The 55,712-nt window shown below is 70.6% G+C and carries 47 protein-coding genes and 4 pseudogenes (1 of these 51 running past the window's edge); 26 read left to right on the top strand and 25 right to left on the bottom strand.

Going from position 1 to position 55,712, the window contains the following annotated elements:
• Positions 1-753 carry the 3' portion of a glycosyltransferase 87 family protein gene (locus ACZ7L1_RS21475; RefSeq protein ID WP_471439276.1) on the top strand. Its footprint begins 618 nt before the window's first position, so the window shows 753 of its 1,371 coding nt (coding positions 619-1,371); its start codon lies off the left edge, out of view; the stop codon is at positions 751-753.
• 83 nt (positions 754-836) lie between these two features.
• On the opposite strand, the pseudogene ACZ7L1_RS21480 reads toward ACZ7L1_RS21475, so the two are convergent.
• The 3 genes and pseudogenes from ACZ7L1_RS21480 to ACZ7L1_RS21490 form a co-directional block, all read right to left on the bottom strand.
• A pseudogene (locus tag ACZ7L1_RS21480) lies at positions 837-1,661 on the bottom strand (D-alanyl-D-alanine carboxypeptidase family protein); the annotation flags it as partial.
• Positions 1,662-1,769: 108 nt separating this feature from the next.
• Complete coding sequence (rho, locus tag ACZ7L1_RS21485; RefSeq protein ID WP_471439278.1) at positions 1,770-2,906, bottom strand: transcription termination factor Rho; 1,137 nt, start codon at positions 2,904-2,906, stop codon at positions 1,770-1,772.
• A 297-nt stretch (positions 2,907-3,203) separates the two neighbouring features.
• Complete coding sequence (locus ACZ7L1_RS21490) at positions 3,204-3,866, bottom strand: protein-L-isoaspartate(D-aspartate) O-methyltransferase (protein ID WP_471439280.1); 663 nt, start codon at positions 3,864-3,866, stop codon at positions 3,204-3,206.
• A 405-nt stretch (positions 3,867-4,271) separates the two neighbouring features.
• Here ACZ7L1_RS21490 and ACZ7L1_RS21495 point away from each other — a divergent pair, with 405 nt between their 5' ends.
• A complete protein-coding gene (locus ACZ7L1_RS21495; RefSeq protein WP_471439282.1) occupies positions 4,272-4,997 on the top strand; it encodes a class I SAM-dependent methyltransferase in 726 nt (241 codons plus the stop codon).
• 37 nt (positions 4,998-5,034) lie between these two features.
• Here ACZ7L1_RS21495 and ACZ7L1_RS21500 read toward each other — a convergent pair whose 3' ends face one another.
• Both ACZ7L1_RS21500 and ACZ7L1_RS21505 read right to left on the bottom strand, forming a co-directional pair.
• Positions 5,035-6,000, bottom strand: a complete 966-nt coding sequence (locus ACZ7L1_RS21500; protein ID WP_471439283.1) for an acetylxylan esterase — start codon at positions 5,998-6,000, stop codon at positions 5,035-5,037.
• 94 nt (positions 6,001-6,094) lie between these two features.
• Entirely contained in the window at positions 6,095-6,679 is a 585-nt protein-coding gene (locus tag ACZ7L1_RS21505) for an Rv1733c family protein (protein ID WP_471439284.1), read from the bottom strand.
• Positions 6,680-7,070: 391 nt separating this feature from the next.
• Here ACZ7L1_RS21505 and ACZ7L1_RS21510 point away from each other — a divergent pair, with 391 nt between their 5' ends.
• The gene (locus tag ACZ7L1_RS21510) at positions 7,071-7,997 is read left to right on the top strand and encodes an NADP-dependent oxidoreductase (RefSeq protein WP_471439286.1); all 927 of its coding nucleotides are present in this window, start codon (positions 7,071-7,073) and stop codon (positions 7,995-7,997) included.
• Entirely contained in the window at positions 7,994-8,704 is a 711-nt protein-coding gene (locus ACZ7L1_RS21515) for a GNAT family N-acetyltransferase (protein WP_471439288.1), read from the top strand. The genes ACZ7L1_RS21510 and ACZ7L1_RS21515 overlap by 4 nt, the downstream gene beginning before the upstream one ends.
• 52 nt (positions 8,705-8,756) lie before the next feature.
• Here ACZ7L1_RS21515 and ACZ7L1_RS21520 read toward each other — a convergent pair whose 3' ends face one another.
• Positions 8,757-9,176, bottom strand: coding sequence for a MarR family winged helix-turn-helix transcriptional regulator (locus ACZ7L1_RS21520; protein WP_471439467.1), 420 nt, complete (start codon positions 9,174-9,176; stop codon positions 8,757-8,759).
• A 329-nt stretch (positions 9,177-9,505) separates the two neighbouring features.
• Here ACZ7L1_RS21520 and ACZ7L1_RS21525 point away from each other — a divergent pair, with 329 nt between their 5' ends.
• On the top strand, positions 9,506-10,282 hold the full coding sequence (locus ACZ7L1_RS21525; RefSeq protein ID WP_471439289.1) for a putative protein N(5)-glutamine methyltransferase: 777 nt from the start codon (positions 9,506-9,508) through the stop codon (positions 10,280-10,282).
• Here the strand turns inward: ACZ7L1_RS21525 and ACZ7L1_RS21530 are convergent.
• The gene (locus tag ACZ7L1_RS21530; RefSeq protein WP_471439468.1) at positions 10,279-11,100 is read right to left on the bottom strand and encodes an alpha/beta fold hydrolase; all 822 of its coding nucleotides are present in this window, start codon (positions 11,098-11,100) and stop codon (positions 10,279-10,281) included. The genes ACZ7L1_RS21525 and ACZ7L1_RS21530 overlap by 4 nt on opposite strands.
• Positions 11,101-11,212: 112 nt before the next feature.
• On the opposite strand from ACZ7L1_RS21530, the gene ACZ7L1_RS21535 reads away from it, so the two are divergent.
• From ACZ7L1_RS21535 to ACZ7L1_RS21545, 3 genes are all read left to right on the top strand, one after another.
• A complete protein-coding gene (locus ACZ7L1_RS21535) occupies positions 11,213-11,635 on the top strand; it encodes a MarR family winged helix-turn-helix transcriptional regulator (protein ID WP_471439469.1) in 423 nt (140 codons plus the stop codon).
• 130 nt (positions 11,636-11,765) lie between these two features.
• Positions 11,766-13,781, top strand: coding sequence for an FAD-dependent oxidoreductase (locus tag ACZ7L1_RS21540; RefSeq protein ID WP_471439291.1), 2,016 nt, complete (start codon positions 11,766-11,768; stop codon positions 13,779-13,781).
• A gap of 28 nt (positions 13,782-13,809) precedes the next feature.
• Entirely contained in the window at positions 13,810-14,355 is a 546-nt protein-coding gene (locus ACZ7L1_RS21545; protein ID WP_471439292.1) for a PadR family transcriptional regulator, read from the top strand.
• A gap of 245 nt (positions 14,356-14,600) precedes the next feature.
• Here the strand turns inward: ACZ7L1_RS21545 and ACZ7L1_RS21550 are convergent, their stop codons facing one another.
• The 3 genes from ACZ7L1_RS21550 to dhaK all read right to left on the bottom strand — a co-directional run bounded on the left by ACZ7L1_RS21550 (position 14,601) and on the right by dhaK (position 16,673).
• On the bottom strand, positions 14,601-14,996 hold the full coding sequence (locus ACZ7L1_RS21550; protein ID WP_471439471.1) for a PTS-dependent dihydroxyacetone kinase phosphotransferase subunit DhaM: 396 nt from the start codon (positions 14,994-14,996) through the stop codon (positions 14,601-14,603).
• Between the two features lie 13 nt (positions 14,997-15,009).
• Positions 15,010-15,609 carry a dihydroxyacetone kinase subunit DhaL gene (gene dhaL, locus ACZ7L1_RS21555; protein WP_471439293.1) on the bottom strand — a complete coding sequence of 200 codons (600 nt, stop codon included), beginning with the start codon at positions 15,607-15,609 and terminating at the stop codon, positions 15,010-15,012.
• Between the two features lie 71 nt (positions 15,610-15,680).
• Entirely contained in the window at positions 15,681-16,673 is a 993-nt protein-coding gene (gene dhaK / locus ACZ7L1_RS21560) for a dihydroxyacetone kinase subunit DhaK (RefSeq protein WP_471439472.1), read from the bottom strand.
• Positions 16,674-17,028: 355 nt separating this feature from the next.
• On the opposite strand from dhaK, the gene ACZ7L1_RS21565 reads away from it, so the two are divergent.
• Positions 17,029-18,669: an APC family permease gene (locus ACZ7L1_RS21565; RefSeq protein ID WP_471439294.1), complete on the top strand. Its 1,641-nt coding sequence runs from the start codon at positions 17,029-17,031 to the stop codon at positions 18,667-18,669.
• Between the two features lie 255 nt (positions 18,670-18,924).
• On the opposite strand, the pseudogene ACZ7L1_RS21570 reads toward ACZ7L1_RS21565, so the two are convergent.
• A pseudogene (locus ACZ7L1_RS21570) lies at positions 18,925-19,026 on the bottom strand (hypothetical protein); the annotation flags it as partial.
• Between the two features lie 29 nt (positions 19,027-19,055).
• Here ACZ7L1_RS21570 and ACZ7L1_RS21575 point away from each other — a divergent pair.
• Together ACZ7L1_RS21575 and ACZ7L1_RS21580 are read left to right on the top strand one after the other, a co-directional pair.
• Positions 19,056-19,220: pseudogene (locus ACZ7L1_RS21575) on the top strand (alginate lyase family protein); the annotation flags it as partial.
• A gap of 139 nt (positions 19,221-19,359) precedes the next feature.
• A complete protein-coding gene (locus ACZ7L1_RS21580) occupies positions 19,360-20,715 on the top strand; it encodes an NAD(P)/FAD-dependent oxidoreductase (protein ID WP_471439296.1) in 1,356 nt (451 codons plus the stop codon).
• Between the two features lie 24 nt (positions 20,716-20,739).
• Here the strand turns inward: ACZ7L1_RS21580 and ACZ7L1_RS21585 are convergent, their stop codons facing one another.
• Positions 20,740-21,090, bottom strand: coding sequence for a DUF8129 domain-containing protein (locus ACZ7L1_RS21585; RefSeq protein WP_471439298.1), 351 nt, complete (start codon positions 21,088-21,090; stop codon positions 20,740-20,742).
• Positions 21,091-21,135: 45 nt separating this feature from the next.
• Positions 21,136-21,540, bottom strand: a complete 405-nt coding sequence (locus ACZ7L1_RS21590; RefSeq protein ID WP_471439299.1) for a ChaB family protein — start codon at positions 21,538-21,540, stop codon at positions 21,136-21,138.
• 122 nt (positions 21,541-21,662) lie between these two features.
• On the opposite strand from ACZ7L1_RS21590, the gene ACZ7L1_RS21595 reads away from it, so the two are divergent.
• Positions 21,663-22,049, top strand: a complete 387-nt coding sequence (locus ACZ7L1_RS21595) for a four-helix bundle copper-binding protein (RefSeq protein ID WP_471439300.1) — start codon at positions 21,663-21,665, stop codon at positions 22,047-22,049.
• Between the two features lie 130 nt (positions 22,050-22,179).
• On the top strand, positions 22,180-23,358 hold the full coding sequence (locus tag ACZ7L1_RS21600) for an acyl-CoA dehydrogenase family protein (RefSeq protein ID WP_471439302.1): 1,179 nt from the start codon (positions 22,180-22,182) through the stop codon (positions 23,356-23,358).
• 323 nt (positions 23,359-23,681) lie between these two features.
• Here ACZ7L1_RS21600 and ACZ7L1_RS21605 read toward each other — a convergent pair whose 3' ends face one another.
• Entirely contained in the window at positions 23,682-24,857 is a 1,176-nt protein-coding gene (locus tag ACZ7L1_RS21605; protein ID WP_471439304.1) for a glutathione-independent formaldehyde dehydrogenase, read from the bottom strand.
• Positions 24,858-25,154: 297 nt separating this feature from the next.
• Entirely contained in the window at positions 25,155-26,276 is a 1,122-nt protein-coding gene (locus ACZ7L1_RS21610) for a hypothetical protein (protein WP_471439306.1), read from the bottom strand.
• Positions 26,277-26,850: 574 nt separating this feature from the next.
• Between ACZ7L1_RS21610 and uvrA the strand changes: the two genes are divergently transcribed.
• Both uvrA and ACZ7L1_RS21620 read left to right on the top strand, forming a co-directional pair.
• Positions 26,851-29,319 carry an excinuclease ABC subunit UvrA gene (gene uvrA / locus ACZ7L1_RS21615; protein WP_471439307.1) on the top strand — a complete coding sequence of 823 codons (2,469 nt, stop codon included), beginning with the start codon at positions 26,851-26,853 and terminating at the stop codon, positions 29,317-29,319.
• Between the two features lie 549 nt (positions 29,320-29,868).
• On the top strand, positions 29,869-30,000 hold the full coding sequence (locus ACZ7L1_RS21620; RefSeq protein WP_471439308.1) for a hypothetical protein: 132 nt from the start codon (positions 29,869-29,871) through the stop codon (positions 29,998-30,000).
• A gap of 36 nt (positions 30,001-30,036) precedes the next feature.
• Here the strand turns inward: ACZ7L1_RS21620 and ACZ7L1_RS21625 are convergent, their stop codons facing one another.
• Together ACZ7L1_RS21625 and ACZ7L1_RS21630 are read right to left on the bottom strand one after the other, a co-directional pair.
• Complete coding sequence (locus ACZ7L1_RS21625) at positions 30,037-32,418, bottom strand: ATP-binding SpoIIE family protein phosphatase (protein ID WP_471439474.1); 2,382 nt, start codon at positions 32,416-32,418, stop codon at positions 30,037-30,039.
• 149 nt (positions 32,419-32,567) lie between these two features.
• On the bottom strand, positions 32,568-35,039 hold the full coding sequence (locus tag ACZ7L1_RS21630; RefSeq protein ID WP_471439310.1) for a SpoIIE family protein phosphatase: 2,472 nt from the start codon (positions 35,037-35,039) through the stop codon (positions 32,568-32,570).
• Between the two features lie 313 nt (positions 35,040-35,352).
• Here ACZ7L1_RS21630 and ACZ7L1_RS21635 point away from each other — a divergent pair, with 313 nt between their 5' ends.
• Positions 35,353-35,988 (top strand): TetR/AcrR family transcriptional regulator, encoded by a 636-nt coding sequence (locus ACZ7L1_RS21635; protein WP_471439311.1) that lies wholly within the window; start codon positions 35,353-35,355, stop codon positions 35,986-35,988.
• Positions 35,989-36,137: 149 nt separating this feature from the next.
• Here the strand turns inward: ACZ7L1_RS21635 and ACZ7L1_RS21640 are convergent, their stop codons facing one another.
• Genes ACZ7L1_RS21640 through ACZ7L1_RS21650 form a run of 3 tightly spaced genes read right to left on the bottom strand, consistent with a single transcriptional unit; the run spans position 36,138 to position 38,921 of the window.
• A complete protein-coding gene (locus tag ACZ7L1_RS21640; protein WP_471439313.1) occupies positions 36,138-37,325 on the bottom strand; it encodes a cytochrome P450 in 1,188 nt (395 codons plus the stop codon).
• 29 nt (positions 37,326-37,354) lie between these two features.
• Positions 37,355-38,722 (bottom strand): NAD(P)/FAD-dependent oxidoreductase, encoded by a 1,368-nt coding sequence (locus tag ACZ7L1_RS21645; RefSeq protein WP_471439476.1) that lies wholly within the window; start codon positions 38,720-38,722, stop codon positions 37,355-37,357.
• Positions 38,712-38,921 carry a ferredoxin gene (locus ACZ7L1_RS21650; protein WP_471439315.1) on the bottom strand — a complete coding sequence of 70 codons (210 nt, stop codon included), beginning with the start codon at positions 38,919-38,921 and terminating at the stop codon, positions 38,712-38,714. Before ACZ7L1_RS21650 ends, ACZ7L1_RS21645 begins: the two co-directional genes overlap by 11 nt.
• A gap of 194 nt (positions 38,922-39,115) precedes the next feature.
• Between ACZ7L1_RS21650 and ACZ7L1_RS21655 the strand changes: the two genes are divergently transcribed.
• From ACZ7L1_RS21655 to ACZ7L1_RS21665, 3 genes are all read left to right on the top strand, one after another.
• A complete protein-coding gene (locus ACZ7L1_RS21655) occupies positions 39,116-39,901 on the top strand; it encodes a GAF domain-containing protein (protein ID WP_471439317.1) in 786 nt (261 codons plus the stop codon).
• Positions 39,898-41,271, top strand: a complete 1,374-nt coding sequence (locus ACZ7L1_RS21660; RefSeq protein WP_471439319.1) for a PP2C family protein-serine/threonine phosphatase — start codon at positions 39,898-39,900, stop codon at positions 41,269-41,271. The genes ACZ7L1_RS21655 and ACZ7L1_RS21660 overlap by 4 nt, the downstream gene beginning before the upstream one ends.
• Before the next feature lie 206 nt (positions 41,272-41,477).
• Positions 41,478-41,840, top strand: a complete 363-nt coding sequence (locus ACZ7L1_RS21665; protein WP_471439321.1) for a hypothetical protein — start codon at positions 41,478-41,480, stop codon at positions 41,838-41,840.
• Between the two features lie 53 nt (positions 41,841-41,893).
• On the opposite strand, the gene ACZ7L1_RS21670 is transcribed toward ACZ7L1_RS21665, so the two are convergent.
• Both ACZ7L1_RS21670 and ACZ7L1_RS21675 read right to left on the bottom strand, forming a co-directional pair.
• Positions 41,894-43,717 carry a glycoside hydrolase family 15 protein gene (locus tag ACZ7L1_RS21670; RefSeq protein ID WP_471439322.1) on the bottom strand — a complete coding sequence of 608 codons (1,824 nt, stop codon included), beginning with the start codon at positions 43,715-43,717 and terminating at the stop codon, positions 41,894-41,896.
• A 121-nt stretch (positions 43,718-43,838) separates the two neighbouring features.
• Entirely contained in the window at positions 43,839-44,495 is a 657-nt protein-coding gene (locus tag ACZ7L1_RS21675) for a TetR/AcrR family transcriptional regulator (RefSeq protein WP_471439324.1), read from the bottom strand.
• A gap of 39 nt (positions 44,496-44,534) precedes the next feature.
• Here ACZ7L1_RS21675 and ACZ7L1_RS21680 point away from each other — a divergent pair.
• A pseudogene (locus ACZ7L1_RS21680) lies at positions 44,535-45,580 on the top strand (zinc-binding dehydrogenase).
• Between the two features lie 202 nt (positions 45,581-45,782).
• Here the strand turns inward: ACZ7L1_RS21680 and ACZ7L1_RS21685 are convergent.
• Positions 45,783-46,418, bottom strand: coding sequence for a TetR/AcrR family transcriptional regulator (locus ACZ7L1_RS21685; protein ID WP_471439326.1), 636 nt, complete (start codon positions 46,416-46,418; stop codon positions 45,783-45,785).
• A gap of 137 nt (positions 46,419-46,555) precedes the next feature.
• Between ACZ7L1_RS21685 and ACZ7L1_RS21690 the strand changes: the two genes are divergently transcribed.
• The 5 genes from ACZ7L1_RS21690 (at position 46,556) to ACZ7L1_RS21710 (ending at position 52,957) form a co-directional block, all read left to right on the top strand.
• The gene (locus ACZ7L1_RS21690) at positions 46,556-47,701 is read left to right on the top strand and encodes a VOC family protein (protein WP_471439327.1); all 1,146 of its coding nucleotides are present in this window, start codon (positions 46,556-46,558) and stop codon (positions 47,699-47,701) included.
• Entirely contained in the window at positions 47,698-48,636 is a 939-nt protein-coding gene (locus ACZ7L1_RS21695; RefSeq protein WP_471439328.1) for a fumarylacetoacetate hydrolase family protein, read from the top strand. Before ACZ7L1_RS21690 ends, ACZ7L1_RS21695 begins: the two co-directional genes overlap by 4 nt.
• Positions 48,633-50,255 (top strand): bifunctional 3-(3-hydroxy-phenyl)propionate/3-hydroxycinnamic acid hydroxylase MhpA, encoded by a 1,623-nt coding sequence (mhpA, locus tag ACZ7L1_RS21700; protein WP_471439329.1) that lies wholly within the window; start codon positions 48,633-48,635, stop codon positions 50,253-50,255. The genes ACZ7L1_RS21695 and mhpA overlap by 4 nt, the downstream gene beginning before the upstream one ends.
• A complete protein-coding gene (locus tag ACZ7L1_RS21705; protein ID WP_471439330.1) occupies positions 50,252-52,270 on the top strand; it encodes an acetoacetate--CoA ligase in 2,019 nt (672 codons plus the stop codon). The genes mhpA and ACZ7L1_RS21705 overlap by 4 nt, the downstream gene beginning before the upstream one ends.
• Before the next feature lie 63 nt (positions 52,271-52,333).
• Entirely contained in the window at positions 52,334-52,957 is a 624-nt protein-coding gene (locus ACZ7L1_RS21710; RefSeq protein WP_471439332.1) for a malonic semialdehyde reductase, read from the top strand.
• 93 nt (positions 52,958-53,050) lie between these two features.
• Here ACZ7L1_RS21710 and nicT read toward each other — a convergent pair whose 3' ends face one another.
• Together nicT and ACZ7L1_RS21720 are read right to left on the bottom strand one after the other, a co-directional pair.
• A complete protein-coding gene (gene nicT, locus ACZ7L1_RS21715; protein WP_471439333.1) occupies positions 53,051-54,124 on the bottom strand; it encodes a Nickel transporter NicT in 1,074 nt (357 codons plus the stop codon).
• 211 nt (positions 54,125-54,335) lie between these two features.
• The gene (locus ACZ7L1_RS21720; protein WP_471439335.1) at positions 54,336-54,806 is read right to left on the bottom strand and encodes a hypothetical protein; all 471 of its coding nucleotides are present in this window, start codon (positions 54,804-54,806) and stop codon (positions 54,336-54,338) included.
• 430 nt (positions 54,807-55,236) lie between these two features.
• Between ACZ7L1_RS21720 and ACZ7L1_RS21725 the strand changes: the two genes are divergently transcribed.
• Positions 55,237-55,629, top strand: coding sequence for a hypothetical protein (locus ACZ7L1_RS21725; protein WP_471439336.1), 393 nt, complete (start codon positions 55,237-55,239; stop codon positions 55,627-55,629).
• The last annotated feature ends 83 nt before the right edge of the window (positions 55,630-55,712 follow it).

Raw genomic sequence — 55,712 nt, forward strand, 5'->3', positions numbered from 1 at the left:
CTCGCGGCGTGGGCGGCGCCGGACGCCTCCCGCTTCTACTGGACCAGCGCCGTCTGGGACACCACCCGCGTCGGCCGCCTCGACTACGTCTCCAACCAGTCCCTGCAGGGCGTCCTCGCCCGCCTCGCGGCACCGGACGATCCGAGCCGGGCCGCCTGGGCGCTGGCCGTCGTCCTGGTCCTCGCGGTGTGGGCGTGGCGCACGCACCGAGCGCTGGACACCGGGGACTGGCAGGCCGCCTTCGCCCTCACCGGGCTCATCGCCTGCCTGGTCTCCCCGATCACCTGGGTGCATCATCTGGTGTGGCTGCTGCCGTCGTTCGCGGTGCTGATGCACGCACGCCGGCCGCGGACCGCGGCCGCCCTGTACGCGGTGCTGTGCACCAGCGTGGTGTGGCTGTGGTTCGACGACGCGTCCGGGATCGACGGCTTCCTCGGCAGCAACACCTACACATGGATCACCCTCGGCCTGCTGTTCGGGCTGCCGGTCGGTCAGTCCCGCTCCGGCCGTCTCCCCAGCAGCCGCAGCGTCAGCGCGACCGCCGCGCCCGTCCCCAGACCGACGGCGCCCGCCAGCGTGCCCGCCTCCGGCCAGTCGGACGGGGCGTCGTCCTCCTTGCGGGGGGTCGTCGTCGGCAGCGCGGTGGGACCGGAGCGCGCCACGCCCGAGCTCTCGGGCAGCAGCGAGCCGACCGGCGCCACCCGCCCGGCGGCGTCGAAGCCCCAGTCGAGCAGCGAGCGAGCCTCCTCGTAGACCGTGAGCCCGCCACCCTCCTGAGGGTTCATCACCGTCACCACGAGGGTGCGCCCGCCGTGGCGGGCCGCCGCCACGAGGGTGTTGCCCGCGTGGCTGGTGTAGCCGTTCTTGATGCCGATCAGCCCCGGGTAGCGCTCGACACCGTCGGCGCCGGTCAGCAGCCGGTTGGTGTTGCGGATCCCGTACGAGGTGCCGTCGCCGGGGAACGTCGACTCCGCCAGGGAGCAGTACCGGGCGAAGTCCGGATTGCGCAGCCCGGCCCTCCCGAACACCGCGAGGTCGAACGCCGACGACACCTGCCCGGGGGCGTCGTAGCCGTCCGGCGAGACCACCTGGGTGTCGAAGGCGCCCAGTTGCCGCGCCTTGGCCTGCATCCGGCGGACCGTGGTCTGCACGCCGCCGTTGAGCGCGGCCAGTACATGCACCGCGTCGTTGCCTGAGTGCAGGAAGACCCCCTTCCACAGGTCGCTCACCCGGTAGGTGAGCCCCTCCTTGACCCCGACGAGGCTGCTGCCGGGCCCGATGTCCGCCAGCTCCCGTTGGGTGACGGTGTGCCGGGTGCCGGCGGGCAGCGCCGGCAGCACGGTGAGCGCGAAGAGGGTCTTGAGGGTGCTCGCGGGCGGCAGCGGACGGTGCGCGTCGTGCGCGGCGAGCACGTCACCGGTGTCGGCGTCGGCCACCAGCCACGACAGCGCCGACACAGAGGGGATCTCGGGGGCTCCCGCGTGTGGCCGCACCTGAGTGCCGGGCCCGTACAGGAGCGGCGACTGTGACGCGGCGGGCCCGGGAGCGCCGGAGCCGGTGCCCGTCAGAGCGGCGGCGGGCAGCGGCGCGAGGGCCGACATGCCGACCGCGCCCAGAGCGCAGCAGGAGAGGAGGGCGCGAGAGGAGAATCCGATGCTCATACTGGACACCGTAGGAACGGTGAGCGCGCGTCCGCCCGGTCGGCGTGAGCCGAGTGGGGGGATCGTGCACCCGGATGACTGACGCCGGGACGTGTCCGGCCGGCCGGATCAGCCGACGGGCAGCGTGGGCTGGACCTGGCGCAGGAACGCCGCGTTGTCGGGCGTCGCCCGCAACCGCTCCAGGAGGGTCTCCACGGCGGGCTGCCCCTGTGACCGCAGGGCGCGCCGCAGCCCTCGTACGGACGCCAACTCGCCCGGGGACAGCAGGAGTTCCTCACGCCGGGTGCCGGACGCGGCGATGTCGACGGCCGGGTGGATGCGGCGGGTGGCCAGGGCGCGGTCGAGGCGCAGCTCCATGTTGCCGGTGCTCTTCAGCTCCTCGAAGAAGAACTCGTCGGCCCGGGAGCCGGTCTCGACCAGGGCGGTGGCCAGGATGGTGAGCGAGCCGCCCTCCTCGGCCAGACGGGCGGCGCCGAAGAAGCGCTTCGGGCCCTGCAGGGCGGAGGCGTCGACGCCGCCGCTGAGGGTGCGGCCACCGGAGGAGGCCGCGTTGTTGTGGGCCCGGCACAGCCGGGTCAGCGAGTCCAGCAGGACGACGACGTCCCGGCCCTGCTCGACCAGTCGCTTGGCGCGCTCGACGACCAGTTCGGCGAGCGCGATGTGCTGCTTCGGCGTGCGGTCGAACGTGGAGGCGTACACCTCACCCCGCACCGAGCGCCGCATGTCGGTGACCTCCTCGGGCCGCTCGTCGAGCAGCACGACCATCAGGTGGCACTCGGGGTGGTTGCCGGCGACGGCCGCGGCGATCTGCTGGAGCAGCACGGTCTTGCCGGTCTTGGGCGGGGCGACGATCAGCCCGCGCTGGCCCTTGCCGACGGGTGAGAGAAGGTCCATCACACGTCCGCCCAGGCCCGACGCCGGGTGCTCGAGCCGCAGCCGCTCACGCGGGTGCAGCGGGGTGAGGTCGCGAAAGTGCGGACGGCCGCGCAGTTCCTCCGGGGGGCGTCCGTTGACCAGCTCGACCTCGGTGAGGGAGCGCCCGGTACGGGCGCCGGCGAGGATGTCGCCCTTGCGCAGCCCGTGACGGCGGATCAGGGCGGGCGAGACGGGGAGGTCGGCGGGCGAGGCGAGGCAGCCTTCGGCACGCAGATGCCCCTTCCCGCCGGCGTCGATGTCGAGGACCCCGGTGACGGTCTGAGGCGTTCGCTCCTGCTGGATCGGGGGGTGTTCGAGTGTGATGGTCATGGAAGGCCTTTCAGGAACGGAAGGAATGGAAGGAAGGAGGGAAGGGGAGAGGGCCGGGGGGCGGCAGGATCACGCCTCGCCACGGCGAGGAACGGCACCTCGGGTACGGCGTACAACGCACTGCCTGACGAGGTGGTGTCGGAAAGCCGGTGCGCCGGTCGGCAACGACGGGCGGAACGGCGAACGGGGAGAAACAGGCACCGGCGCCCGGACGGGGCGTACACAAGTGCTCACCGCACTGTAGCACTCGGCGGTTCTGCTGGGGAGAACACGGACGGGACGCGGTCTGTTCCGCGCTCAGGTGACATCCGTGTCGTCCTGCGGAAAGCCGTACCGCCCGAGCAGCCGGACGAAGCAGGCCGCGGTCACGATCCGCCGCTGCCGCAGCCCGGACATGGTGCGCACGAAGCACACCACCTGTTCGTGCCCGCCCGGCCCGACCGGCTGCACGAGACGGCCCGACGGCCGCAGCTGCGCGACCAGCGGCTCGGGCACCTCCGGGAACGCGGCCGAGACGATCACCGCGTCGTACGGGGCGCGGTCCGGCACACCGCCGCTGCCGTCACCGACCTGCAACTCCACGTTCCGCACACCCTGCCCGGCCAGATTGCCGCGCGCCTGCCGGGCGATGTCCGGCCGCATCTCCACGCTGACCACGTCGCCGGCCAGCCGGGCGAGCAGCGCTGTCTGGAAGCCGAGCCCGGTGCCGACCTCGAGGACGTGCTCGCTTCCGCTCAGCTCAAGGCTCTCGATCATCGCGGCGGACAGCGACGGCTGTGTGGTGACCTGCCCCTGCCCGATCGGAACGGGTGTGTCCCGGTAGGCGGCGGCCGCCTGAGAGGGGGGGACGAACCTGGCCCGCGGCGTCGTCCGCACGGCCTCCAGCAGCCGCTCGTCCCTGATCCCGGCGGCTCTCAGAGCCCGCACGAGATCTTCGGGGCTGCTGGGTACGGAGTGCACGGAGGCTCACCTCACCCTCACTGCCAGCGTATACCTGCGCTACGAGCACCGATGGCGCTGTTCTCGACCTCGCGAGAGTCCATCGCCGGGCACCGCCCGGCTCCACCCCGGCCACCTCCAGCGCGCGGCCGATGGTGGGGAGCCCGTAACTCCCCTCGCTGCTCGACGGGTTGACGACCACCAGACAGGGGCCGCCTTGGACGGGTATCCGGTGTGCAGGACATCCAGGGAACGACGCGGGCCGGACCGCGCCCGTCCTTCGGGCGGAGGACGGGACTTTCGCGACAGGCCGGGGGAGCGGCGGGCGGTCCCCCCGGACTCGTCGGCCGTTGACCGGAGATGATCCGATACGAGCGGTCGGGGATGATCCCCTCCCGGAGCCGGCGCTGCCTTAAGCTGATGCCGATGTTCTCCCCGCACGGTCCCACCCTCCGCGAGCTGACCGTCCAGGCGCTGTCGTCGGTCGAGCGCGGCTATGACCTGCTCGCGCCCAAGTTCGACCACACCCCCTTCCGGACTCCGGGCGCCGTCCTGGACGCCGTCGAAGGGGAGCTGAAGGCAATGGGACCCTTCGCGCACGGGCTCGACCTTTGCTGCGGTACGGGCGCGGGGACTCAGGTGCTGCGCACGGTCTGCCGCGAGAGCGTCACCGGCGTCGACTTCAGCGCGGGCATGCTGGCCGTCGCACGCGCACGGGCACGGTCCGACGGGCCGCCGCACGTCGCGTGGGTGCGCGGTGACGCCCGAGCCCTGCCGTTCGGCCCCGTCTTCGACCTGGCGGTGAGCTTCGGCGCGTTCGGCCACTTCCTGCCGCGCGAGCTGCCGGGCCTGTTCGCCGAGGTGCACTCCGTGCTGCGGCCCGGTGGACGGTTCGTGTTCCCCATCGGCGCCCCGCCGTCCCCGGCCTCACCGTGGTACTGGGCGCTGCTCGGCTTCGACACCGTGATGCGGGTGCGCAACGCCCTGTGGCGGCCGCCGTTCGTCATGTACTACCGGACGTTCCGCTTCGGTGACGTCCGGCGCGAGCTGACCCGCGCCGGATTCACCGTGGAGCACCGGGCGCTGACGGACTTCGGCCACCGGCCCGACGGCAGCCCGCGCTGCCGGCTGATCGTGGCCACCCGGATCTGAGCGGACAGGCGCGGGCCTCGCCCGGATCTCTCCGGCGTCAGAAGCGCGCCGGCAGCCAGCGCAGCTTGACCCCCTGCTGGTGGGCGCCGCCGCCCTCGTGGTCGTTGAAGTCGTACACCTCGATCGTCTTCTCCTCGTGCGCCCACGCGTTGAACGCGGCGAACACCGTCGACGGCGGACACGTCTGGTCCTCCAGCGCCGCAGAGAACAGCGCGGGCGCGCGGCCGCGCGCGGCGAAGTGCACGCCGTCGAAGTACGACAGGGTCCGCATCACCTGCTCGGTACGGCCGCGGTGCGTCTTGAGGTAGCTGCCGATCTCCCGGTACGGGTGGCGGTCCGTGAGCGTCGTCGCGCGCGGGAAGTCGCACAGGAACGGCACGTCAGGCGCGACGGCCGCCAGGTTCGGTACGAGACCGCCGACCGCGATCGTGATACCGCCGCCCTGGCTGCCGCCGACGGCCGCGGTACGGGTGGAGTCGGTCAGCGGATGCGCGCGGGCCGCCTCCACGGCGCGCACGCCATCCGTGAACACCCGCCGGTAGTAGTAGCTTTCGGGGTCCTCGATCCCGCGCGTCATGAACCCGGGGAAGGACGGCGCGCTGCCCACCGGGTCCGGCGTCTCACCGCCGCCCCACCCGCTGCCCTGGCCCCGCGTGTCCATCACGAAGTGCGCGAAACCCGCCGACGACCACAGCAGATGCTCGTGCGGAAGGGCGCGCCCGCCGCCGTAGCCGACGAACTCCACGACCGTCGGCAGCGGACCCTCCACCGAGACCGGCACGGTCAGCCAGCCCTTCACCGGGTGGCCGCCGAACCCGGCGAACGTCACGTCGTAGACCTGAACGGTCCTCAGCCCCGTCTCGACGGGCTCGAAACGGGCGTCCAGGTCGTGCTCCCGGGCCTCCTGGAGCGTCTTCGTCCAGAACGCGTCGAAGTCCGCGGGCTCGACGGACGCACTGCGGTACTCGCGGAGTTCGTCCAGCGGCAGGTCGAACAGGGCCATGAAGGACCACCTTTGACGTCGGGTGCGGATGATCACACCGTACGGTGGCCGTCACGGAGCCGCCAGACCTTCATCGGCCTCCTTGCGAGGGCGGTCAGGCCGTCCGCCGCCCCCACTCGGGCCCCGTGCGGGCCCACTCGGCCTCCCACTCCGCCATGCGGTGCCGCTCGGCGACCCGCCTGGTCACGGCGCGGGCCAGCAGTACGGTCCCGGCCATGCCGCCCGCGGCCCACACACCGGCCGTCAAGGCGTGCTGCCACACCGCGCCGTCACTCGGTGGCGGGGCGACCCCGCGATCCCTGGAGTCCAGCCACACCGGCACCCGGTCGCCGCTGCGCGAACCCGCCGGGACCTCGGCGATCGTGGTCAGCGTGCCCTTGCCCGGCGCGCTCCAGCGCACCTTCGCCGGGTACAGGGGCTGCTTCCCGCCCTGAGTCGCGGGCGCGGCGGCCGGGGCGTCCTCGGCGAGCACCGCGGCCACCTGGTGGCGTTCGGCGCGCTGGGCGACCTGCGTGGCGTGCCCCTGCTGATACGCCCGCCAGCCCACGGCCGCGCCGACGAGCGGGGCCCCGACGAACAGCAGCACGGCGACGACCAGCGCCGTCCACGCCTCGACGACATCGCAACGGCGGCGCAGCGGATTGCGCTTCCAGCGCCAGCCGCGCACCCGGGTTCGCATCTCGACCTCCTTGCCGCCATGCCCCGCCGACGGGTCGGTGCGCGGCGGGCGTCGCCACTCGGCGCATGGCCCGGGGTGCCTTCGGTGGCCCGGGGCGGACCGTCCCCGACGGAACGTGTCCGACACGAAGCGGCTTGTGAAGCGGCTTTTATGCCCATTCTCCCTCTCGGGCGAAGTTCCCGGACCTGTGGCCACGAAACCTTCCCCGCCACCGCGGCGACACCCGCTGCCGGTGCGCCGGGACGCTCGCCCGGGCCGGTCGTTGCAGGCGTATGAACTCTCCCGACGCCCGGGAATAGCCGCCCCGTGATCTTCCTTGCGCTGTAGTGGCCGGAACCGGTGGCTCCAGCGACGGTTGGTCCGGGGACAGCGAAGGAGAGTGAGGCAGGACATGCCAAAGGCGTACGCATACGCCCGCCACGGCGGCCCCGAGACGGAGACGTTCATCGACACGGACCGGCCGAGCCCCGGCTCCGGACAGCTCCTCGTCGCGGTGCGCGCGGCGGGCGTCAACCCCGTCGACTGGAAGCTGCGCTCGGGCTTGAGGCGGCCCGGCGACAGCGGCACGCCCGAGTTCCCGGTGGTGTTCGGCAGTGAGGCCGCCGGCATCGTCGAGGAGATCGGGGAGGGCGTGACCGGTTTCGCCGTCGGGGACGCGGTCTTCGGCAACACCGTGGCCGGCGGGTACGCCGAATACGCGCTGCTGACTGCGACGGTGACCGCGCACGTGCCGGGCGGCCTGTCCCTCACGGACGCGGCGGTCCTGCCGGTCGCCGCGGCCACCGCCTACGACGGCATCCGGCAGCTCGGGCTGCCCGCCGGTGCGACCCTGCTGGTCACCGGCGCCGGCGGGGGAGTCGGTGTCGCGGCCGTGCAGATCGCCCGCGCCTTCGGCCTGCGCGTCGTCGGCACGGCGAGCGAGGGCAAGAAGGACTTCGTCGAGCGGCTCGGCGCCGTCCACGTCCCCTCGGGCACGGATCTCGCCGCGCGGGTGCGGGCGGCCGCACCGGACGGCGTCGACGGCGTCTACGACCTGGTCGGCGGCGACGTGCTGGAGGAGATGGCGACCCTGCTGACCGACCGTTCCAAGCTGATCACCGCAGGGGCGGCCCCGCAGGACGTCGAGCGGCTGGGCGGCGCCCGGGTGGAGCGCGCCCGCACCGCCGCGGTGCTCGACGAGGTGGCACGGCTGGTGGTGGCCGGCGACCTCGACCCGTATGTCACACGGACCTTCCCGCTCGAACAGGCCGGGGAGGCCCTGCGCCTGGTGGAGGACGGGCACGCCCGCGGCAAGGTCGTGATCGAGGTCGCAGCATGAGCGACCACGTGCTCGACAACCCGGCGCTCGCCTCGCTGACCGGCCCGCACGCCCACTTCGCGGAGCGCCGGGGCCGCATCCTGCGCTACCCCGTGGACGTTTCGCCTTGGGTGGGTCTGCCGGACGATCCGGACGCCGACGACTGGGCCGACCTCGCGGCGCTGGCGGGTCCCGGCGCCGAGGCCCCGCTCCCCGGCTTCCGCGGGGAGGTCCCGGACGGCTGGGAGATCACCTTCGCGCTCGACGGCGTGCAGCTCGTCGACGACGGGATCGCCGCCGTGCCCGACCCGGAGGCCGTACGGCTCACCGCGGCCGACGTGCCCGAGATGCTGGACCTGGTGGCGCGCACGCGGCCCGGCCCGTTCCTGCCCCGCACCGTCGAACTGGGCACTTACCTGGGCATCCGCCGCGGCGGAGCTCTCGTCGCCATGGCGGGCGAACGGCTGCACCCGCCCGGCTGGACCGAGATCAGCGCCGTGTGCACCGATCCGGCGTTCCGTGGGCAGGGCCTGGCCGGCCGACTGGTCCTGGCGGTCGCGCACGGCATCCGCGAGCGTGGCGAGACCCCGTTCCTGCACACCGGCGCGGGCAACACAGGCGCGATCCGCCTCTACGAGTCCCTGGGCTTCCGCCTGCGCCGCACGACGAGGTTCGTGTCGGCGCGGGTACCCGAGCGGCTGGGGGACGAGCAGGTGGTGGGGATCTGACGGCAGGGCCCACGGGGTGCGCCGCAGGCGGGCCCCTTCCCGTCGCTCGCCGTCAGCCGGCAGCCGGGGCGGGCGGCCCGACCGGTGTGGTGGCGGCCGCGGCGTTGTAGCGCAGCAGGTAGGCCGCGAAGCGTTCCAGATCCTGCTCCGGCCAGCCCGCGAGCCGCTCCCGGAACGCCTCCCGGCGGCTCTCGGTGACCTGGGCGAGGATCCGCGTGCCCGCCTGGGTCAGCTGCAGCACCTGGACCCGGTGGTCGTCCGGATCCTGCCGCCGCTCGATCAGCCCGGCCCGCTCCAGCGCGGCCACCTGCCGGCTCACCGTGGACTTGTCCAGGGCGTAGTGCGCGGCCAGGTCGGTCGCCCGGCAGCCGCCGCTCTCCTCCAGGTGCCCGAGCAGCGTGTACGAGACCAGGGACAGCTCCGGGTGCATACGGCCGGCCGAGGCCCGGGCGCGCCGGGCGAACACCGTCATCTCGCGCTGAATGGTCTCGACGGCGGCTTCCGCCGCGGACGCGGCGGTGGCGTGCTCTGTCTGCACGGGACCTCCCTCGTCACTCAGTTGTAGAATACAACTTGAGCCGGGCGCGAACGTCTCCGCGGTCGAAGGGGGCTTCCGGGAACGTCCCTCCTGCTAGGGTGTCCGTCCTGGCCGCGGACCGTCCCGGCCCCTGTGGCCGAGGAGGTGAGTCCCATTACCGCTGTGTCGGCTCGGGTGCTCTCCCACCTCAGGACGGCGCGGACCACCGCCGCCGGCTGACCGCGAGTGCGCCCTTCGGTCCACCGGAAGGCTTTCTCGGCTCCATGCCACCACTGTCACGTTCCCAGGTCGTCTCCGCGCTGCGTTCCGCCGGCTGTGTCTTCGCCGAGGACGAGGCGGAGTTGATCCTGTCCACCGCCCGCAGCCCCGACGAGGCCGCCCGTATGGTCGACCGGCGCGTCGCCGGGCTGCCCCTGGAACACGTCCTGGGCTGGGCCGAGTTCCACGGCCTGCGTATCGCGATCGAGCCGGGCGTCTTCGTGCCCCGCCGACGCACCGAGTTCCTCGTCGATCAGGCCCTCGCCGTCTCTCGCGGCGCCCGTCTCGTCGTGGACCTGTGCTGTGGCTCGGGCGCGGTCGGCGCGGCGCTGGCGACCGGGCTCGACCGGCCCGAACTCCACGCCGCCGACATCGACCCGGCCGCCGTGCGCTGCGCCCGCCGCAACGTCGCCGTGTACGGCGGCCGGGTCCACGAGGGCGACCTGTTCGCCGCACTCCCGGACGAACTGCGCGGCCGTGTCGACGTCCTGACCGCCAACGTGCCCTACGTCCCCACGGACGAGGTCGTGCTGCTGCCGCCGGAGGCCCGAGACCACGAGCCCCTGACCGCTCTGGACGGCGGCCGCGACGGCCTGGAGGTGCTGCGCCGGGTCACCGCCCAGGCATCCGCGTGGCTTGCACCCGGCGGCCGTCTGCTCGTCGAGACGAGCGAACGCCAAGTCCCCTCCGCGATCGAGGCGTTCACCCACGGCGGCCTCGACGTCCGGCTCGCCGTCTCGGAGGAGCTGTGCGCCAACGTGCTGATCGGCACCAGGCGCTAGTGCTCGAGCGGGCGCAGGAAGTCCCGGACGATCGCGTTGAAGGCATCGGGCCGCTCCATGTTGGGGTAGTGCCCGGTGCCCTCCACGACCGTGGCCCGGCCGTGCGCGACGATGCGGACCAGGCGCTCGGCCATGCCGATGTGATCGGGGGAGTCGATGCCGCCGTTGACGGCCAGCACGGGTACCTCGATCTTCGCGGCGCGGGCCCAGGTGTCGGTGACGCGGACCGAGTGGTCCGGCTCGTCGCCGGTGTGCTTGGTGATCGTCGCCCGGGCCATCTCCCGTACCCGCCGGTCGACTCCGGGGGCGACGTCCTCGGCCGTGCGCTGCGGGCCGTGGACGAACCGTGCGAAGGCGTCCACGAAGGCGTCGATGTCACCGGCGCCGAGCGCATGCCAGTACGCGGAGATGGCCGCCTGCGTCCACGGGTCCTGGAAGTCGGGCTCACTCGTGCCGACGCCGCTGACGACCAGGGCACGGACGAGATCCGGGTGCTCCAGAGCGGTGTCCACGGCGATCCCTCCGCCCATCGACAGCCCGACCAGGGTCGCGGGGCCGGTGCCGAGGTGGCGCAGCAGCGTGGCGAGGTCGTCGGTGTGGCGGAACGGCCGGGTCGCGTTCGAGGACGCCCCGTGGCCGCGCGCGTCCAGGGCGATCACCCGGTGGGTCCGCGCGAATACCGCGATCTGGTCTCCCCACATCCGGTGGTCGAGGAAGCCACCGTGCAGCAGCACCAGTGGTGCCCCCGCCCCCGCGTCGCGGTACGCCAGTCGGCCGTCACCGGTCTCGAATGTCTTCAGTGTCTCCACGGTCTCCATCATGACAACCAAGGTGTCAATTTCCCGCGAGATTGACAACTCAGGTGTCATAATTCCCGGCGTGACCGATCAGAACGCGCCACTCGCCCCGGATGCCCTCGCCCCCCGTCTCATGGAGGTCTTCGCCCTGGTGGGCCCGCTGTACCGGCGGGTGCAGCGCAAGGTCGAACAGGTCGAAGCGATCGAGGGCGTCTCCGTCGGCGTACGCGCCGTGCTCGCCCTCCTCTGCGACAACGGACCCATGACCGTCCCGCAGATGGGGCGCGCGCAAGCGCTCAGCAGGCAGTTCGTGCAGCGCATGGTCAACGAGGCGGCGGCGCGTGGGCTGGTCGAGAGCATCCCGAACCCTGCCCACAAGCGCTCCTCGCTGTTCCGGCTCACCGACGAGGGGCAGGCGGTGATCGACGCCGTCACCGCCCGCGAGCACACCCTGCTGCGGCAGGTGCGCGGCGACCTGACCGAGGCCGATCTGCAGGCGTGTCTGCGTGTGCTGACCCGGATGCTCGACCTCTTCGACGACGTGGACGTGGACTGAGGCCTGACCGCGGGCTGACCGAGGGCTGCCACGCTGCCAGTCGAACCGCCTTCGGGTTTGTGCAACTAGTTGCATAAACTCGTCGCCGTCGTCTACAACAGACACACGACACGCCGCACGGAGGGCCGCCATGAGCCGCTACCCGCACCTGCTGACCCCGCTCGACCTCGGCTTCACCACGCTGCCCAACCGCGTGCTCATGGGCTCGATGCACGTGGGCCTGGAGGAGGCCGAGCGCGGCTTCGAGCGCATGGCCGCGTTCTACGCGGAGCGGGCGCGCGGGGGAGTGGGGCTCATCGTCACCGGCGGTATCGCCCCCAACGAGGCCGGACGCCCGTACGCGGGCGGCGCCAAGCTCACCACCGAGGCGGAGGCCGGACAGCACCGCGTCATCACCGACGCCGTGCACCGCGAGGGCGGGCGGATCGCGATGCAGATCCTCCACTTCGGCCGCTACGCCTACCACCAAGACCTCGTCGCGCCCAGTGCACTCCAGGCGCCGATCAGCCCGTTCGTCCCGCACGCGCTCACCGACGCCGAGGTCGAGCAGACCATCGACGACTACGCGCGCGCCGCCCGCCTGGCGCGGCAGGCCGGGTACGACGGCGTCGAGATCATGGGTTCCGAGGGCTACCTCGTCAACGAGTTCATCACGGCAGGCACCAACCGGCGCACCGACCGCTGGGGCGGCTCCTACGAGAACCGGATGCGCTTCCCGGTCGAGATCGTGCGCCGCGTCCGCGAGGCGGTCGGCGAGGACTTCATCGTCATCTACCGGCTTTCCATGCTGGACCTCGTCCCCGGCGGCTCGTCCCTGGAGGAGGTCGTCACCCTCGCCAAGGCGGTCGAGGCCGCCGGAGCCACGATCATCAACACCGGCATCGGATGGCACGAGGCCCGCATCCCCACCATCGCCACCTCCGTGCCGCGCGGCGCGTACGCGTGGGTGACCAAGAAGGTCATGGGCGCCGTCTCGGTGCCGCTGGTGACGACCAACCGCATCAACACCCCCGAGCTGGCCGAGCAGTTGATCGCCGAGGGCTACGCCGACATGGTGTCCCTGGCCCGTCCGATGCTCGCCGACCCCGACTTCGTCGCCAAGGCGGTGGCCGGGCGGCCCGAGACCATCAACACCTGTATCGGCTGCAACCAGGCCTGCCTCGACCACACCTTCAGCGGGCAGATCACCTCCTGCCTGGTCAACCCGCGCGCCTGCCACGAGACCGAACTCGTCCTCGCCCCGACCCGGCTGCGCAAGCGCGTCGCCGTCGTCGGCGCCGGTCCCGCCGGGCTGGCCTGTGCCGTCTCCGCCGCCGAGCGCGGACACGACGTCACGCTCTACGAGGCGGCGGGCGAGATCGGCGGCCAGCTCAACGTGGCCCGCAAGGTGCCGGGCAAGCAGGAGTTCGACGAGACCCTGCGCTACTTCCGCACCCAGCTCGACCTGCGCGGCGTGGACGTCCGGCTGAACACCCCGGTCGCCGCCGGTGACCTGTCCGGATACGACGAGATCGTCGTGGCGACCGGCGTCACCCCCCGTACCCCCGACATCCCCGGCGTCGACCACCCCCGCGTCCTCGGATACCTCGACGTGCTGCGGGACGGTGCGCCCGTCGGTGACCGCGTGGCGATCCTCGGCGCGGGCGGCATCGGGTTCGACGTCGCCGAGTACCTCACCGACGGCGGCGACAAGGCGAGCGAGGACCCGGCGACGTACTTCCGCCACTGGGGCGTCGACATGGACTACCGCGCCCCCGGCGGCCTCGCCGTCCCCGAGCGGCCCGCCCCGCCGCGCACCGTCCACCTCCTCCAGCGCAAGACCTCCAAGGTCGGCGCCGGACTCGGCAAGACCACCGGCTGGATCCACCGCACCGAGCTGAGGCACCGGGGCGTGACCATGGTGCCGGGCGTCGGCTACGACCGGATCGACGACGCCGGGCTGCACATCACCGTGGACGGGGAGAGTCGCGTCCTGGAGGTCGACACGATCGTCCTGTGCACCGGGCAGGAGCCGCGCCGCGGCCTGTACGAGGAGCTTCTCGCCGCAGGCCGCACCCCGCACCTCATCGGCGGTGCCGACGTGGCGGCCGAGCTGGATGCCAAGCGTGCGATCAAGCAGGGCACGGAGCTGGCCGCGGCACTGTAGGAGCCGGAGCCGTCCCTAGGATGAGGCCATGTCCCTCCCGCACGCGATCCTGACCGCCCTGCTGGAGAAGCCGTCGTCGGGGCTCGAACTGACCCGTCGGTTCGACCGGTCGATCGGCTACTTCTGGTCGGCCACCCATCAGCAGATCTACCGGGAGCTGGGACGCCTCGAGAGCGACGGCCTGATCCGCGCTCTGCCCGCCGAACAGCCGGCCCGCGGGCAGAAGAAGTCGTACGAGGTCCTGCCGGCCGGCCGCGCCGAACTCGCCCGCTGGACGGCCGCCGCCCAGGACCCCAAGCCCCACCGGGACGTGCTGCTGCTGCGGCTGCGCGCCGCCGCCGTCGTCGGCACCGAGGGGATGGAGGCGGACCTGCGCCGCCATCTCGACCTGCACCGGCGCCAGTTGGCCGAGTACCGGGAGATCGAGGAACGCGACTTCGGGCCCGGCCGTGACTCGGTGCGGGACCGCCTCCAGCACCTCGTGCTGCGGGCGGGCGTCGACCTGGAGACCTTCTGGATCCAGTGGCTCACCCATGCCCTGGAGGAGTTCCGGGAGCTGCCCGCACCCGAATAGCGGATCCGCCCGCACCCGGACAGCCCAACCGGGTCCCGCGGGCGGGGCGGCGTTGGCAGGGGTGCGCCCGGGCTACGTATGCTGGTGCCCTACGCGGCGTGAACTCGCTTGCCTTCGAGGGCAGTTCGTGCCGACGGCGCGGTCCGCTGTCGTCGCTGATCCCGCGCCGGCGAACGCGGCCGAGGGCCGGGGCCCCGTTCCACCCCGCCCCTCGGCCGCACCATCCCGACGATTCGGGCGCCCCGTCACTCCTTCCGGTAGGAGTACGCCTCCCTGGCCGCCGCCTCCACCGCCGCCAGGTCCGCGCCCGTCGACGCCGTGACCATGGCGGCGACCGCGCCCTCGACGAAGGGGGCGTCGACGGCCCGGGTGTTCGGCGGCAGCTCGTCGCCCTCCGCGAGCAGCGCCTTCACGGTGAGGACCGCGCTGCCCAGGTCCATGAGCACGGCGACTCCCGCGCCCCGGTCGACGGAGGCCGCCGCGGCGGACACCAGCTCGGAGCTCGTTCCGAACCCGCCGTCCGCCGTGCCGCCCGCAGCGGCGATGGGCGCGTTGGCCCCGCCGCCCGACAGCGCCTTCGCCAGCGTCGCCACCGACTCGGCGACCGCCGGGCTGTGCGAGACGAGGACGATCCCGACCATTTTCTCCGTGCTCTCACTCACCTGAGGCCTCCACGAGCGCGGCGATCAGCAGGGCGGAGGAGGTGGCGCCGGGATCCTGATGCCCGATGCTGCGTTGACCCAGATAGCTCGCCCGGCCCTTGCGGGCCTGCAACGGGGTCGTCGCGACGGCACCCTCCTCGGCGGCGGCGGCCGCCGCCCGGAAGGAGGTGGCGAGCGCGTCCACCGCGGGCACCAGGGCGTCGACCATGGTCTTGTCGCCGGGCGCGGCCCCGCCGAGCGTCATCACCGCGTCCACGCCCGCCCGTACGGCGTCCGTCAGCTGTTGCTCGGACACCTCGGTGGCGTCCCCGAGGGCCTTGCCGGTGCGGCGCAGCAGCGTCCCGTACAGCGGGCCGGAGGCACCGCCGACCGTCGAGATCAGCTGACGGCCCGCGAGCTGGAGAATCGCACCGGGCGTGTCCGGCGCCTCCTTCTCCAGCGTGGCCGTGACCGCGCGGAAGCCGCGCTGCAGGTTGCTGCCGTGGTCGGCGTCGCCGATCGGCGAGTCGAGCGCGGTCAGCCGCTCGGCCTCGCGGTCGACGGACGCGGCGGCCGCCGTCATCCAACGGCGGAAGAAGTCGGCGTCGAGCACTGCATCTCCTTGCGTGATACGAACGGTGACCTCACTCGTCCGACCCACGACCTGCCCGGCGGACAGGTCGCTCATCGGCCCCAGCGCAGCGCCGGCGTGCTCACCGGCGCGTCCCACAGCCGCAGCAGCTCCTCGTCGACCTGGCACAGGGTGACCGACGCGCCCGCCATGTCGAGGGAGGTCACATAGTTGCCGACCAGCGTGCGGGCCACCGCCACGCCACGCTCGGACAGCACCCGCTGCACCTCCGCGTTGTAGCCGTACAGCTCCAGCAGCGGGGTGGCGCCCATGCCGTTGACCAGGACCAGCACCGGGTTGCGCGGCTGAAGGTCGTCCAGGACGGCGTTCACCGAGAAGTCGGCGATCTCCCGTGCGGTCATCATCGGGCGCCGCTCACGGCCCGGCTCGCCGTGGATGCCGATGCCCAACTCCAGCTCGCCGGGCGGCAGGTCGAAAGTGGGGGTGCCCTTGGCGGGCGTGGTGCAGGCGCTGAGGGCGACACCGAAGCTGCGGGAGTTCTCGTTGACCTGCCGGGCGATGGCCTGGACCCGCTCCAGCGGCTGCCCCTCGTCGGCCGCCGCCCCCGCGATCTTCTCCACGAACAAGGTGGCGCCGGTGCCGCGCCGGCCCGCCGTGTAGAGGCTGTCGGTGACGGCGACGTCATCGTTCACCAGAACCTTCGCGACCTGGATGCCCTCGTCCTCGGCGAGTTCGGCCGCCATGTCGAAGTTCAGCACGTCGCCGGTGTAGTTCTTCACGATGAACAACACGCCGGCGCCGCTGTCCACGGCGGCCGCCGCACGTACCATCTGGTCGGGAACCGGCGAGGTGAACACCTCGCCGGGGCAGGCGGCCGACAGCATGCCGGGGCCCACGAAGCCGCCGTGCAGCGGCTCGTGGCCCGAACCGCCGCCGGAGACGAGCGCGACCTTTCCGGCGACCGGGGCGTCACGCCGTACGATCACCCGGTTCTCCACATCGACGGTCAGCTCGGGGTGCGCGGCCGCCATGCCCCGCAGCGCGTCGGCGACCACCGTATCCGGGACATTGATCAACATCTTCATGGGAGCCTCCTGCGTCCACTCGCTGTCGGCAGTATCGATGTTCGGGAGGCGGTGGTCACGTGTGCGGACGTTCTTCAGCGCGTCCGGCCTGCGCGGGCCGCTCGGCATGGACATGACTGCTTTCGTGGGTCGAATACCTCGAGAAGTGTGACCTGTCTTACCTTCTTCTCGCATTCCCGGACTGAATACGGACATTCCGGAACCCTGGCTGACCTGCGCAAAGTGCGAGTAAAAGAAATCCCCCTAGAAGAGTCAAATTTCAGGTGACGGCCTTCTGTCGAACGGGTCTCCGTTCCTACCCTGAGCCGCCAATTGCGCGTTAATTCCCTGCTCAGATAGTGAGAGGCCCCTTGACATGGTGAACCTTGACCATGCAGCCCCCGATGCCACCCGCGACCGGACCGGTCTGCGGCGTGACGTCGGTCTGATCGGACTGATGTGGGCCTCGGTGGGGTCCATCATCGGCTCCGGCTGGCTCTACGGCGCCAAGAACGCCGTCATGACAGCCGGCCCTGCGGCGACCATCTCGTGGGTGATCGGCGCGGTCGCCATCGTCCTTCTCGCCCTCGTGCACGCCGAGCTCGGCGGCATGTTCCCGGTGGCGGGCGGCACGGCACGCTATCCGCACTACGCCTTCGGTGGCCTGGCCGGCATGTCCTTCGGCTGGTTCTCCTGGCTGCAGGCGGCGACCGTGGCCCCCATCGAGGTCGAGGCCATGATCGGCTACCTCGGGCACTGGCACTTCGCGCAGGGCTTCCAGCACGCCTCCGACGGCACTCTGACGGCCAGCGGTCTCGTCGTCGCCGTCTTCCTGATGGCCGTCTTCGTCGCCGTCAACTTCCTCGGCGTCAAGGTCCTCGCGCACACCAACAGCGCCGCCACCTGGTGGAAGATCGCCGTGCCGCTGGCCGCGATCTTCATCGTCGCGGTGGGCAACTTCCACCCGGGCAACTTCACCTCGGAGGGCTTCGCCCCGATGGGCGCCAAGGGTGTGCTGGGCGCCATCAGCACCAGCGGCATCATCTTCGCCCTGCTGGGCTTCGAGCAGGCGATCCAGCTCGCCGGTGAGAGCCGCGACCCCAAGCGCGACCTGCCGCGCGCGACCCTCGGCTCCGTCGCGATCGGCGCGATCATCTACGTCCTGCTCCAGGTCGTGTTCATCGCCGCGCTGCCGCACAGCAGCTTCGCGCACGGCTGGGCCAAGCTCGCCTTCAAGGGCATCGAGGGCCCGTGGGCGGGCCTTGCCACGCTGGTCGGCCTCGGCTGGCTGGCCGTCGTGCTGTACATCGACGCGGTGATCTCCCCCGGCGGCACCGGCCTCATCTACACCACCGCCACCTCCCGCGTCTCCTTCGGTCTGTCCAAGAACGGCTACGCGCCGAAGCTCTTCGAGAAGGTCGACGCCCGCGGCGTGCCGTGGTTCGGCCTGATCCTCTCCTTCGTCACCGGCGTGATCTGCTTCCTGCCCTTCCCGAGCTGGCAGAAGCTGGTCGGTTTCATCACCTCGGCGAGCGTCCTGATGTATGCGGGCGCCCCGCTCGCCTACGGCGTCTTCACCGACAAGCTGCCGGACCGCGAGCGCCCCTACCGCCTGCCCGCCGGCAAGGTGATCGCTCCGCTGTCCTTCGTGGTGGCCAACCTGATCATCTTCTGGTCCGGCTGGGACATCCTCTGGCGGCTCGGCGTGGCGATCGTCCTCGGCTACGCGCTGCTCGGCGGCTACGCCCTCTACGCCAACAACAAGGGTCTGCCGGACGCGCCCCGGATGGACTTCAAGGCCGCCCAGTGGCTGCCGGTCTACCTGCTGGGCATGGGCCTGATCTCCTGGCAGGGCACCTTCGGCGGCCAGGGCAACCTCCCGCTGTGGTGGGACATCCTGGTCATCGCCGTCTTCTCCCTGGGCATCTACTTCTGGGCCCGCGCCGTCGCCCCGCGCCCGGAGGAGATCCAGCGCAGCATCGACGAGGTCGTGGTCGTGGACGTGCCCACGCACTGACCCCTCGGGTCTGCGTGCAGCGAGGCGGGTGTCGTACTGGATCGTCTTTCCAGTACGACACCCGCCTCTTCTTTCCCCGGGGCGCCCGAGTCGCCGTCCGTGTGGCGGCGGCCTCACCCGTGATGATGCGTCAGCTCCGCTCCGCCCAGCACCGTCACCCGGGGCGTGCAGGTGCGGGCCTCCCTGCCGCAGCCGGGGCCAGCCGTCCGCGTCCCAGGTCACTGCCTGGATCGCCGTCTCGCGGCCGAGGGTGCACCGGGGCCCGTCCGGGGTCCGCAGCGGACGGGCCGCCAGATGGCTCATGACCCAGTCCCCGTCCGGTGTCTCGACCAGCTCCGCGTGCCCCGCCTGCTGCAACGGCAGCGAGGGATCGTCCCGGCTCGTCAGCGATGCTCCACTCCCACTACAACCGGCGCCTGTACCTCGACGACAAGTACGTCTCGGCGATGTACTACGACCTCGTCGCCCCCGAGGGCGGCGGCGGTGACTACGGCTCCACCAGCGGCGGGTACGACCAGCTCGGCTTCGGCACGCTGACGTACGCCAAGTAGCACACCGCAGGGCCGCGCGGGCCCGTCGGCGTCAGCTGGGCCGACCGGCCCGCGCGGAAACAGGGCGGCTGGGGGTGCGGATGCGGGCCCTGTTCCCTAGCGTGGCAGGGGTCGAAGTCTCCCGCTGGAGGGATCTGTCATGGCCGTGCCCCGGATCGTGATCGTCGGCGGCGGGTTCGCCGGCATGGAGACCGCGCGGCGACTCGAGCGGATTCTGGGACCCGCCGAGGCGCGCCTCAGGCTCGTCGCGCCCTACAGCCACCAGTTGTATCTGCCCCTGCTGCCACACGTCGCGTCGGGAATCCTCACCCCGCAGTCGGTCGCGGTCCCGCTGCGCCGACTGCTGCACCGTACGCTGCTCGTGCCCGGCCAGGCGGTCGGCGTCGATCCCTCCGCCAAGGCCGTGGTCGTGCGCAAGATCAACGGCGAGACGACCGTCGAGCACTACGACTACCTGGTGCTGACGCCCGGCAGCGTCACCCGCCAGTTCAACATCCCCGGGGTGGACCGGCACGCGGTGGGCATGAAGACGTTGGCGGAGGCGGCCTGGGTACGCGACCACGTCATCTCCCAGCTCGACCTCGCTGCGGCCAGTTCCGACCCGGTCGAGCGCGAGACCCGGCTGCAGTTCGTGGTCGTCGGCGGCGGCTATGCCGGCACCGAGACCGCCGCCTACCTGCACCGCCTCACCACCGCCGCGGTGAGGCGTTATCCGGGCCTGGACCCGTCCCTGGTGAAGTGGCACCTCGTCGACATCGCGCCCAGGCTCATGCCGGAACTCGGCGACCGGCTCGGCGCGAAGGCGCTCGCCATCCTGGAGCGGCGCGGCCTGCACGTCTCACTCGGCGTCTCGGTCGCCGAGGCCACCGCGGACACCGTCACCCTCACAGACGGCCGCAAGCTGCGCTGCCACACCCTGATCTGGACCGCAGGGGTAGCACCCAGCCCGCTGATCGCCACGCTGGATGCCGAGACCGACCGCGGCCGGCTGGTCGTCCGCGACGACCTGGCCGTACCCGGCCTGGACGGGGTGTTCGCCCTCGGTGACGCCGCGGCGGTGCCCGACCTCGCCAAGGGCCCCGACGCCATCTGCCCGCCGACCGCCCAGCACGCCATGCGCCAGGGCTGGAGGGCCGCGAAGAACGTCGCCGCGGCGCTGCGCGGCGCGCCGCTGACCCCCTACCGCCACCGGGACCTCGGGCTCGTCGTCGACCTCGGCGGCGTCCAAGCCGTGTCCAAGCCGCTCGGCGTGGAACTGACCGGCCTGCCCGCGCAGGTCGTGGCGCGCGGCTACCACGTGGGCGCCCTGCGCACGGTCCCGGCCCGCCTGCGCACCCTGACGAACTGGACGCTGAACGCGATGGCGGGCTACGACTTCGTCCGCACCGGCTTCCAGGCCGGGCGCCCGGCCACGCTCAAGGACTTCGAGCGGACCGACGCCTATCTCTCGCCCGACCTGATCGCCTCGCACACGGCACCGAAGGCGGTCGACTGACGCGGGGTGAGCCGCCCGCGTGGGTCAGGTGCGGTCGCCCTTCGGCTTGCCCCGCTGATCGGGGGTCCCGTGCGGCGGCGGACTCATGGGCTCCGGCGAGGTCGCCGGGGACACGGGCGAGCCGCCACTGCTCCGGCTCGCCTCGGGACGCAAGCCGGCGGTGTCGCCGGACGTCGGCTCGGCGCCCGCGCGCAACTGCTCCAGCCGGGCCGTGAGCAGCTCGGTCACCGGGACACGGGCCGCGTGCTCACGCTCGTACGCGAGCAGCTGCTCCACCTCGTCCGCGTTCAGAGCGCGGATACGGCTCTCCAGGCTGCCGAGCGGCAGCTCGTCGTAGTCGGGCAGCGGCAGGGTGCCGCGGCCGGGCTCAGCCATGGATCTTCACTTCCCTCCGTGCGGCGGCCTGACGCGGGACGCGGCTCACCGCGACCGTGCGGCCCGGGTACGCGAGCGGTTCTCCTTGCGGATCGCGCCCAGCAGCTCCGCCTTCGACATCCGGGACCGCCCGTCGATGCCCAGGCGCTGCGCGACGTGGTACAGGTGCTCCTTCGAGGCGTTCTCGTCGACGCCCTCGCCGCTGCGCCCGCCCTGCTGCCGGGGCCGCGCCGACCGGGGGTCCGAGGGGCCCTTGCGGCCGCCCTCCTTGCGCTCCCAGTGGTCGCCGACCTTCTCGAAGGTGTGCTTGAGCGCGCCGTACGCCACCCGGTGCGCCCGCTCGCCCTCGCCGTAACTCTCGACCGCCGAGTCGTGCGCCTTGATCCAGGTGCGCTGCGCGTCCTGGGAGGAGCGCTCCAGCGTCGACGGCAGTTCCTGTCGTGCGGGCACGGATCCACCTCCTCGTCTCGTCGCTCGCTGTGCCCCACGAGTGCCCTGGGGCCCGCCGGGGAAACGGGCGCAACCGCCGCGCACGCCGGTTTGACGGGGTCGCCACCGGCTACCCGCGCGGTGTGACAGCCACGACTTCGCACACGACTTCGCAGCAGGATCCCGTTCGGTTTCTGGAGGATCGCTTCGCGTGCGCACAGGCGTGCACGGAGTGCGCGCGGGCGTGCGCCTTGCGCGCGAGCCTCGCCGAACCGGGCGGCACCCAGGGCCAGGAACGTCTGCGGCGCAAGGGCATCATGTGCGCGGAGGTCTGCGACGCGACCTGCCGCGTGCTGTCCGCGTACGGCAGTCAGGACGAGGAGGACATCCGCGGCCAGGTGACCTGGTGCCGGGCGGTCTGCCTGGACACCGCGCACGTCTTCGACGCGGACCCGGGTGGCGAGGAGGCGGCGCGGGCCTGTCGCACTGCCGCCCGGGCCTGTTCCGACTTCCTTCAGACCCTGGGCTGACGGACCCGGCACCGGCTTGAGGCGTCGGCCACCCGTCGGGCATTCCCCTCCTCCCTCGGCATTCCCAATTTCTGGAACAGGTTCTACGGTGTGCGCCGTCAGGACCGGCCATGGGGAGCCTGGAGGCGCCGTGCATCTCGACTACACGCCCGAGCAGCAGCGGCTGCGCAACGAGCTGCGCGCGTACTTCGCGCGGCTGGTGCCCGAGGGCGCCTACGCCCGGCACACCGGCCCGGCGGCGCAGAAGCGGTTCTACCGCGCCACCATCCGCCGTCTCGGCAGTGACGGCTGGTTGGGCGTGGGCTGGCCGAAGGAATACGGCGGGCGTGGGATGACCGCCATGGAGCAGTTCATCTTCTTCGACGAGGCCGCCCAGGCGGGAGTCCCGCTGCCGCTGATGGCGCTCAACACGGTCGGTCCGACGCTCATGCGGTTCGGCACGGACGAGCAGAAGGACTACTTCCTGCCGAGGATCCTCTCCGGGGAGATCGACTTCGCGATCGGCTACAGCGAGCCCGGCGCCGGGACCGACCTCGCCTCGCTGAAGACCCGCGCGGTCCGCGAGGGCGACGCGTACGTCGTCAACGGGCAGAAGATCTGGACGACCAACGGCGACACCGCCGACTGGGTGTGGCTGGCCGTACGCACCGACCCCGAGGCCCCGCCCCACAAGGGCATCACCATGCTGCTCGTGCCGACCAGTGCCCCCGGCTACTCCTGCACCCTCATCCGGACGCTCGCCGGGCACGACACCACCGCCGGCTACTACGAGAACGTCCGTGTCCCCGTCTCCCGTCGGGTGGGCGAGGAGAACCACGGCTGGCGGCTGATCACCAACCAGCTCAACCACGAGCGCGTCACCCTCGCCGCCCACGGCACCATGGCCATCCGCGCCCTGCACGACGTGCAGCGCTGGGCCATGGAGACCAAGCTCACCGACGGCCGCCGGGTGATCGACCTGCCCTGGGTGCGCCGCCGCCTGGCCCTGACGCACACGAAGCTGGACGCGATGAAGCTGCTGAACTGGCAGATGGTGAGCGCCGTGGAGGACGGCACGCTCACCCCGCAGGACGCCTCCGCGGTCAAGGTCTACGGCTCCGAGGTCCGCCGTGACGCCTACGCGTGGCTGATGGAGGTCGTGGCGGCCGCGGGGCCGCTGAAGGAGGGCTCGGCGGGCGCCGCGCTCCACGGCGAGTTGGAGCGCGGCTACCGCTCTGCGGTGATCTTCACCTTCGGCGGCGGGAACAACGAGATCCAGCGAGAGATCATCTCCTGGATCGGCCTCGGCATGCCCCGCGTGCGCAGGTGACGGTTGTGAACCAAGCATTTTGGTTGGCACTTTAAGCTGGATAAATGGCATCGGCTCGGACGGTCGGTGATGCCCTACCGGGTCGCGTCGGCCTGGTTGAGGTGCGGCAGCCGTCGGGCAAGGAAGCCTCCCACACGGCCCGCTGGCTGGCTGGCGGCCGCAGCCGCTGGACGGGGTGCTGCCCCTGCGGACACTGCTGAGCGTCCGCCGTCCGTCCTCCGGGCCGGAGCGGGCAATCGTTGTTGGTTCAGGTCCGGCCGGTGCGCGGCCATTGCCCCCGGACCGGTCCGGGGGAAACAGGGGGCACGGCGGTCCCCGGTCTCTTACCGCTTGTGGCCGTTGCCGTGTCCGTCGGGGTGCAGGACGACCTTGGTCCAGCCCTCGTCACGGGCGTCGAAGTGCTCGTAGGCGGTGGGGGCCTCGTCCAGGCTGAGCTCGTGGGAGACGACGAAACTCGGCTTCGCCTTCCCGCCGACGATCAGATCCCGCAGCGCCCGGTTGTACTTCTTCACCGGCGCCTGCCCGGTTCCCATGCGCTGGCCCTTGAACCACATCATGCCGAAATCGATCGGGACCTTGCCCTGCGCCTCCAGCTCGCCCTGGGCCTCCGCGCCGCCGGGGTCCTGGGGCAGGAACACGCCCACCACGCCGATGTCTCCCGTGAACCTGACCGAGTCGATCAGGCCGTTGAGCGTGAGGCTGGCGTCCTCGTGTCCCTGGGGGTCGTGTGCCTGGTAGCCGACGCATTCGCAGCCGTTGTCGGCGCCCAGACCGAGGGTGGCCTCCTTGACGACCTCCGCCGGGTTCTGCTCGGCGGTGTTGATCGGAATGGCCCCGATCTCCTCCGCCTTGCGCAGCCGGTCGGGCTGGTGGTCGGCCGTCCAGACGCGGCCGGCGCCCTTGAGGAGGGCGGAGTAGGTCGCCATGAGCCCGACGGGACCGGCCCCGAAGACGATGGTCTGGTCGCCCGGTTTGACGTGGGCCATCTCGGTGGCGTGATAGCCGGTGGGGAGGATGTCGGCGAGCATCACGTAGTCGGTCTGCCGTTCGGCGGCGTCCTCGCCCAGACGCAGCGCGTTGAAGTCGCCGTAGGGCACGCGCAGCAGCTCCGCCTGGCCGCCCTGGTAGGGGCCCATGTCGGCGAATCCGTAGGCGGCTCCGGCGAGGGCCGGTTCCGGCTGCATGGTCAGGCAGTAGTTGGTCAGACCCTGCTCGCACTGCTTGCAGAAGCCGCAGGCGATGTTGAAGGGCAGGACCACATACTCGCCCACCTGGACCTTGCGGACGGCCGAGCCGACCTCCACCACCTGGCCCATGTTCTCGTGTCCCAGGGTGCGGCCGGACTCGAACGAGGTGCGGCCCTCGTACATGTGCAGGTCCGAACCGCAGATGTTGGTGGTGGTGATCTTGACGATGATGTCGCAGGGGTGTTCGATCTTCGCGTCCGGTACGTCCTTCACTGTGACCGTTCGCGGTCCTTCGTATACCGCTGCTTTCATGAGGACTTCCCTTGATGTCGCGGCATGGCGGTGATGGAGAGGACGCAAAGAGCCTGACTCTCGGAAATGCTGCGACGGGGTCCGGGGCTCCGGCACGCCTCTGGGGGCCGTTCACCTGGATCAGATGGAACGGTCATTCGGCGCCGACCCGCCAGGCGGAGCTTCGGCGCTCCGGCGGCGTTCCGTCCGGGTCCCCGTCGGCCCCCGAGGCGAAACAACCACGTACCGACCGATCAGCGGAGTCTCCGGACCGGGACGACCACCGACCGACGGCACATCTCCGACTGAGGTCACCCGCTAGTCACCGTGCTCGTCCTGCAGCACGCTGCGACGCTCCTGTTCGCGCTTGGAGTAGGCGGCTGCCCGGATCGCCTCGTCGCTCTCCAAGCCTGATCCCAGCGCGCCGCCCACCGTGGCGACCGAAGCGACGAACCAGGACAACGTCCAGTACTCCGTGGCGTGCAGCGGTGTTCGTGTCGTGGAAGCGAACAGCCGGTCGTTGAGGATGAACAGCGCCCACACCAGGTTGATGACCACCAAACCCCCGTAGCAGACGATCACCCCGAGACCCACGGTCACGATCGTCGAGGCGTTGTAGAGAGCCGCCCTCTTCCTCGCCTCCGGCGAAACCTCATCCGTTCGATGCCACAGGTTCGCGTCCACGATCAGCCAGCCGGTCATGAGGGCGACAGACCCGACCATGGCGATCACCAGACGTGGCGTGCTCAGGGAGGTGGCCAGGTTCCAGATGGTGGAGTTCACGGTGGCGACTGCTCCCGTGGCGAGTGCGGCCGCCAGGGCTTTCGACAACCCCGGCACCAAGCGCCACGGCCGGTTGGCGCGGACCATACCGCCGAGCACCCTCAGATAACCGCGCGGCCCACTGACGACGTACCGCAGATCGGCGATCTCCTCCTCACCGATCCGGCCCGGATGGATAGGTGTGAGACGACCGATGAAGGGCCCCCGCAGCGGCTGACTTCCCGGAGGCCCCTCAGCCCCCGTGGCCTGCAGGCCCGCCAAGCTGAGCACGGCTTCTTCCACGGCCTGCCGGGCCCTGGTCTGCAGCCGGAAGCCTCCCAGCGACGGAAGGGACAGCAGCGCCAAGCCGTGTTCGTGACTCAGATCCACCACGAGCTCGCGCCCGTGCGAGTGCAGCGGAAGGTCGGTGAGGGCTACGACGATGTCCCAACTCGCCGCGCGCCCGCGGTCGATGATCCGGCGCGTCAACGTGGACAGGTCCTCGGTCCCTGCTGTGAAGGGCTCACTGACCACCTCGACGTCGAACCGTCGCCTCTGGCCCGACCTGTCGGCGAGCCGATCAGGAAGCATCTGGGCCATGCGCTGCGCGATCTCCGTCGGCGCATCCGGATCCGCCAGAAGAGCCACGACCGTAACGTCCTGAGACGACACCCGCATGACTCCTTCTCGTCGGCTGCCCCCGGGATCGCACGTGGCCACAGGATGCTCCCGAGGTAACGCCGACGCCGCGTGACACGCTGGCCCCTGCCAGCAGGTGCAGGCGGTACGGTCGGATCTCCTCGACCTCCCCCGTGCGGGACCTGTCCCACCACCGGGCCACACGGTTGCGTGCGCCACCACGAGCACCAGCTCCGCGCCACCCCGGGCGGCACCGCACGTCGCGCCACCGGACACCCCGCTTCGGTGTCCTGCCCGGAAGTGCGCAGGCAGGGGGCAGGCGAAGGCCCCGACTGGTTCGGGGAGTCCCCAGCCGGGGCAGAGAGTGGGCGCGAAGGGCGGTCGCCTCGCGGCGGGGGCTCCATAAGGCTTCAGCCGAACGATCGTCCTCATGGGCAAAGGGTGAGGCCCGGGGACACAGTTCCCTTCACGCCCACATACGGATCAACGGGGACGCACTCTCGAATGTTCCCTGGAGCGTCTCATACCGGGATTTCTCCGGGCGCTCGTGTGAACGGGGCCCGGTGACGGCGCCTGTCGCGCGGTTCGCGGCGCGATCAGGTAATCAGGAACGGTGAACAAGGACGCGACCGACCCCTTTGTGCATGTCCGGGGCGCCGGTGAGAACAACCTGCGGAACATCGATGTCGACGTTCCGCGGGACGCGATGGTCGCCTTCACCGGCGTCTCCGGTTCGGGCAAGTCCTCGCTCGCGTTCGGCACGCTCTACGCGGAGGCCCAGCGGCGCTACTTCGAGTCCGTGGCACCGTACGCCCGCAGGCTGTTGCAACAGGTCGGTGCACCGCACGTACAGGAGATCACCGGACTGCCACCGGCCGTGGCCCTGCAGCAGCGACGCGGCTCGCCCAGCTCGCGCTCGACGGTCGGCACCCTCACCACGCTGTCCAATCTGCTGCGCATGCTGTACTCCCGCGCCGGCACCTATCCGCCCGGGGCCGCACGGCTGGAAGCCGAGTCGTTCTCACCCAACACCGCGGCCGGCGCCTGCCCGGAGTGCCACGGACTGGGTGTCGTGCACGACGTCGCCGAGGACCTGCTCGTCCCGGACCCCTCGCTGAGCATCCGCGAGGGGGCGATCGCCGCCTGGCCGGGCGCCTGGCAGGGCGCCAACCTGCGCAGTGTCGTGAGCGGCCTGGGGATCGACATCGACCGGCCGTGGCGCAGGCTCAGGAAGAAGGACCGGAACTGGCTGCTGTACACGGACGAACAGCCCTCCGTGTACATCGAGCCGGAGGAGGACCGCGTCGACTACGGCTACCAGGGCAAATTCTGGAGCGCCCGCAAGCACGTCATGCACGTCCTCGCCGACTCCAAGAGCGAGAAGATGCGCGAACGGGCGCTCCGGTTCGTCAGGAGTGTGCCCTGCCCCGCCTGTCACGGCAGCGGACTGCGGCCCGAGGCGCTCGCCGTGACCTTCGCCGGACGTTCCATCGCCGAGATCAACGCGATGCCGCTCACCGAGGTCGTGGCGCTGCTGCGGCCCGTCGCGGCGCGCTCCGAGGCCGACGCCACCACGTCGACCGCCCGATCCGGGGAGACGACCGAGGTCGCGGTCCGGATCTGCGGCGATGTGGTCGCGCGGGTCGACGTACTGCTCGACCTGGGCCTCGGGTATCTCAGCCTCGGGCGCCGCTCGACGACCCTGTCGCCCGGCGAGGCGCAGCGCCTGCGGATCGCCACCCAGCTGCGCTCGGGGCTGTTCGGCGTCGTCTACGTCCTCGACGAACCCTCCGCGGGCCTGCACCCGGCTGACGCGGAACCGCTGTTGGACGTGCTGGACCGCCTCAAGGCGGCGGGCAACTCGCTGTTCGTCGTGGAGCACGACATGGACGTCGTACGGCGTTCGGACTGGATGGTCGACATCGGCCCCGGTGCGGGCGAGGGCGGCGGACGCGTGCTGTACAGCGGCCCGGTCGCCGGTCTTGAGCGGGTCGGGGAGTCGGCCACGAGCCAGTACCTGTTCGGGCGCGCCCAGCCGCTCGATCACCGCCCGCGTACCCCGCACGGTTGGCTGCACCTGCGCGGTGTCTCTCGCAACAATCTGCACGACGTGTCCGTCGACATACCGCTCTGCGTGCTGACGGCGGTGACGGGCGTGTCCGGTTCCGGAAAGTCGACGCTGGTGACGCAGGTGCTCGCCGAGGTCGTCCGCGGCCACCTCGGACTCGTACCCGAGGAACCCGACGAGGCGCAGCTGGAGGTCGACGTCCAGGACGCGTCGGGAGTCGAGTCGTTCGACCGGCTGGTCCGGGTCGACCAACGGCCCATCGGCCGAACCCCCCGGTCCAACTTGGCCACGTACACCGGGATGTTCGACGCGGTGCGCAAGCTGTACGCGGCGACGGACGAAGCCAGGGCGCGCGGCTACTCGGCCGGGCGGTTCTCCTTCAACGTGCCCGAAGGGCGGTGCGAGACCTGCCAGGGCGAAGGATTCGTCGCGGTGGAACTACTGTTCCTGCCCGGCACCTACGCGCCGTGCCCGACCTGCGAAGGCGCCCGGTACAAGGCCGAAACGCTGGAAGTCACCTACCGCGGCAAGAACATCGCGGAAGTACTGGCGCTGTCCGTCGACGCCGCCGCCAAGTTCCTGTCCGCCCTCCCGGCCGCCTCCCGCAGTCTGGAGACGTTGCGCGAGGTGGGACTGGGGTACCTGCGGCTGGGCCAGCCCGCGACGGAACTCAGCGGCGGTGAGGCGCAACGCATCAAACTGGCCACGGAACTGCAGCGAGCCCGCCGCGGGCACGCGCTCTACCTGCTCGACGAGCCGACGGCGGGGCTGCACCCCTCGGACATCGCGCTGCTGCTGCGACAGTTGCACCGGCTCGTCGACGCCGGCAACACGGTCGTCCTCGTCGAGCACGACCTGGACACGATCGCCACCGCCGACTGGGTCATCGACCTCGGTCCGGGCGGCGGCGACGCGGGCGGGCGGGTGGTCGTGGCGGGTCCGCCGGCCAAGGTGGCGAGGGCCCGCCGCAGCGCCACCGCACCCTATCTCGCGGCCCGGCTCGCGCGCTCCTGACGACAGAATCGCGATCGCGAATCCCCGGGCACCTGGCGCGACCCGGTGGCCGCGTGTCTCGCGCACCAGCGCGGTGCGCTCGGACTCGGCATGAAATCGCCGGAGGATCGCATGACACTCTCTCTGCCCCCGACCGGTTGCGGGGTCGCTGTGCGCGGCGATGTGGATGTTCATCAACTGCGAGTGCGCGTCTTCGCCGGCTGCCCGCGCTCCGCGGCCTGCGCGTAGTGCCCAGTCCGCGGCGCGCCGCGACCCCGACGTGTCGGGGCCGACGCCATGCGTCCGTCCCGGCCCGCCAGGGCCGTTCGTGCGGCGGCCGCGGGAGAAAGTGCGCACCGGGCTGGCGTCGATGCCGATGGACACTTCCGCCAGCTCACTCAACAGGCTGTGAAGGGGCCGCACCGAGTCGTCGAGGAGGAACTCGGTGAAGGGTCAGCTCGAGCACCGGTCGAGCCGGAACAACTACTCGACTTCATGGATGGCTATTGGGGTGGATGGCTGCCGGATGGAGAGATCTCGCTCGAATGAGATTTGTCCGCGACTTGCTGCTTGAACCCCAACGGTCAGTTCGAGGGGAAGGCCGCTGGCGAGGTCTTCAACGGCAAGGGCAAGACGGACATCCTCGTCCGCGTCGAGGACCGCCTCCTACCGGTCGCGCTTCTGACCCTGCCGAGGTCCTGAGCCCGCGACGCCACGTGCTGAACGAACCACCCCAGGTCAGTGGGGACACTCGATGAGCTGTTCGGACCAGATCGTCTTGCGGTTCTGGCCATGGCGGCAGCCCCATCGGCCGCCGAGTTGGGCGACGAGGAACAGGCCGCGTCCTCCCTCGTCGGTGGTGTGGGCACGTCGTAGGCGGGGCTGGGTGCTGCTGGAGTCGGTGACCTCGCAGATCAGAACGTTGTGGCGGATCAGACGCAGGTCCGCCGGCGGACGACCGTAGCGGATGGCGTTCGTCACCAGTTCGCTGACGATCAGTTCGGTGGTGAAGAGGTGGTCTTCCAGACCCCACGTGGTGAGTTGGCGGGCTGTCCATTCCCGGGCCTCGGAGACGGCGGCCGGATCCGCCGGGATCTCCCAGTGAGCGGTGTCCTCCGCCGGCACGGCGCGGGTGCGGGCCAGCAGCAGGGTCTCGTCGTCGCGCCGCGTCCGGCACCGCAGCTCGGAGAGGAGGGCCCGGCCGGTTTCGTCCAGAGCACGGTCCGGGCGGCAGGAGGCGGCAAGGGCGTCCGCCAGGCACTGGAGACCTTGGTCGATGTCGCGGTCGCTCCGTTGGATCAGGCCGTCGGTGCAGAGCGCGAGGACGCTGCCCGCCTCGATCTCGATCGTGGTCGTCTCGTACGGCATGCCGCCGACCGCGAGCGGCGGCCCCGGGCGCACTTCGACGGCCTCGGCGGTCCCGTCGAGGTGGACCAGGACCGGCGGCGGGTGCCCGGCACTGGCCATGGTGCAGCGTCGGGTGACCGGGTCGTAGACCGAGTAGAGGCACGTGGCGCCGACTACGTCGTGGTGGTCGGGCGGGGCTTCGGCCACGAGGCGCTGGACCAGGTCCGCGATCCGGGTGAGCAGCTCGTCCGGTTCGAGTTCGAGGTCGGCGAGGGTCTGTACGGCGGTGCGCAGACGGCCCATGGTGGCGGTTGCGGGCATGCCGTGGCCGATCACGTCCCCGGCGACGAGGGCCAGCCGGAGAGAAGGCAGGGCGATGGCGTCGTACCAGTCGCCACGGATTTCCGCTCCGCCGCCTGCGGGCACATAGATACCGGCGGTCTCGGCGGCCGGGGTGTCGGTCGTGGCCGGCGGAAGAAGGCGCTGCTGCAGCGCCACGGCCGCTCGGTGCTCGCGCGTGTAACGGCGGGCGTTGTCGACGGCGAGCGCAGCCCCCGAGGCGATCTGCGTCATGAGATCCGCCTCGTCCTCGGTGAACGGTTCGGACCGGCCACAGCGCCAGATCGATATGCCGCCGAGCGTGAGACCACGGGCGTGCAAGGGTGCCACCAGCACCGAATGGCCTCCCTGCGGGATGACGAATTCGCCCAGCCGCCGATCGCTGAGCGCAGCACCGTAGTCGCCGGCGCGGAGGACGAGGGTCTCGCCCTGCTGGAAGTCGCGCAGGAGTGGGTGGTCGGGAAACGGCGGGAAGAGGTCGCCGCGCTCCGTGCGGGCAGTCCACATTGTGGCGGCCGGTGCCAGGGCCGCGGTGCGCAGACCAAGATCTCCACCGCCCAGCTGCTTCAGGGGCTCCTCCCCGTCGAACACGCACTGTGCGAGGTCGACGGTGACGAGGTCCCCGAAACCAGGCACGAGTACGTCCGCGAGCGCTCGTGCGGTGCGCACGACATCCAGGGAACTTCCCACACGCTCGGCCACTTCACGGGTGAGGTCCAGATGACGGCGAGCCCGTGCATGGGGGCTGTCGACGTACAGGGCCGCGACCCCTGTGGGGCGTCCTCGCGCGTCCTCCAGACGGAAGGCGGACAGCGACAGGGCCCGCCGCCGCTCCGGATCGTGCCGCCAGCTCACGTGCTGGCTCCTGCGGATCACGGAGTCGCCCGTCTCCAGCACCTGGCGCAGTACCGCCTCGAGGTTCTCGGCGTCCTCGGCGCAGAGCACATCGCACAGTCGAGTGCCGGGCTGTACTCGACGGCCGTCGGGAGTGTCCGGCGTGCCGTTCGTCTGCACCGTGGTCAGATCCGTGTCGTGCAGGGCGATCGTGACCCCGTTCTGTGAAGACAGTGCGCGAAGGAGTGCTGCGCCCTGCTCGTGGTGGACGACGTGGTCTGCGCGCGCCGCCAGGACAAGGAACTCCGCAGGGCCTTCCATCGCAGAGATCCGGAAGGTGACATCGATGCTGTCGCCGGACCGGTGCCGCAGCCGCGCGTGGCCGGATGCCGGCATTTCCGTGGCGGTGCGCAGTTCGTCGGGGAGTTCGGTCACCAGGTCCTGTACTGGGCGGCCGCACACCTCTTCGGCCGGGTACCCCGTCAGGTGCTTCGCCGTCCCGGTCCACCGCAGCACCCTGCCCCGATGATCGAGCACGGCGGCTGCCACGCCGTCGAACGGGTCCGGCCTGCCGTTCGAGCCAGGGCCGGACAGGGGCATCGGGCCTTGGACGCCATGTGGCGATGTGCTGTTCTTGACGTGTTTGGTGCCCATGTTCGTACCTTCTTTGTCGTAGGCCGTCCCGACGGGAGATCGGCAACCTGGGCGGTTACCTCCCGGCCGGGAGGCTGGTGCCGCCGCTCGAAGCGTCACCGTGCGGCGGCTGTGGAGGGCAGGTCCTGTTCGGCCCAGACGACCTTGCCGTCCGATGCGGAGCGGGAGCCCCACCTGCGGGACAGGTGAGCGATGAGGAAGAGGCCGCGGCCGTTCTCGTCGAGGGTGCCCGGATGCCGCGGGCGTGGATGGCTGGTGCTGGTGTCGGAGACCTCGCAGGTCAGGACCTGGTGCTGGATGAGCCGTAGGTGGATCGGCCCGGCGCCGTAGCGGATGGCGTTGGTGACCAGTTCACTGACGATCAGCTCCACGGTGGCCTTGAGATGCTCCATCCCCCATGCGCTGAGCTGACGGGCGGCCAGGTGCCGTGCGGTGCGGACGGCGGCCGGCTCGTTCGGCAGGTCCCAGGACGCTACCCAGGTCGGTTGAAGTGCACGGGTCCGCGCGAGGAGCAAGGTGACGTCGTCGGAGTGTGTCCGGGCCGGCAAGGTGTCGACCACTTCAGAGCACAGGTCCTCCAGGGAACGGCCGGACTGTGCCAAGACCGCGCCAAGGCGGTTCATGCCGACATCGAGGTCGTCGTCGCGGGACTCGACCAAGCCGTCGGTGTAGAACGCGAGGACGCTTCCCTCGGGCAGTTCCAGTTCCACCGACTCGAAGGCGAGCACCCCGAGGCCGAGGCCGAGCGGGGTTCCGGCGGGCATGTCGGGGAAGGCGACCTGGCCCCGCGGGTCGATGATCGCCGGCGGGGGGTGCCCGGCCCGCGCCATCGCGCACCGCCGGGTGACCGGGTCGTAGACGGCGTACAGACAGGTGGCGCCCACCACCGCCGGGACCTGGTCCGGGTCCTCGTCGTCGACCCCGTTCTCGTCGTTCAGCCGCTGGACCGTGTCGTCGAGGTGCGCCAGCAGTTCGTCGGGAGGCAGGTCCAGGTCCGCCAGCGTGCGCACGGCGGTGCGGAGCCTGCCCATGGTCGCCGCGGCGTTGATGCCGTGTCCGACCACATCGCCGACGACCAGGGCCACCCGAGCGCCGGACAGCTCGATCACATCGAACCAGTCACCCCCCACGCCGTGGTCCATGTCGGCGGGCACGTAGCGCGAGGCCACCTCGATTGCGGCGCCGCCCCGCACACGGTGGGGGAGCAGGTCGCGCTGGAGCGTGAGGGCCGCGGCGCGTTCGCGCGCGTACTGCAGAGCGTTGTCCAGGCTGAGCGCGGCCCGGGTGACGAGCTCCTCGGCGAGCAGCAGGTCGTCCTCCTGGAACGGCTTCGGCTCCTCGGAGCGGCCGAAAACCGCCAGACCCAGCACGCAGCGCCGCGCACGGATGGGTACGACCATCAACGAGTGGACCCCGCTGTCACGAACCTTCTGCGCCCGCGCCGGGTCGTGGTGGACCCAGGGGCCGAGACGGGGTTCCATGTCCAGCACCGGTACCAGGTGAGACCTGCCCGTGTGCAGCACGTCGGCGAAGGGCGAGGCCGGGTGGACGTGGACCGACTCCTCGCGTGCCCAAGGCAGTTCCAGAACGCTCGGCTCCGCGGAGGCCAGACCGGCACGGCGCAGCGCAGGAGGGCGGTTCCCCGCGCCGATCCGCGCCGAGGACTCCAGGGCGAACGGAACCGACTCCACCAGGTCGACGAGGGCGTGGTCGGCCAGCAGCGGCACGGTGAGATCGGCCAGTTCCTGCCCGGTCTGCATGACGTCGAGGGTGCTGCCGATGCGCGTGCTGGCTTCGCTGAGGATGGCAAGGCGCTCGCGTGCCCGTCGGTTTCCGGTGACGTCCACGCTCATGGAGCACACCCCCAGTGGCTCGCCGTCGGCGTCCTGGAGGCAGAAGAAGGAGGCTGAGAACACGTGCTCCCGGCGCCGATCGGTCGGCGGCCACGCCCGGTACTCGTGGACCATGGTGGTGCCACTCTCCAGCACCTGCCGCATCACCACCTCGAGCGCTCCGGCCTCGAAGCCGGGCAGCGAATCCTTCAGGCGGCAGCCGAACCGTCGGTCACGAGGAATGCCGTCGTGGAGCTCCATGGCGTCGTTCACCCACATGCAGCGCAGCTGCGGGTCACGGATGGCGATGCCGATCGGCGCGTGGGTGAGCAGCGACTCGCGAAGCAACCCGTTCATCGCTCCCGAGGAGAGCGCGCCGATGTCGGTCACCGATACCAGCCAGCGAAGGCTTTCGTTCTCTCCCCACAGCAGCGAGCCCCGCAGAGTCAATGTGAGCGTGTGGCCGTCGCGGTGGCGGACCGTCTGGGTGCCGGACCAGCCACCCTGGACACGGCACTGATCGGCGAGCGCTCTGGCCTTCAGAGCGTCCTCGGAGGACCGCAATACGTGTGCCGCGGGCCGGCCCACCACCTCCCTGGCCGAGTACCCGACCAGCTGCTCGGCGGCCTGCGTCCATCCGACCACCGTCCCCTCGGCATCGAGCATGGCTATCGCCGCGTCGGGCGTCTCGCTCGCGTTCGCCGGCTCGGCGACTTCCGATTGATTGCTCTTCAACTGCGTTCATCCCTTCCGGTGTGCAGGTGCCGGGAAGTGCTGGGCGTGGGGAGTGGCCTGCCGACCAGGGGGCGCAATATGCCCATATCGGTGGTAAGGCCCGCCAGCACGGCATATCCGGGCGTGTTACGTTATTTCTGATGAAAGCATCAGCCATGACAGCTTCATCGTCAAGAGAGCCACAGAAGTGATCAGACGATCAGATATGTGTAACGGGTTGTCTGGGCACCTGAGCAGGGGCGTCGGCCAGGGTCGATGGCCGGGCTCGTCAACGCGAAGATGAAATCATCAGAACTGCTGCTATCTACGGTGCATGCCGATGTCAGTTCCACTCAGCAATCGATTCGAACGCCGTCGTACCGAGACCCGGCAGGCACTCGTCCGCGCCGCGCGGCAGATCCTGGCCGAGTCCGGCGACACCAGCGCCAGCATCCGGGCCATCGCCGAGCGCGCCGACGTGGGGTTCGGCTCCTTCTACAACCACTTCGGCTCCAAGCCGGACCTGTTCGACGCCGCCGTCGACGATGCGATGGAGGAGTTCGGCCAAGCCATCGACGACCGCCTCCACGGCATCGACGATCCCGCAGAGCGTCTCGCCGGAGGTGTACGGCTCAGCACACGCCTGGCCGAGTCATACCCGGAGATCATGCGGATCCTGTGCCACAGCGAGCTCGGCCGCATATGGGCCGGCAGGGGACTGGCTCCCCGGGCCAGACGCGACGTGGAGCAGGGCATCGTCGCAGGCCGCTTCATCGTCGTCGACCCGGTCATCGCCCTGTCCGCGCTCAACGGCAGCCTGCTGGCGCTTCTGGAGCTGTGGTTCAGCAAGCCCCAGGCCGACATCGACCAGGCCGCCGGCACCATGGCCGAGATGCTCCTGCACATGCTCGGCTTCTCCCTGGACGAGGCCCGCGACGTCGCCCGGGGCCCCCTCCCCGCTGCCGTGTGAAGAGGACCTTGTGCCCGCCCGTCCGCTGACGGGCGTCGACCGCGTACCGCGCGCCGAGCAGCCGAGGCAGTCCGAGTGCGGTGGTCCTCACGCGGGACATGGGTCGGGCCTTCACGCCTGCCTGCCGTCCCGGGTGCCGCCACGCGGATTCATAGTTCGACGGTCAGGTGGCGGGGGCCGCGGAGCATGGCGTTCTGCCGGTACGGAGGCGGGTCCTCGACCAGGCGCGCCGTGCCCAGGCGGGGGATCAGCGCGCCGAGCGCGGCCTGGGCTTCGATGCGCGCCAGCGGTGCGCCGTAGCAGAGATGGATACCGCTGCCGAAGCCGAGGTGCTCGTTGCCCGGTCGGGTCGGGTCGAAGCGGTCGGGGTCCTGGAACCGTTTGGGGTCGCGGTTGCCCGATGCCAGCGCCAGGATGACGGAGGTCCCTTCGGGCAGGGTGGTGCCGGCGACGTCGATGTCGGTGCGGGGGATGCGCTCGCGCATGTGGACCGGGGGCTCGTAGCGCAGCAGTTCCTCGATCGCCCGCGGGAGCAGGTCGGGTTCTTTGTGCAGGTGGTCGAGATGCTCGCGGTGGCGGAGCAGGGTGAGTACGCCGTTGGCGATCAGGTTGACCGTGGTCTCGTGGCCGGCGATCAGCAGCAGCACGCCGGTCTCGGCGAGCTCCTCGTGGGTGAGCCGCAGTGCCGGGTCCGGCTCGTTGATGAATGCGGAGAGCATGTCGTCGCCCGGGTTGCCACGGCGTTGCTCGGCGAGGTTCACCAGGTACTGCCCCATCTCGCTCCGAGCTTGATCGCCCGCGCGGTCCCGCTCGGCGGAGGCCTGGTCTCCGGGCCTGACGTCGGCGGCGGCGACGATCGCGTCGGACCATTCCCGGAACAGCGGCTCGTCCTCGCGCGGCACGCCGAGCAGGCGGCAGATCACCGTGACGGGCAGCGGGTAGGCGAAATCGTCGACGACGTCGAGCTGCCGGCCCGCCTCGAAGCCCTCCATCAGTTCCTCGGTGATCCGGGCGATCTCGCCCCGCATGGCGTCGACCCGGCCCGGGCTGTGCGGCGGGCCGAACGGCCGCATGGCCAGCCTGCGCAGCCTGTGGTGCTCGGGGTCGTCGAGCCGCAGGAACGGCAGTCTCCCGGCCGTCTCGCCACGGCTGCGCGGATCCGCGCTCATCCGCGGGTCGTGGAGCAGAGCGGCGATCTCGTGGTAGGTGCCGATCAGGTAGCTGCCGTCTGCCTGGCGCACCACGGGGCCGGCCTCGCGGAGCTCCGCGTACAGCGGGTAGGGGTTGGGGCGGCTGGCGTAGTCGGTGATCCGTTCCAGGAGGGTGTCGGCGGTCATGATGAAGCTCCTCGGGGGCGGCGGAACGGTCAGCCGGTGGGCGGCACCACGGTCAGCCGGCGGTCCGGCAGGTAACCGGTGAGCGCCACGGTGGGGCCGTGGGACAGCCCCTTCGGGTCCGGAACATCGGAGGGAACCGGGACTTCGGCCGCGAGTGGACGGTCCGTCGCGCCGGGCGCGGGCGGGAACGGGGCGGCGGTCTCGATCAGGTGCGCGTAGTAGTCGAGCGACTTGGCCATGTCGACGGTGACCGCGGCGGTGACCCGCCCCTGGTAGCCGTAGACCAACGCCAGACGGCGCTCTTCGAGCGAACCCTGTGCGATGACCACGTGGTCGGAGAAGGTGGGCACACCCACCGACTTGATGTTGAGCCCGAACTGACTCGACCAGAAGGTGGGGAGGGCGAGGTGCGGACGGCGCAGCGGCCCCGGACTGACCATGTTGTGGGCCGCCACCTCGGCTTGGGCGACCGCGTTGCCCCAGTGCTCCAGTGAGAGCATCTGGTATCCGAACAGCGGGTGTGGGAAGCGGGAGACGTCACCGGCCACGAAGATGTCGTCGGTGACGATTCCGTACATGTTGAAGGCGCGGCACCCGGCGTCGCAGGCGATCCCGCGCGGGCCCGCCGCCAGCCCGGACTCGGCCAGCCACTCCACGTTGCGGATCGCCCCCAGGGCCACGACGCACACGTCCGCCTCGACGCGGCTGCCGTCGGACAGGTCGGCACCGGTGAAGCTGCCGTTCCCGCGCAGGGCGGTGACCGTCGCCCCGGTGCGCAGGTCCACGCCGTGGTTGCGTTGCATGGCGGCCGCGAGCTTCGCCAGGGTGCCGCCGAGCGCGCCCACCAGGGGGGCGGGGCCGCGTTCGGTGACCGTGACCTCAATGCCCCGTTCCCGGCAGGCCGATGCGATCTCCGATCCGGTGAAACCGCCACCGATCACCAGCACGCGCCGCGGCCCCGCAGCCAGCCGAGCGCTCAGCCCCTCGGCGTCATCGCGGGTGCGCACGGTGAACACCCCGTCCAGGGCGGCCTCCTCCGGGTTGGGCCAGGGCCGCGCCCGGGTCCCGGTGGCGATCAGCAGCCGGTCGTACGGCAGTGACTCGCCGCCGTCCAGCACCACCCGCTTCGCGAGCGGGTCCAGCCCGGTGGCGCGTACTCCCAGCCGCCATTCGGCGTCCGGGTCCCGGCGCATCGGCAGCCCGGTGCTGTCCGCCGTCGCCTGGCCGAGCAGCACCTGTTTGGACAGTGGCGGCCGGTCGTAGGGGGGATGGGGCTCATCGCCCACCACGGTCAGGGAGCCGGTGAAGCCCTCCTCGCGCAGCGCCTCCGCGGCCCTCAACCCGGCCAGCGATGCGCCGACGACGACGATACGGCCGTCCCGCAGATCACCGGGCACCACCGCTCACCTCCTCGCCGAGGAGGATCGCCTGGACCGGACACGCTGCCGCGGCTTGGCGTACGCGCTCCAGCTGATCCTCGGGAACGGCTGGGCCGTACAACAATCCCTCCTCCCCGTGCAGCTCGAACACCTCCGGGGCGAGGAAAACGCACTGCGCGTAGCCCTGGCAGCGGGTGAGGTCCACGACGATCTGCATGGCGAGCCACTCCCTGAGTCGTACGGGCTCCCCCTTACCTTTCTACGCCGGTGCCGCATCAGGTGCTCGGTCAGCCGCTGCTCCCGGATTCCCGCCTGCCGGCGGTCCATGGCCTAGCGGCGTGCAGCAGCGGGCCTGCACGGCTCCGCCTATCATGCAAAGGGGCGGACGACTCCGCGGAGCGAGCGCAGCGGATGGCCAGTGGCGAGGATCTGCAACCCGCTGCCGTCCAGGAGCTGCTGGATCAGACAGTGGCCAGGACGGTGGCCGGGACGGGTGCGCACGCGGGGGCGCTCTTCCTGCTCGAGCCCGGCGGCGAAGTCCTGGTTCTCGACGCGAGCCTCGGAATGCCCACCGGGTTCGTCGGTCTGCTGCGACGCCTACGGGTGGCTGCCGCATCCGATGGCCCACTTGCCGAGGCGATACTCCAGCGGCGCCCGGTGTGGGTCGGTTCCGGTGAAGAGTTCGCCCGTCGCTATCCCCAGCTGGCCCTGACCTTCCCGTTTGTGGGTGCCGTTGCAGCGGCCCCGCTCGTGGCCGACTCCCGCGTCTGGGGCGCCGTGCTGGTGCTGTTCTCTCAGAAATCGCCCGCGCCGGATGCGCGCGCACACGGCCGGTTGACCACCGCGGCCCGCTGTATGGCCCTGCTGCTCCAGGACGCTGCCGAGACGGGGCACCCCTTGCAGCCCGGGCTCGCGGCGCGTCTCCTGCCCCCGACGCCGGCGCATCGCTCGGCACCGGCTCATGCTCAGGCCGCAGTCGACTTCGTATCCGCGCTTCCCGAAGGGGCGTGCAGAATCGACGTGCGGGGGCGGACCACTTTCGTCGACCACACTGCGGCCGACCTGCTGGGCGAGAGCATCCCGCACCTGCTGGGTGTCCGCTTGTGGGAAGCCGTGCCGTGGCTGGCCCACGCTCCGCACCGACTGCGGTACCAGGCGGCACTCGCGAGCCAGCTCCCGACATCCTTCACGCGGTGAAACAGCCCCCTACCGGCGGGGAGCTGCTGTTCCAGCTGTATCCGGACCGCACCGGCGTGAGCTTGCGCATCTCTGCCCCGGCCGGCGCTGCCCACAGCCAGGACGAACTGGCCATCGGTACCGGGCCGGCGCCCCGCCCCGCCGGCCTTGATGCCCACTACCACATGATGCGGCTCTCGGGCGGCCTGGCCGCGGCGGCGTCCGCCGAGGAGGTCGTGGACCTGGTGGCCGGACACCTACTGGTCACCCTGCACGCGCAGGCCTTCGCCCTGCTGGTCGCGGAGGCGGGCCGGGTACGAGTCGTCGGCCAGCACGGCTTCAGCCCTGAGCTGGTCGACCTGGTCGACCACGCTCCGCTCGCCTGCGACCTACCGCTCCCCGGGCTGACCACCGGCGCACCGTTCTGGGGGCTGACCCAGGGGGTGCCGTCCTTCTTCGCCGATCGGGACGAGCTGCGTGCGGTGTATCCCGAGAGCGCGGCCATCGACGACGGTCTGGGTGCGTGGGCATGGCTGCCGTTCATGGCCTCCGGCCAGTACTTCGGAGTCTGCGTGGTCGGCTACCGGCAACCCCGCTCCTTCACGTTGCAGGAGCGCGCCACCCTCACCGCCATCAGTGCCCTGATCTCCCAGTCCCTGGACCGCGCCCGGCAGTACGACGCCAAGCACCAGCTGGCGGAGGGGCTCCAGGCCGGCCTGCTCCCCCGTACGCTGCCGACGATGCACGGCCTGGACGTGGCCGCCCGCTATCTGTCCGCCAGTCATGGCATAGAGGTGGGCGGCGACTTCTACGACCTCATCCGTCTGTCGGACACCGAAGTCGCCGCCGTCATCGGCGATGTGCAGGGCCACGGTGTCAGCGCCGCCGGCCTGATGGGCGAGGTGCGCACAGCGGTCCACGCCTACGCCGTCGCGGGCGCACCCTCGGGCGAAGTCCTGGCCCGCACCAACCACTTGTTCAACGACCTCGACCCCGGCCTGCTCGCCAGCTGCCTGTACGCACACATCGATCCGGTCCGCCACATGGCCCAGTTGGCCACTGCAGGCCACTGCCCGCCCCTGCTGCGCCGCCCCGACCTGCACACCGAGGTCCTGGCCGCACCGCCAGGCCCTCTGCTGGGCGTCGAGCCCACGGCGGAGTACCCCACCGCCGACATCCCCCTGCCACCCGGCGCCCTCCTGGTCCTCTACACCGACGGACTCGTCGAAATCCCCGGCACCGACCACGACACCGCCCTCACCGACCTGGCGGCGGTCCTGTCCGAAGCCACCGGCCCGCTGGAGCGCATCGCCGACAGACTCATCGCCCACGCCCAGCCATCGGGCGATCGTGCCGACGACACCGCTCTGCTGCTTCTGAAGGCCTGTTGAGGCGGGCGGGCCGGAGCCGCGCTGCTTCGGCTCCGGCCCTCGTGAGTGAGCAGCCCAGTACCGCCGTCCATTGTGGGCGCTCGCTTTTCCATACGTTGTATGGTATCAATGAGAATGTATCCATACAGTGTATGGAAACCCGATGCTGAGTGCTGTCGGCGATCAACTGCCGTGATCGCCGATCACGCCACCCGAAGGAGACCACCATGAAGAAGCTTGCGAAGCGTGTTTCTCTCGCTGCCGCCTCCGCCGTGGTCGCGGGCGCAGCCGTTGTCGGTGCCTGCGGCACCGCCACGGCCGCGACTTCCGCATCCACGCATGTTCAGCGCTCGGTCGTCAGCGTCAAGGCCGACGACCACCGCTGGGACAACGGCGTCGGCTACCTGCGCAACGTCGAAGAGGGCTACTGCTGGGACGGGAACCGCGGCTGGCACTACTGCTGGACCGGATACCGAGGCCAGGAGCACGGCGACCGCTTCACCGATGCGGTCCGGTACGGCCGTGACAGTCACTCCTACCGCTGGGACGACAAGGAAAGCGACTGGAAGTACGTCAGGTCCTACCGGTAGGCCCGGGCGTGTCCGACCAGGGCTGAAGCCGGCCGAACTGTGGCCGTGGCGGATCAGCCCAGGGCGCGGTCCAGATTGAAGGCTGCGCTGATGAGGGCGAGGTGGGTGAAGGCCTGAGGGAAGTTGCCCAGTTGCTCACCGGTGTGGCTGATCTCCTCGGCGTACAGGCCGAGATGGTTGGCGTAGGTGAGCATCTTCTCGAAAGCCAGGCGGGCCTCCTCCAGGCGTCCGGCACGGGCGAGGGCTTCGACGTACCAGAAGGAGCAAATGGAGAAGGTGCCCTCCTCGCCTTCCAGGCCGTCGAGGCCGGCCCTGGGGTCGTAGCGCCGGACCAGGGAGTCGGACACCAGCTCGCTGCCGAGGGCGTCGAGGGTGGACAGCCACACGGGGTCGGTGGGGGAGATGAACTTGGTCAGCGGCATCATCAGCACCGCGGCGTCCAACACGTCGCCGTCCTCGTACTGGACGAACGCCCGCCGGGTGGGCGACCAGCCCTTGTCCATGATCCGCCAGTAGATCGTGTCCCGGACCCGGCTCCAGCGGTCGAGCCGGGCCGGCAGGCCGCGGCGCAGGGCCATACGGATGGCGCGTTCGATGGCCACCCAGCACATCAGGTGGGAGTAGAGGAACTTCCTGCGCCCGCCGCGGGTCTCCCACACGCCCTCATCGGGCTGGTCCCAGTGCTCACAAACCCAGTCCACCAGGGCGCACACTGCGCGCCAGTGGCCGCTGGAGAGAGGCCGACACCACTTGTCATACAGGTACACGGAGTCGAGCAGGGCGCCGTAGATGTCGAGCTGCAACTGGGCGGCGGCGTCGTTGCCGACCCGCACGGGAGCCGAGCCCCGGTAGCCCTCCAGATGAGGCAGCTCCCGTTCGGGCAGCTCGGAGCGTCCGTCGATGCCGTACATGATCTGCAGCGGCCCGGACGGCCCACTCCCGCGCCGCGCGATGTGCTGGGTGAGGAACCCCATGGAAGCCTCGGCCTCCTCGGCGAAGCCGAGCCGGAGCAGCGCGTAGACGGCGAACGCCGAGTCGCGCACCCACGCGTAGCGGTAGTCCCAGTTGCGGCCGCCGCCGATCTGTTCCGGGAGGCTGGTGGTGGGGGCCGCCACGATCGCACCGGTGGGGGCGTAGGTGAGCAGCTTGAGGGTGAGGGCGGAACGGTGCACCATCTCCCGCCAGCGGCCGCGGTAGCGGGACTGCTGCAGCCAGCGCCGCCAGAAGGCGACTGTGGCCACGAATTCACCCTCGGCCTCGGCGCGCGGGTGACGGAGCGGCGGAGTGCCGTCGCTGACCCGGTCGAGGGCGAAGACCACCGTCTCGCCCTGGGAGAGTTCGAACTCCGTCCACACGTCGTTCTCGTCGTTCTCCAGCGGCATCGTGGCTGTCAGCGTCATCGACAGGTCCTGGGAGGTGAACAGGGCAGCCCGGCCCAACATCCGCACGGTGTGCGGATGCGCGCCGTATCCGAAACGGGGGGCCACCCGGGCCCGGAACGGGATCCTTCCGCGGACGCACACCACCCGCCGGATCAGCCTGTGGCGGTCGGACGGGCCGGCCTCGGCCACGGGCATGAAGTCCTGGGTCTCCCCCAGCCCGTCCTCGGTGAAGAACCGGGTGATCAGCACATTGGTGTCAGGGAAGTAGAACTGCTTGGTGTCGGCGGGGACCGCTGGTGACAACTCGAAGGCCCCGCCCTGGTCCGCGTCCAGAAGGGCGGCGAACACACTGGGGGAGTCGAAGGAGGGGCAGCAGTACCAGTCGATGGTCCCGTCGGTGCCCACCAGGGCCGCCGTGTGGAGATCCCCGATCAAGCCGTGATCAGCGATGGGCAAGTATCGGGCGGACCTGGCCCGCGTCACTGTTCCGGGCATCGCAGCAGCCTTCCTGTGCTCCTGCCTCTTCTTGCTTCCTTCCCTGTAGCTGGGGTATCAGACCAGCCCGGCGGGGGCTTCGGCGGACCAGGGGTCCACTCCCGCGGAGCCGATGCTTTCGTCATGCCCCCTCGCGGACTCGGGCGGCATGGCTTTCGACGCCGGCGATCGCCGCGTCCAGCGCACAGCTGAACATCGTGTCGATCATGTCCTTCGGCGGTGAGGGCGGGTCTTCCCCGTCGGGGCCGGGGGGTGTCGGCGGGAGGGTCGTCCATCGCTGCAGCGATCCGGTCAGTTCGCTGACCAGCAGACCCGTGAACACGGCGCACAGGGTCGCAGCCACACGCGGGATCTCCGACACCGGCAGTTTTGCGGCCGACAGGATGTCGATGAGTCCCTGCCAGAAGGGGTCCTCCGGCTGGATGTAGTCGGCACGCGTGAACGAGTACCCCATCAGTTTCGGGTGACGGCGGCACAGTTCGCGGAAGTCCAACGCAAGTTGGCGTAGACGCTCCTGCCAGGGGATGTCCTCCCGCTCCCCGGCGCGGAACTGTGAGCCGACGCGCTGGGCCACCCCGCGCAGCACGGCGTCCTTGTTCGGCACGTGGTGGTAGAGCGACATGGGGTTCGCGTCCAGCGCGGCCGCCAGCTTGCGCATGGTGAGGGCTTCTACCCCGTCGGCGTCGATGAGCTGCAGCGCCGTGGCGTGGATGCCGTCCTTGGTGAGCGGTACGTCCCTCTTTCTCGTCCCCCGGGGAGCCTTCTTTCGAATTTCCATACGACGTATGGTACCACTTGAAGTAGTTCCCTACGGCGTATGGAAATCGGAGCGCTGCCGCGCTTCCACCTGGACTCGCAGAGGTTCGCCGTGGAGGAAGTCCCCGTCCCCGTGCCCGGTTCGGGCGAGGTACTCGTCGAGGTGAAGGCTGCAGGCGTCTGTCTCTCGGACGTCCACCTGATCGACGGATCCCTTCCCCCGCTTTTCCTGAACTCCGACGCCGTCACCGTCGGCCACGAGGTATCCGGTGTGATCCACACTCTCGGCCCCGACCTCAAGCGGGGCTTGCCCGTCGGCACCCGCGTCACCCTGGAGGCGGGACAGAGCTGCGGGCAGTGCGAGGGCTGCGCGCGCCGCCGCTCCTGCACCCGGGTCCTCACCCGCGGCATCGACTACGACGGCGGCTGGGCCCAGTACACGATCGCCCGCGAGGACACCCTCATCCCATCCCCGACGATCTCCCCTTCGACCAGGCCGCGATCATTCCCGACGCGGTCTCCACCCCCTACGCCGCCGTCGTCGCCACCGCCGGGGTCCGCCCCGCCCAGTCCGTCGGCGTCTGGGGCGTGGGCGGTGTCGGTGCCCACAACGTTCGCGTCGCCCGCCTGGTCGGCGCCGCGCCGATCATCGCGGTCGACCCGCTGCCCGGCGCGCGTGAGCGCGCCCTGGCCTTCGGCGCGGACTTCGCCCTGAACCCGGCCGCCCCCGACTTCGCCGACCGGGTGCGTGCGGTCACCGGCGGGCGGGGCCTGGACTTCGCCTTCGACTGTGCAGGCGTGCCCGCCGTCCGTGAGCAGGCCGCTGCCGTGCTCGGCCTGAACGGGGTCCTGATCCTGGTCGGCATCAGCCCCAGGCCGATCACCATCAGCGAGGGCCTGACCTTCAACTACCTGGGCAAGCAGGTGCGCGGCCACTACGGCGGCACACCCGAGTCCGTGACCGAGTTGGTCCGGCTGGCGGAGGTCGGCCGGCTCGACCTGGCCCCCTCCATCACCGACCACATCCCGCTTGCCGAGGCCGCCGACGCGGTCAGCCGTCTGGAGAACAAGATCGGCGACCCGATCCGCTTCATCCTCGTCCCCTGACACCTGGACGGAAAGTCCCTCAGGACCACCCTCGGGCAGGGGTGAGTGGGCGCCGGTGCTTGAGGGAGCACCGGCGCCCACGGTCTTTCGCCCCGAGGCGGGCCCGTGAGGTCTTTCGTGTCGATGAGGGCGTCGTTCAGTGCCGGTGCGCAAGGGCTCGGGTCCTTCCGGACGCCGGGCCCCCGGGCTGTGGTCGAAGCTCTCAGTCCAGCCCGGGCAGTGGGCGCCGGGTGACCTCGTGGGCGTCGTCCGGGGGAACGCCGAGCATGCGCAGGACCATTTCCGCGAGGTCTGAGGCGGCCTCGTCCCCGTCGAGGTCGGGGCGGTCCAGTCGCAGCGCAACGAGGGACATCAGGGTGCCGCCCACCGCGGACAGGGCGGTGGTCGCGTTGCCGCAGGTGAAGCGGCCCGACGCGATGCCGATCTCCAAGTCGCGCAAGGCTCGCGGCGACAAGCCGTGGACGGAGTGGATGTGGGCCAGACCGCGGTCACGCAGGATGCGCAGGAGTTCCGGGTGGGAGTCGGTCAACCGGGCGGTGAGGCGGAAACCCGCCGCGACGAGCTCGGCCGGGTCGTCGATCCCTTGTACGCGCTCGTCGATGACCTGGCCGAACTCCTCCAGGGCGTCCGTCACCGCGGCGTCGAACAACTCGGTCTTGGACTCGAAGTGGTTGTAGAAGGAGCCGAAACCCACGTCCGCGCGCTCGGCGATGGCCTGGATGCTGGCGCTGGTGTCCCCGGTTTCCGCGAGGATCTGCCGGGCCGCACGGACGAGCGCCTGACGGGTCTCGGCACGGCGCCGTTCGAAGCGGTTCTTGGGCGGAGCTGACGTCGGCATACGGCGAGTGTAACAACCGCCGCGATGAGTCTGCCATTACTGATGAAGTCCTCAATTATTTTGGCTACCTCTATTGACGATGAGGAACGGCAAAGTTGATGATTTCATCATTACGGCAGTGTTGCTTGGAGGGCACGATGTCCCGAATCCCCGTTAACAAGGGTGGTCCTCTGACCCCCCACCAAGACCTCCACAGTGAGCACGGGGCCCTTCGCGGCGAGCATCCCGGGCGCTCGCGGAACCCGATGATCAAAGTGGCGGACCTGGCCTGGCTGGAGTTCGAGAAGCCGGACCTGGACCGGGCCGAGGTCTTCGCGCGCGACTTCGGGTTCGCGATCGCCGCCCGCACCGAGGGGGAGCTGTGGCTGCGCGGCACGTTCGCGGGCCCACCCTGCATGGTCATCCGGCGTGGGCGCTCGTCCCGCTTCGTCGGGCCGGCGTTCCGCGCGGCCGAGCGGGCCGATCTCGACCGGCTGGCCCGCGCCACCGGCAGTACCGTCCGGGACATCGACGTGCCGGGCGGTGGACGATCGGTCGCCCTGCTCGATCCCTCGGGCCTTCCGGTACGGGTCGTGCACTGCGCCGAACAGTTGCCGAGGCTGTCCGAGCAGCCCCCGCTGCTCCTCAACACCGGCACCGAACCCCGCCGTATCAACATCACCCAGCGTCCGCCCCGCGAGCCGTCCCGTATCCAGCGCCTCGGCCATGTGGTGCTGGAGACACGGGTGTTCGCCCGCACATTGGACTGGTACCTGGACACCCTCGGGATGATCGTGTCCGACTTCCTGTTCCTGGACGGGCAGCGCGAGCGCGGTCCGACGATGGCGTTCATCCGCTGTGACCAGGGCAGCGTGGCGGTCGATCACCACACGCTGGCGATGCATCTGGGGCCGGGGACCGGGTATGTCCACTCCGCCTACCAGGTGACCGACCTGGACGCGATCGCCGGAGGCGGGGAGTACCTGGCCGAGCGCGGCTACCGGCGCAGCTGGGGGATCGGCCGGCACATCCAGGGCAGCCAGCTCTTCGACTACTGGCGGGACCCCGACCACTTCATGCTGGAGCACTTCGCCGACGGTGACCTGTTCTCCTGCGACCTCGAACCCGGGTGGGCGCCCATGTCGGCGAGCGGACTGGCCCAGTGGGGCCCGCCGGTCACGCGTGACTTCCTGGGCGCCAACCCGTCCCCCGCCAAGCTGCGCGAGGTCATGACGGCCCTGCGCGGCGACAACGAACTCGACCCCGCACGCCTGCTGGGCCTGATGAAAGCGATGAGCTCATGAGCACCAACGTTCTGCGTACCCCCGACGGCTGGTGGGTCGTCCGGGACGAGCGCGCCGTCCGCATCGACACCAAGGCCGCCACCACCGCCGAGCTCCTCGCCGACAGGGACGCGGTCCGCGAGGCAGCCTCTTCGGCCGAGGACGGCACGCCCGTCGCCGACCTGGTGACGCTGCCGCCCGTCACCACTCCCTGCCGGGTGGTCGCCCAGATGGTCAACTACCGCAGTCACGCCCGCGATTCCGGTTTCACCGGTGACATCCCGCCGACCTTCTTCCGCAAGGCGTCCGGCTCGATCAGCGGCCCCCACGACACGATCGTCCGCCCCGCGCACGTGAACTTCCTCGACTACGAGGTGGAACTCGGCCTTGTCATGGGCGCCCCCCTGCCCGTCGGCACCGTGGTCGAGGAGCGGGACCTGCCGCGCTACGTCGCCGGGCTCTTGCTGACCAACGACGTCAGCGCCCGCGACGTCCAGCTGACCAAGACCCAGTTCTACGAGAGCAAGTCCTACCCGACCTTCACCCCGACGGGCCCGTACCTGGCGCTGCTGGAGCCCGAGGACTTCGCCCATCTGCTGAACCTGCGGCTGCGGCTGAACGTCAACGGCGTACCGCGCCAGGACCGCACGCTCGCCGACATGATCGTACGGCCCGCGCAGGCGCTCACCCTGCTCGCCCGATTCCAGACCCTCGACCCGGGCGACCTGCTGCTGACCGGCACCCCCGGCGGCACGGCCCTGAAGGCCCCGCCGAAGCCGGTCGCGAAGATCAGTGCGCTGTTGCCGCCCGCAGTGAGGTGGAAGGCGTTCTTCAAGGGCCAGGCAAAGAACCCCCTCTACCTGCGCGACGGCGACCTCATCACCGCCACGATCGCCACCCCGGACGGGCGGATCGACCTCGGTGAGCAGCGGACCGCCGTGGCGGACGCGAGGTGAGCGCCGAAGCCCGGAGACCGGTGGTGATCATCGGCGCGGGACCGGTCGGGGTCACGGCCGCCCTCCTGCTCGCCCGGCACGGGGTACGCAGCCTGCTCCTCGAACGCCACCGGGACATCTACCCCCTGCCACGCGCCGTCGTCGCGGACGACGAGATCTGCCGGATCCTGCAGAGCGTCGGCATCCACGAGGAGTTCGCAGCCGTCTCGCGCCCGGCGCCGGGCCTGCGGCTCCTGGATCCCCGGCGCCGCCTGATCACCGAGTTCCCGCGATCCCTGCAGGGCCACCACGGCTTCGCGCAGACCAACATGTTCGACCAGCCCGAGCTGGAGCGCCTGCTGCGGCGCGCCTTGGCGCGCCGCCCCGAATGCGAGTTGTGGGGCGGCGTGGAGGCCGTGTCCGTCACGCAGCCCGCCGACGGGACGGCTCCGGTGCGGGTGACCTTCCGCCGCGACGGCAGCGACGAGGAGGAGCACCTCTGGGCCGACGCCGTCCTCGGCTGCGACGGTGCGGGCAGCCTCACCCGGGAGGCCATCGGTGCCGCCTGGGAGGACCTGCACTTCGAGGAGAGCTGGCGGGTCATCGACGTGCGCACCAGCCGCCGGGTGAACAGCTGGGAGGGAGCCGAGCAGATCTGCTGCGCCACCCGTCCGGCCACCTACATGCGGGTCGGCGAGGACCGCTACCGCTGGGAGTTCCGGCTGGACGACGACGAGCGCCTGGACGGCGCGGAGGGCCGGGAGCGCCTGCGCGAGCTGGTCGCCCCCTGGGTGGACCTGCCGTCCGACGGGTCGGAGGACAATGACTTCGAGGTGATCCGGCAGGCGCAGTACACCTTCCGGGCCCGCCTCGCCGACCGCTGGCGCCAAGGGCGCGTCTTCCTGCTGGGCGACGCCGCCCACCTCACCCCGCCCTTCGTCGGGCAGGGCCTGTGCGCCGGCCTGCGCGACGCCTACAACCTCACCTGGAAACTCGCCCGCGTCCTGCGACAGGGCGCACACGACGGACTGCTGGACACCTACGAGCACGAACGCAAGCCGCACGCACGCCACCTGATCCGCGTCGCGGTCGCCGTGGGCTGGGCCATGACCGGTGGCCAGGGCCGCGGTGCGGCATTCCGCCGGACTCTCGTGGGAACGGCCTGCCGCATCCCCGGCGTGACCGCGGCAGTGAGCCGTGACCTCAGCCCCGCTCTGACCGCCGGCCCACTGGTACGGCGTCAACCCCGGATGGCCGGCCGGACACTGGCCGGAACGTTCTGCCCGCAGCCCTGGGTACGGCACGACGGCGGGGTGGTCCGCCTCGATGACGTCCTCGGAAACTCGTTCGCCGTCCTGACCGCTGTGCCGCCCACAGCGCGGATGACGGCCGTGGCCACGGCCCTGGGCGCACCGCCCATCCACGTCGACGACCTGGGCGACGACGGCACTCTGGCGGCCTGGCTGGCAGGCGGCCGCTCGGACGCCGTCCTGCTGCGTCCGGACCGCGTCGTGATGGACACCGTCCCCGCCGGCACCGGCGACTTCACGGGCACCGCCGCCTGGGCACCCCTGCTGCACACGGGCCGCCGTAAGCCTGATGCCCGGGCCGTTCCCCCGCCGAGGAGCACCACACCATGACCACCCCGCACCCCACGCCGTACCCGGCACCCTTCTTCACTCCCGACCCGAACGCGGCCGCCCGCAGCCGCGTCGCGGACTTCGCCCGATGGGCCGCACGTCACCAGGGCGCCGAGGGAGTTGACGAGCCCACCGACTACGAGGCTCTGCACCGCTGGTCCGTCACCGACCTCGAAGGATTCTGGGAGGCGGTGTGGCAGTACTTCGACATCGACTCAACGACTCCGTACGAAAACGTGCTGGCCGAGGAAACCATGCCCGGCGCACGCTGGTTCCCGGGCGCCACTCTCAACTACGCCCACCACGCGGTGCGCAACCTGCACCCGGACGCGCCCGCGATCACCGCGCTGGACGAGACCGGAGCCGGCTACGAGATCACGGGCCGACAGCTGCGCGCCCAGGTCGCCTCCGTCGCCGCCACCCTGCGCGACCTGGGCGTCGGACAGGGCGACCGGGTAGTGGGCTACCTGCCCAACACCCCCCACGCCGTCATCGCCTTCCTCGCCACCGCCAGCATCGGCGCGGTGTGGTCGGTATGCGGCCAGGACTACGCACCCAAGGCCGCCGCCGACCGCTTCGCCCAGCTCGAACCGGCCGCGCTCATCACCGCGGACGGCTACCTCTTCAACGGGACCACGCACGACCGCCGTACCGCCTCGCTCGAGCTGGCCGCCGCCCTGCCGACGCTGAAGGGCACGGTGCTCGTGGAGCACGTGGGCCTCACCTGGCCCGAAGGCCAACCCTCGGGGCTGGTGGTTGCCTGGGAGGAAGCGGCCACCCGCGTCGAACACCTCGCCATCACCCCGGTGCCGTTCGACCACCCGCTGTGGGTCGTGTTCTCCTCCGGCACCACCGGCCTGCCCAAAGGCATCGTCCACGGGCACGGCGGCGTCCTGCTGGAGCACCTCAAAACCCTCGGCCTGCACTGCGACCTGGGCGTCGGGGACCGGCTGCTGTGGTACACCACCACCCACTGGATGATGTGGAACCTGGTCGTCTCCACCCTGCTGACCGGAGCCACCACCTGCACCTACGACGGCAGCCCCGCGCCGCAGACCCGCCCGGACATCCTGTGGGAGCAGGCGGCCCGCCACCGCGTCACCGTCTTCGGCACCAGCCCCCAGTACCTGCTGGCCATGGCCAAACTGGGCATCGAACCCTCCGCGCACGATCTGTCCGCCGTCCGTGTCATCGGATGCACCGGCTCCGCCCTGCCCGCATCCACCTACCCGTGGGTCCGTGACCACGTGGGCGAAGGCATCCAACTGGCCTCCACCAGCGGCGGCACGGACGTCGTCTCCGGCTTCGCCGGAAGCGCACCCACGACCTCCGTCTGGGCAGGGGAGTTGTCCGCCCCCAACTTGGGCGTGGCACTGGCCGCCTACGACTCCGAGGGCACGCCGGTTCGCGACCAGGTCGGCGAACTCGTCGTCACCCGGCCCATGCCGTCGATGCCGCTGTACTTCTGGAACGATCCTGACGGCAGCCGCTACCGCGACGCCTACTTCGGCGCCTACCCGGGCGTGTGGCGGCACGGGGACTGGATCACCCACACCTCCCACGGCTCGCTCATCGTCCACGGCCGCTCCGATGCCACCCTCAACCGCAACGGCGTGCGCCTGGGCAGCGTCGACGTCCACGACATCGTCGAACGCCTCTCCGAGATCACCGAGGCCCTCGTCATCGGCGCGGAGGAACCCGACGGCGGCTACTGGATGCCGCTCTTCGTGGTCCTCGCCGAAGGGACCGTCCTGGACGACGGGCTGCGCGACCGGATCCGCGACGCGATCCGCGCCGGCGCCTCACCCCGCCACGTCCCCGACGAGATCCTCGCCGTACCGGCCCTGCCTCACACGAAAACCGGCAAGAAGCTCGAGGTTCCCGTCAAACGGCTCCTTCAAGGCGCTGCCGCCGAGCAGGTCCTCAACCCCGGAGCCGTCGACAACCCCGAACTGATCGCCTACTTCGCCCGTTTGGGCGCGGAGCGCAAGAAGCGGTCGACAGACCACACATGACCGTCGGAGCGGAGACCCTGCCCCGACACCACACCATCCCCACACCGAAGCAAGAGAGAGACCGTGAGCATCACCGACCGCGAACAACAGCCCCTCGATGTCCTTGACGATGCCGGGCGAAAGATCCTCTTCACCGAAGCCCGCACCGCGAACACGTTCGCCACCACGGCTGTCACCGACGACGAACTCGCCACGATCTGGGAGCTCGCCCGCTGGTCGCCGAGCGCAGCCAACGGCCAGCCGCTGCGTGTCCTCTTCGTGCGCACCCGTGAGGGCAAGGAGCGACTGGTCCGGCATCTCGACGAGGGCAACAGGGCCAAGACCCTCAGTGCGCCGGCCGTGGCGATCCTCGCGTACGACGTCGACTTCCACGACCAGATGCCGACCGTCTTCCCGGCCCGCGGCGAGATGCTGCGAGCGGCGTTCGCCGACCAGACCGAGAAGCGCGAAAGCATCGCGGGCTACAACTCCGCACTCCAGACGGGGGTTTTCCTTCTCGCGGTGCGCGCGGCGGGCCTCGCCGCCGGCCCCATGGCGGGCTTCGACAGGGCCGGCGTGGACGAGGAGTTCTTCACGGGTACCAGCTGGCGTTCACATCTGGTGGTCAACATCGGTCATCCCGGTGCCGACCCGTGGTTCCCGAGGCTGCCCCGCGTCCCCGTTGAGGACGCCGTCGCCTGGGCCTGACGACCCGGTCGGTCCCCAGCACCGTTGCAGCTGCGCCCGCCCGTGCCGCCAGGAGCGGCACGGGCGGGCGATGGGGGAGGGGCACTACCGCTGTCAGTCGGCCCGCTGTTCGGCCGGCCGCAGCCCAGCGGTCCACTTCTCCTCGATCCGCCCGAACTTCCACACGGCCAGCGCTGTACCCCACGTGGCAAAGAAGAGACCGACGATGACGAAGCCGATGATGTTGAGGTCCAGGCCACCGACCCAGGCCCAGAACGCGCCGTGCAGGCCGGCCTTGTCGGCGAGCAGGCCCAGCAGCTCGGCAGTGCCGATGATCAGCGCGACGGCGACGGACAGGCCGGTGATGACGAGGTTGTAGTAGACCTTTCGCACTGGCTTGGAAAAGGCCCAGCCGTAGGCGAAGTTCATGAAACAACCATCGATGGTGTCCAGCAGACTCATGCCGGCCGCGAAGAGTACCGGCAGGCAGAGAATGGCGTACCAGGGCAGCCCGGATGCCGCTCCAGAGCCTGCCAGCACCAGTAGTGCGACCTCGGTGGCGGTATCGAAGCCGAGACCGAACAGAAGGCCGAGCGGATACATCTGCCAAGGCCTGGTGATCGACTGCATCACGCGTCCCAGCAGGCGGTTCATGAGGCCACGATTGTTGAGCTGCTGCTCCAGAGCGGCCTCGTCGAAGTGGCCCGAGCGCATCTGCCGGAACACTGCCCAGATATCCGCCAGGATGATGCTGTTGATGACGGCGATGATGTAGAGGAAAGTCCCGGAGACGGTCGTACCGATCACCTGGGTTACGTGGTGCAGCTCGGAGTCGTCGTCCCGTACCGGTCCGGCGAGGGCTTTGATGCCCAGGGAGAGCAAGAGCGCCAGGAAGAACACGATGCTGGAGTGCCCCAGGGAGAACCAGAAGCCCACCGACAGGGGACGTCGGCCCTCCTCCATCAGCTTCCGAGTGGTGTTGTCGATCGCCGCGATGTGGTCGGCGTCGAAGGCGTGCCGCATGCCGAGGGTGTAGGCACTCACTCCAATGCCGATTCCGAAGCCTTTGGTGCCCAGGCTGTAGTGCTCCGGCGCCACGATCGCGACCAGCGTGAACCACCCGATGACGTGGAGTCCGACGATGAAGACGCCCATTCCGGCGACGCGACCCCACTCGGCGCGGCTCATCGAGCCGGATATGTGGCGCCAGCGGGAAGTGGATCTGCTGGTAGCCGTGCGTGCGGCTGTCATGCGTGGTCTTCCTTCGTTCCTACGGGGCAGGCCGTGAGGCGCCCGGTAGGCGAGAAGGGGCCAATTGAGCCCGCTCCCGTCCACCGGGCGCCTCAAGCGCGTTCAAGCTACGGGCACGGCTGAGTCCGCAGCGCAAGCGGCGTCAGTGTCACCGGTTGCGGTTCCCGTCGTGGTCGTAGCGGTTCCAGTCGCCGTCGCTCCGAAAGGAGCCGTGGTCGTTCCGATACGAGTTGCGGTCGTACCGGTTCCAGTCGTAGTCGTACCGGTTCGACTCGCGGCCGTACCGGTAGTTCCTGTCGTGCTTCCAGCCGCGGTACTCGTCGTCCCAGCTGCAGTAGCGAACGTGACGGTCGTACCGGTCCCAATAGGTGTACCTGTCCCCGATGTTGCGCTGTCGGCCGCGGTAGTCGTCCCGGCAGTACTTGTACTCGTGGCCGTGCCGGTAGGAGACATCGCGGTCCCAGCGGTGGCCGTCGGTCTTGATACTCACCGCTGAGCGCTGGACATGCTCGGACACAGGCGTCGCGGCAGAGGCGGTGCCACCGGCACCGAGAACGGCTCCACCCGCGACCGCGGTGGAGGCGACAGCGAGAGCGAAGCGCTTCGCGAGCTTCCTCATGATTTTCCCTTCAGGCGGGCGCAGTCCGCTCCCCAGCGATTGCTGGTGCGAGTGATGGATGCGCCATCGGTAGTCGAGGCCGCAACGGCGTGATTAACCCCTTGTGAGGGCCGACTGCGGCCGACGTTCGACGCAGGCCACAGATACGGCGGCACTGCGCAATTTCCATACGTCGTATGGAAGCGAGATAATTCGTACCATACGGCGTACGGAACTGTCGAGTGCTGGTGGCAGTGATCGCGAATGAGGAGGTCACGCCGCGAGCGCCAACGTGAATGTGACCCAGGTCGCAGTGAGACAAGTTGACTCATAGAGAGGTTATGAGGCAATCTGTCTCACAACGGGGGTCGAAGAAAGCGCAGATCTCGCGACCATCCGCAGATGCCGTAGATGCCACCGCATTCACGCATAAGTGCTATTGGAGGAAACCATGACTGCTACGCTCACGAAGAAGGCGGGCAAGGGCCGCACCGACGGGGTCGTCTCCGAGCTGGCCACCTACTTCCACATCAAGCCGGGACATGAGCAGGAGCTGCGGGCGGCCACTTGGCGGTTCGTCGAGGAACTGCGCCGCCAGGACCCGGCGGAGACCATCAAGACCGGCCTGCGCGACACCCGGCACGTGATCTTCGACGAGGGCAAGATGCTGCTGTGGGCCAACACCACTGAGTGGGACGTGCTGTTCGCCTGGGTCGAGGAGGCCGGCGGTCTGGAGGCGCTCTCCAAGAACACCGACAACCCGGACTTCGAGGAGAACGTCCACAAGTCCACCGCCGGCCTGAAGAAGATCCTGCAGGACGCGCAGTCCCAGGCCGCCGCCTGACCCCACACCCCCGGGAGGAGGCGACACCCCCCGCTCCCTCCCAGGACCCTGACTCTAACTGCAGGAGACTTTGTGAATGTATT

The organism is Streptomyces sp. NPDC107546, from assembly GCF_055639175.1.

What these genes read in the sequence shown, in the direction of transcription:
- rho (WP_471439278.1), bottom strand. Translation starts at nt 2,906, where the DNA reads ATGACCATCACACTCGAACACCCCCCGATCCAGCAGGAGCGAACGCCT.
- ACZ7L1_RS21495 (WP_471439282.1), top strand. Translation starts at nt 4,272, where the DNA reads ATGTTCTCCCCGCACGGTCCCACCCTCCGCGAGCTGACCGTCCAGGCG.
- ACZ7L1_RS21500 (WP_471439283.1), bottom strand. Translation starts at nt 6,000, where the DNA reads ATGGCCCTGTTCGACCTGCCGCTGGACGAACTCCGCGAGTACCGCAGT.
- ACZ7L1_RS21505 (WP_471439284.1), bottom strand. Translation starts at nt 6,679, where the DNA reads ATGCGAACCCGGGTGCGCGGCTGGCGCTGGAAGCGCAATCCGCTGCGC.
- ACZ7L1_RS21510 (WP_471439286.1), top strand. Translation starts at nt 7,071, where the DNA reads ATGCCAAAGGCGTACGCATACGCCCGCCACGGCGGCCCCGAGACGGAG.
- ACZ7L1_RS21515 (WP_471439288.1), top strand. Translation starts at nt 7,994, where the DNA reads ATGAGCGACCACGTGCTCGACAACCCGGCGCTCGCCTCGCTGACCGGC.
- ACZ7L1_RS21520 (WP_471439467.1), bottom strand. Translation starts at nt 9,176, where the DNA reads ATGACGGTGTTCGCCCGGCGCGCCCGGGCCTCGGCCGGCCGTATGCAC.
- ACZ7L1_RS21525 (WP_471439289.1), top strand. Translation starts at nt 9,506, where the DNA reads ATGCCACCACTGTCACGTTCCCAGGTCGTCTCCGCGCTGCGTTCCGCC.
- ACZ7L1_RS21530 (WP_471439468.1), bottom strand. Translation starts at nt 11,100, where the DNA reads ATGGAGACCGTGGAGACACTGAAGACATTCGAGACCGGTGACGGCCGA.
- ACZ7L1_RS21535 (WP_471439469.1), top strand. Translation starts at nt 11,213, where the DNA reads ATGGAGGTCTTCGCCCTGGTGGGCCCGCTGTACCGGCGGGTGCAGCGC.
- ACZ7L1_RS21540 (WP_471439291.1), top strand. Translation starts at nt 11,766, where the DNA reads ATGAGCCGCTACCCGCACCTGCTGACCCCGCTCGACCTCGGCTTCACC.
- ACZ7L1_RS21545 (WP_471439292.1), top strand. Translation starts at nt 13,810, where the DNA reads ATGTCCCTCCCGCACGCGATCCTGACCGCCCTGCTGGAGAAGCCGTCG.
- ACZ7L1_RS21550 (WP_471439471.1), bottom strand. Translation starts at nt 14,996, where the DNA reads ATGGTCGGGATCGTCCTCGTCTCGCACAGCCCGGCGGTCGCCGAGTCG.
- dhaK (WP_471439472.1), bottom strand. Translation starts at nt 16,673, where the DNA reads ATGAAGATGTTGATCAATGTCCCGGATACGGTGGTCGCCGACGCGCTG.
- ACZ7L1_RS21565 (WP_471439294.1), top strand. Translation starts at nt 17,029, where the DNA reads ATGGTGAACCTTGACCATGCAGCCCCCGATGCCACCCGCGACCGGACC.
- ACZ7L1_RS21580 (WP_471439296.1), top strand. Translation starts at nt 19,360, where the DNA reads ATGGCCGTGCCCCGGATCGTGATCGTCGGCGGCGGGTTCGCCGGCATG.
- ACZ7L1_RS21585 (WP_471439298.1), bottom strand. Translation starts at nt 21,090, where the DNA reads ATGGCTGAGCCCGGCCGCGGCACCCTGCCGCTGCCCGACTACGACGAG.
- ACZ7L1_RS21605 (WP_471439304.1), bottom strand. Translation starts at nt 24,857, where the DNA reads ATGAAAGCAGCGGTATACGAAGGACCGCGAACGGTCACAGTGAAGGAC.
- ACZ7L1_RS21610 (WP_471439306.1), bottom strand. Translation starts at nt 26,276, where the DNA reads ATGCGGGTGTCGTCTCAGGACGTTACGGTCGTGGCTCTTCTGGCGGAT.
- ACZ7L1_RS21625 (WP_471439474.1), bottom strand. Translation starts at nt 32,418, where the DNA reads ATGCCCCTGTCCGGCCCTGGCTCGAACGGCAGGCCGGACCCGTTCGAC.
- ACZ7L1_RS21635 (WP_471439311.1), top strand. Translation starts at nt 35,353, where the DNA reads ATGCCGATGTCAGTTCCACTCAGCAATCGATTCGAACGCCGTCGTACC.
- ACZ7L1_RS21640 (WP_471439313.1), bottom strand. Translation starts at nt 37,325, where the DNA reads ATGACCGCCGACACCCTCCTGGAACGGATCACCGACTACGCCAGCCGC.
- ACZ7L1_RS21650 (WP_471439315.1), bottom strand. Translation starts at nt 38,921, where the DNA reads ATGCAGATCGTCGTGGACCTCACCCGCTGCCAGGGCTACGCGCAGTGC.
- ACZ7L1_RS21655 (WP_471439317.1), top strand. Translation starts at nt 39,116, where the DNA reads ATGGCCAGTGGCGAGGATCTGCAACCCGCTGCCGTCCAGGAGCTGCTG.
- ACZ7L1_RS21665 (WP_471439321.1), top strand. Translation starts at nt 41,478, where the DNA reads ATGAAGAAGCTTGCGAAGCGTGTTTCTCTCGCTGCCGCCTCCGCCGTG.
- ACZ7L1_RS21670 (WP_471439322.1), bottom strand. Translation starts at nt 43,717, where the DNA reads ATGCCCGGAACAGTGACGCGGGCCAGGTCCGCCCGATACTTGCCCATC.
- ACZ7L1_RS21675 (WP_471439324.1), bottom strand. Translation starts at nt 44,495, where the DNA reads ATGGAAATTCGAAAGAAGGCTCCCCGGGGGACGAGAAAGAGGGACGTA.
- ACZ7L1_RS21685 (WP_471439326.1), bottom strand. Translation starts at nt 46,418, where the DNA reads ATGCCGACGTCAGCTCCGCCCAAGAACCGCTTCGAACGGCGCCGTGCC.
- ACZ7L1_RS21690 (WP_471439327.1), top strand. Translation starts at nt 46,556, where the DNA reads ATGTCCCGAATCCCCGTTAACAAGGGTGGTCCTCTGACCCCCCACCAA.
- ACZ7L1_RS21695 (WP_471439328.1), top strand. Translation starts at nt 47,698, where the DNA reads ATGAGCACCAACGTTCTGCGTACCCCCGACGGCTGGTGGGTCGTCCGG.
- ACZ7L1_RS21705 (WP_471439330.1), top strand. Translation starts at nt 50,252, where the DNA reads ATGACCACCCCGCACCCCACGCCGTACCCGGCACCCTTCTTCACTCCC.
- nicT (WP_471439333.1), bottom strand. Translation starts at nt 54,124, where the DNA reads ATGAGCCGCGCCGAGTGGGGTCGCGTCGCCGGAATGGGCGTCTTCATC.
- ACZ7L1_RS21720 (WP_471439335.1), bottom strand. Translation starts at nt 54,806, where the DNA reads ATGAGGAAGCTCGCGAAGCGCTTCGCTCTCGCTGTCGCCTCCACCGCG.
- ACZ7L1_RS21725 (WP_471439336.1), top strand. Translation starts at nt 55,237, where the DNA reads ATGACTGCTACGCTCACGAAGAAGGCGGGCAAGGGCCGCACCGACGGG.